The sequence below is a fragment of the Amphritea sp. genome (assembly GCF_048266285.1).
Taxonomy (GTDB): domain Bacteria; phylum Pseudomonadota; class Gammaproteobacteria; order Pseudomonadales; family Balneatricaceae; genus Amphritea.
Map to the genome: position 1 here is coordinate 1 of NZ_JBLWZV010000029.1, position 40,878 is coordinate 40,878.

The window sequence follows — 40,878 nt, forward strand, 5'->3', positions numbered from 1 at the left end:
TCTGCTGCCTTGGAATATCAATCTCAATGACTCTCAGGTAACCGAAGCGATCTAGGGTGTGAGCAGTCTACGCTTACGTGTTAATTAACATTTCAAAAGTGTTAATTATGAAGGTTAAGGTGCCAAATCAAGCTTCCGGACTATATAAAGTATGCTTTTAGCAGCGATTCAAAGACACCTACACGGTTACTAATATCTCGAGCTTGTCAGGCCGAGATGGGAAATTAACTATGCCACTACGGATTGAAGATGGTAATATAGGGGAACAGAACAACACTCCAGTCCTGAATGAAGGCTACCTATTCAGCAACCCAATCAGCAGCTACTGCAGTGATTATGAGAAGAAGCACAAATACCTTATTGAAATGAAAATTATCCAACGGACAAACTTTGAAGTGAATTTAGTAAAGTAAAATCAACTAAAAATCGCTAGCAAAATATTTGACGGTATAGATTGTACAAATCAACACCTCTTCTCACGAACACTAAAAAATATTGCAACCATTAGATCAGCATTTAAAACACATGGAAAACGACTCAGATTTTATTCAAGGTTACTATCAAGTTCCTCCTATAGGTTAAATACCGTAGCAGTAACATACTTACTGGTGCTGAATTTTGGTGTCGCTGGCTTAACATCATCGAGAGAAAGGTCTTCTGGCCAAGCAATGTATTTACAATATTTAGGATGATCGACATATTTACCACCGGGACTTTCACCACTGGGTAGAAGCTTCCACTCATTCTCTTCCCGCCGGATAAAACTACACGCCTCCAGTTGAGAAAATAACTCCTTACCAGAAATCGACCTAGATTTGGCAAGCGCTGAAGTTGATATTTTTTACCCATCCCTGAAACTCCTAAACATTCCTAAAAATACAAATCAAATTAATACTAAATAAAGCCTCTCAACAGAAAACTCTATGGGCATTTCGCGTGTAACCAAAAATACTTAATATAGGCTATCTGTAAACTGAAACACCAGTTGTAAAGTTAATCTCTCTTATCAGCATTTTCGATCTCATAAAGCGCAATATCTGTCGGCCACTCACCACCATTTAGCATCCTAATGTTCTTCATGCTATTCAGCATCTGCTTGACTTGCTCAAATATAGGCCGACTGAAATCAAATCGTTTCAACCCATAAACATCCGAAGTGCATTGCCAATATCCCATCCCTTGATCAAAAGCTAGTTTCAGCTGAGTGCCAGACTCAAGTTCAAGTGTGAGTACTCGACGATGGCTAACCTCAGCCAACGAGTTATGGGTATTAATCACCGGCTGAGTATTTATTACTGCCAATAGCCATTCCTTCAGCACTTCTTCCATATCCTGATAATTATTCCAGTTATCCCAAAGGAATTTTCCTGCGCACCCTACAGGCGCAGCAACCGTTTCAACAACAACAGATTTTACACCATCGTTTGGTATCATCTGCATAAAGTTAGCAAGCAACATAACAGACCAAGGTGAACGCAGATAACGATCCTCATATCGGATTGCAACGACTTTTCCACTCTGTAACTTTGCCATAAAAGCAGGCGCTTTCTCAGCCAACATATCCCGAAACCGTTTTGAAAGATCAGTAATCGAGCCGTTTAACTCCTTTGTTACTTCAATGACAGTCGCCTTAGCATAAGTACCCAGCCAATCATCAGTATTAATTGAATCAATACCCCAAGCCAATAGACTCTGTGTAGTCACCCATATACCAACATCTTGCGCCTGCAACCAATCTCTCCCGGGAGTAATTACCTGTTCAAAGTCAGTCAACAAGGTAACCGTACCACCCTCTTTTGTAATAATCTGAACGGGCGAAATCACTTCACCTGCAGACTGAATTTCATTTAACTGCGTAACTCGTATACCTACGCGCGCTAATAGTGCCAACTCTTCCCTAATAACCATCGGCAGTTGCTGATTTTCCAGAACGATGCAGACATCCCGGTCATCAATCACTTTCCATGCCATCAACTGCTTACGGAACTCTGGCGCGCCTAAATCCCAATGATTGCTGTCCCCTCCCAAGCGAACTCGAATTTCCTTAGCTGATTTATTGATCCAGTGACGAACAAATCGGCTAGGTTCATAAGGCCAATATGTTGCACCATCAACTGTATTGAAATACTCTGGTAGCCGTAGATGCTCTTCGAATTGACTTTCTTTTACCCATTTCTGCGTCAACTGCCTATCTAACTGTTCGAATTCAACACGACTATCTTTACTGGCTAAACATGCAGAGCATGCAGTTTCACAGTTTGCAGAGCACTCCATTTTCTTGAGGGCGGCACTCAGTAACGCTGTCATCTCCTGCAAAGCCGTAAGAACGAAACCAGCCCCACCGGGTACATTGTCATAGACCTGTACTATGTATCGCTTCTCACCGGTTTCAAGGTCACGATCAGGGCGTATACCAAACCCCATCTCACTACTCGCAATACCTAACTGGTCAGATACCGCATCACGCAGTGCAACCGCGAGTGTTGTCGCGATCACTCGTCCAGTTTCATCTTCAGGAATCCACTCACCGGTTAACGGATTTCGGAAAGCCCATTCGACAACATGCGTTCTTGAGCGGTAGCCCAGATAAATATTCCGCATAACCCTTTCACCTGAGCACTCGGGCTTACTCTTGCTACCTGTAGCACCACCAATAGGCCTATGACTTTTGTCCGGCTCCATTCCCAAAGGAAGCTCATCATGAGAGGTCATTGAGTCGGCTCGGCCACAACTCATGCATACTGCGAACCCTTGACCATTCTCACCACCTGAGCGGACAACTATCTGGCCATCCTCTCCAAAACGAACAAAACCACAAGCGGGATCCGGCAATGAGACTACTGCTCCGTTAACATGGGCAAGAGGTCGCTCTAAAGGCATGAATTTTTGAGAAGAAACATCGTTAGTTGTCGGCTCGTAAAAGTCCGTCACAAACCCTAATGGACGAAGTACTTTTTTGATTAGGTAGTCAGGGATTTTGACATCACACTGAGAGCAATATATTTCATCACTATGCGAGTAAGCATGCTCCTGATAGCCTGGAGTTCCACAGTTCACACACTGCCAAGATAGATCAAACTTCTGGCTACTGCCGCTTGCCCCTTCATGGTAAGACTGCATCTTAATACCCGCCGAACGGTATACACGCCCATCAATAACAACCTGAGCACCCGGTGCATATTCCCTCACTGCAATATCTAGCCCGCGTGAAGGCTGCTCCTTGTAAATAAAAATGTTATCTTCTCGACCAGTTTTTTTCTTATCCGCCTGCCCATTTTTTTTGTTCTTGAAATCCTCAATGTTGTAAGTATTCAAAGCAACCACATTAGTTGGAAAACCATACCCGGGTAAAAAGGCTCTAGCGGCTAACTCTTTTAGCAGGTATTCCCCTTCATGACGGGCTTTCTCCAACTCCAGCGCCTTTTTATAATTTGGATCGTTAGCTACATTCAGTCGCAAGTTAATCTGTCGGTACTCTTGTTGCCAATCACTAGCCAGCCGCCTAATAGCCTCACTGCTTTTGATAGCCAAAACCTCTATACCAGATAACTCCAGCGCTGTTCGCTTAACAATTCTCTTCGCCCCCTCCTCAAAAGATTTCGCTTCACTACCCAGCCAATCAATAAAGTCCCCTACGACCCCCTCTCCTGCGTGAAAAAACCACTGAACCGTTAACCTAGTTCTATCACCCCCAGACCCTGTTTGCGTCTTCAAAAATTGCGACAACAAGTATGAGTTAATATGTCGTTGAACTAACGGTGCAGCCTCTAAAGTAATTACTGGGGCAGGAATCTCCGTACTGAACGCCCATTTCGGGTTATTGAATACACGAGTATTATGCGGATCAAATTTACACAGTGTATAGGCCACAGCCCGAGCCTCATTCCGACGGCCCGCTCGACCTGCACGCTGCAGATAGTTGGCTGGATGCGGTGGGACGTTATTCATCACCACGGCTGAGATACCACCTATATCCACCCCCATTTCCATGGTTGTAGAGCAGTTCAAGACATTGACTTTTCCAGCCTTAAAAAGCTCTTCGTATCCTTCCAATCGTTTAGAAGATTGTTGAGCTGAATGCTCAGCTGTACGATAGTAGAAACCTCCCTCAACGGTACGATCAGAGATATCACTCCATAGGTTCACTTGACGCAACTGCTGAATAATATTGTTGTGTGCCACCTTATTGCGGATAGCCTTTAAAGCCCCTTCATCCTCTCCTTCCGGAGCCAGTGCCGTAAAATCCGGTACTGTAACTTGCAAACATAAAAGCTGAGTTCGTTCGGCTTTTCTTGGGATATAAGGCGTCAACCCTCTGAAGGTCGTATCCAAAAGGCGATAAGTAAACGGACACGCCCAAGCCTTTTGAGGTAAGGCAAAGGTAATAGCTTGACGTGCTAAGGTATAACCTCCGCCACTACTTTGCAGGATCTGCAACCGAGTTAACTCCTGCCAAGCAGACCTTAGCCACTCATTAATTTTATCCCTATCTATTGAAGAATCTGGATCGAGCTCAGCGCCATGAATGAGCAACTTTGCTAGTCGTGACGGCTGCCTTCCTGATTTAAATTGCGGCCAAGATTTAACCCGTGCTGTATCCTGATAATCGATTTTAGGAGCCACAAGTTCCTTTGGAGAAAACTTAGCACCCAACCAATATCGCTCATTATCATTCATAACAATGAATGTGTTTTCGCGAACATAGAAATCCAACGCAACCTTCAGGAAATCCTTCCAGTCTTGAAGATTTAAGGCTTCCCTTTCTTGTGTGTCATCCAGTTTCGGCGCTAGCGTTTCTGCCCAGAAACGAGGAACCGCTTGAATACTATCCAAGCCCTGATACCCAACCTGAACAAGCGCTAATGTCTCACTACTGTTCTGATTTTTAGGGCGGCGGGCAAACTCACGTAATAACAATAAGTTTGATAAAGTTAAGCTATTGTCATGACCACCGAAAAACTCTGGATTCGCATAGCGATTATAATCCAGAATGGAAAATTTGATGTCATTAGCTGCAGCAAGATCCGAGACCAAATCGCTCCACCCAAGCGTTACCTGTTTTACACCTGAAACAGGACTTAGTTTTAAGTATGCTTCATCGCGACGCTGCTGAGCTAAGTCAGTCATACCCAACTGTTCAAGTTGTTCAGCTTCTTTTAATAACTGTTCGGCAGATTTGTCAGGCAATGATGGGGACTTCATATTTTCAAGTCCTTGCCTGTTACGCAAAACCTGAAATACAAGCCCTCTTAGGCGGGATCGTTCTGCCTCCTGTTGCATCCGAACAGCCATTCGCGCGGTGCCCTGCCGGCTATCGGTGAAAGTGATCAGTTTACGGCCACGACCCGGTAAGCTATCTGGACTCGTACCCTTTGGTAAGTCCTCTTTCTTCGGATCAGGACAAAACTCCAACACCGTAGGCACGGCATTACTAACATAGAAAGGTGCTCCCAAGTAACATTTCCGCAGGAAACCTGCCGGCCTGTGCCCAGACTCACCACACTCAGAGCAGACTGAACCCTCTTCTGTATGGTATTTCACGTCAATTACAGCTGGCGCACTAAGTGCCCCCAGCTCGGCAGACTGCATATTAAAAGACTGGGTCTCATAAGACTTACAAACAGCTGAAGCTGAAGCTAATACTAAAGACTGTTTTGCTGCATATTTGGTTTCTTTTACTTCGGGCACTGACTCATTAGATGAGTCATCCAAAAGTGAGAATTCATCGCCTGAATAGGGGCTAGCCTGCCGCAGAACACCTTTTACATCTTCTGCAACTAAGTGAGGTGTTTTACAACTATTACAAAATGCCAGTTCATAAACAGGAGCATTACACTCACAACGGGCCCGCTGAGTGACATAGACATTTCCGAATGGCCACTGCTTTAAATTATCTGACTTAGCGCTACACTTGGGATCGATACAGCTCCAAAGCCCATGCAACATACGCTGGTGAAGATGCCCTCGCAGCTTAAGAAAAGGAGACTCGCCCTCCATTGACTGAGTATCACTCATCAGATCAATCCATTGCAGCAATTCTTGTTGCTGGGCGGCCTTCTGCTTGTTTACTAGCATCGGGGCAACCACATCAATTAGATCGTTAAGGTCAAGCGGCTTGTCACTGCCAATAAGCGTTTGGCGCACTCGATAGGCCAGCGGATGATTGCACAACGCACTATAACGATCACGAGAAATCGACATACCTCTGTCAATGTCACCAATTTCAGTCAGTGCGCGCACCGGCTCTGGCTCGTGTGCCACTGTGGGAACCTGTCGTGAGCCACCAATGACAACAACTTGGTCATTCGGTACACCAGCTAGCGATGCCAGATAAGTCTGTAGCTTCTCTGTAGCACCTTCTCCCGAAATAGTGGCAGAAGTAGCCACAAAACGAATCTCATGCGCCTGCTTACCAAAGGCTTCCACTACACGGCGAAGCAACAGCGACAGCTCTGCGGCCTGGGAGCCGATGTAGGTATGCGCCTCATCAAGCACAATCCATCTTAGAGATTGACGCTCTCGGGAAATTCGCAGAATAGGGTCGTCCACCTGACGAACTAGCATGTACTCTAGCATAGTCGCATTCGTCATCAAGATTGGGGCAGGCTCCTTACGCAAGCGCTCACGTGACAGTATTTCGTTAGGTCGTTTTCCTTGTGTTTTTCGAACGGTACTTTCATTCTCTTCAGTATTACCGTTATACAGGCAAAAACGGATGTTATCGCTAAATGGTGCAGTCCAAGCATCTAGGCGCTCACGTTGAGAGTTGATCAACGCATTCAATGGATACAAAAAGAGCGCACGAACACCCACCAATGCACTATCACCTTGCTCATACTCGTTAACCAGGTCCTGTAAAATCGGTATCATAAAACACTCGGTCTTTCCCGAACCGGTACCTGTAGTTATAACCGCAGATTTAGGTTTATCTGCCAGCAATGTATTCCAACTTTTCACCTGGTGTGTATAGGGCTTAATATTGGCATCAAACCCGTAATTTCCAGCTGTTGTAAGTGCTTTAACAACAGACTCTGATAGTAGATGTCCTTTTAATTCAGCAAAACTAGACTTGCCTGACTCCCAGCCAAAAGTATGTTCAAAAACTGGCGGTGCCAGAAAGCACCCCTCTTCCCCCATACGGTTATGCATCTGTTCAGTAAGGTGCGCCCTGAGCCCAGTATTTTTGATACCCAAGATCGATAGTGTCGCTTCACGTGTACGCTCCAGTGACTGATTAATTAAATCCTTAAAATAACCACTCATGAGTGACCTCCTTTAGCGTGAAGCAAACCTGACAAAGTAGCCGAGTAAACCGGCTCATACCAACCATCTCGATCAAAATCAGACAGAACGCGAAAACCAAAACGCAATGAAGCCTCCTCAACAGCCAATTCAGATACATCCGCGAGCCCAGCCGTCAAACATGCGGCAAACACTGGCATGAAACAAACTGACCTCATGTAACTAGGCATTTCCAACCCAAGCATCCAAGCATAATCCTCTTGCTGCTGCATCCAGCTAGTCAGCGGCTCTTGAAGATTGATAGGCCACTGAGCATCCTCTTGACGAGCTCGAAGGTCCCTCAACCAGATAGGCAGTACGAGCGTTAACGGCACCCCCTTCGCAGTTTCTAGATTCGCCTCACAGAGCTCACCAGCAAGTTCCTTGAAAACTGGAACAGCTACGGACAACTGTTGCATTCGCTTAAGCGCGTTTGCTTTAACCACCTCTTCAGGAATACCAAACTGTTGTGATACACCTTGAATGTACAACTGAGCGGCTTTTTTCCACTGTTCGAAAGTGACGGCTTCCCAAATAACAGCCAACTCCTGCTGCAGACGGACGGCAAAGGAGGCGCTCATTTCTAGACGAAACAAGGCCAAAGCCATTGCTTCTGGATGCTGTGTGAGGTGCTTCCAACTTTCAAAGGCTGAAAGCGGTATATGCGGATATCGACCTTTTAGCTCAATCAAATACAACCAACTGCTATGTAGAAAGTGCCCTGCCATAACGTCAAACACACCAGTAAAAACATCAGGATTTTGTACTGGATGGTAGTAACGTGCTGCAGAATTAAGTGTTTTGATTTCGTGCTCATTATCTAAAGCACCGATAACCACATTAGATAAATATATAGCAGGACGAAAAAACACTATTGATTCCTCAGCAGGGTAAAGTAGCCAGGGACCATCTTTTTGGAGCCGCTGGGGTAACTCAAAAACGCCCGTAGTAAAATCTTGAATAGCCTGAGGATGTAATGCAACAGGTGCCGCTTCAGGTGTCTGTACCTGCATGGCCATCACTTTTGCCCCTTCAGTTCTATACGATAAAGGCTGTCCATTCTGATCAACTAGCTCAAAGTAGTCTTTGTCCCCCTTAGTGAAGCAGATTCTCGCTTCATATCGACGAATATCAAACTGCTGTAACATCCGAGTGGTTTCAACCCTACAACGAATAACCGCATCCTGCTCTGAACTAGTACTTAGCAACGAAAGAATATCGTCATACAACGAAAATAGACTCACTTCTATAGAGCTATTTTTGGCACTATAGGCGTAATGTTTTTCTAGGCCTACTGTTCGTCCCATAAGCCCTAATGAAAGATGAAAGGTTTGTGTTGTACCAGAAGGAGGTGTCATCACCAATGACATACCCAAAATGCGATCAACCGTAAGTTCCCGCTTATCAAACAGTTTTCCATCTGCAGCTAACAGCTGCACCCCTTCTTCCGGATAAGGTAAGCGAATAACAATAGCATCACTGTGGCTACGTGGATCCGATACCTCCAGTAGAACTTGATCAGGTTGCCGATCAACGACCATGAGTTCAACCGTTGCTCCCCCCCCATCACGGCTAATATTCGAACATAAATTATCGTTTAGTACCCGAACGTTCAGCCTCTGCATTGTATTGATCATAACGCGTGCCGGAACCTGTGAAGAAGCAGGCATAGACATGATCGAAAAATCATTTGGCAACACCCCTAGCTTTCGCCGAGCCAAAACTTCCTGATTAGGCCCTAAAACGTCCATTCTAAAACAGCCAAGCAAAGGAAGAGAATCTATGCTCTGCACTATCTGATTATTAATCCGATATGCATCAGGCTGTCCCATTTCTCCCGAATCGGTTAAAAGCATACAACGGGGACATCCAAGCCAGGTTGCGATTGGCAGAGTATCGTATGGAGATAGCACTCCTTGGAACTCAACACGTTCTGTAGCTGTTAAGCTACCGGGCTCAATGACATAATTAGAACCCGAATCATGAATAACTGTACGATCGCTAAGAGAGTACCAGACACCACCAGCCTCATCATAAATGAGCGGATCAACACTTTGAACCTTCATGAATGCCGGCACACGCAAAAATACCTTTTCTGCCTGAGCTTGAACGGATGCAATACCAACAAAGAGAAGTTCTTGATCCTTTTCAACAAAGACAGCCGGCAACTGATTCCAGTCAACCTCACTAAACTGGATGGTGTGCATGCTCAACTTTTCACCTGCACATGAGCACACCAAGAAAAGGGGTTTTTCAGTATCTTTGCGACGACACTTAACAACCTCTACAGGTAATTTTATAAACAGTACATCTCCTTTCTGTCGGCCGTAGGCTGCACCGAGTGTCAGTATCATCTGGCCGCCCTCATAAAGCGCCAGTTCTACACGAGTGGTGCTGAGTCTCCGACCATCAAGTTTTACTTCAAGGGATGGAGCTAATCTCACCTCAGCCTGTAAGCGTGCAGACTCCATAGAACCATCTAACCGATGCTCACAGGTAAAATAACGAACCATCTCTTCCGCTCGCATTCGCTCCTCAAGACGAACACTAGCATCCCGCAGCCACTCATTAACAAGCGCATAACCATTTTCTTCACCCAAGGGTAATGGAAACTCATCACGCCACTGGGGAAAGTGGCTATTCAAATAGGCTGCTGGATCTTCGTGATCATTAAGAGAGTGCTGTTCAGCTAATAGCATGAGCGTTTCAACAACTTTAGTCAGTAATTGATACTTCTCATTATTCTGGAATGACTGAGGGAAATATTGGCCGTATTCACAAATAACGGAAGCTAGATCATGCCCATCGCGGTTACACTCATGATAATGCTTAAGTCCTGCTTTGATCGCCCGTCCAAAGCCATGACCTTCACTCTGTAATAATTTCCAAGGCAACCCTCCTTCCGCGAAAAGGGAACCAAGATAGTCTGCTCCATTGACTCGATAGCGAATGGGGCGACCCCAAAACTTCAGTCCCTTATCAACTAGCCCCTTGTGCTCATTGGCTGAAAAATTAAGCTCTAATGCATTATCGAAAACTTTCCAAGACCAATTAGAGTCATAGTTCCGACGAAACTGTTCTGCTATGTAGAGGCAAGTTCCAGCACACCAATAAACCTCAAAAGCAGGGTTTGAACGTTCCCTTTTGTATCCTTTTAATATTTTAACAAGAGTCTCTAGCTCCAACTCAGTTGTACAATATTTAAACAGCGGAATTCCTTTTGGGGATACTAGCCCACGAACCACTAAAAACTCATTTATCCATGCTTTACAATGACTAACAATCAACGTCCTTCCCCTTCAATCTAGGTAAAGCCAATTTCCCTGTGCCGAGTTAAAAGTCTGCATTAAGCGGCTAATACTCATAGCGACTACGCCTTACACGCAGCGGTAAGCTCCATTGTTAAACCCTATAGCTATGAAAGTCGGTTTCAGCACATCAGCAGGAGCTATTCATAATTTTCTAAAAAGAGCTGTCACAAGGAAAAAGTCCTCTCCTGCTTAAATTCCTAATTTCTGAAATAAGCACTCTTTAGCCTTATTAATTACAATAGGATTAGTCCTGTCGGATAAATCCTTTTCATCTTTCTCTCCGAGGAAAAACTTTATTCGCTCAGCATTAGCGCCTGACGGATGTGGCACCCCTGCTAACACCTGCTGTTCATTAATGATTCCACGCCTCGCAAGCTCCAATAATACCTTGGCAACTTTTTCCCCTAAAGGAACGAACAACGCATTAGCGTTAATTGAAGCAACTTCAGGAACCAAATAAGTTTCGATTTGATCACGTAGTAACGGGGTTGTCAGCATAGACGGTGAACCACTGTAATTTTTTCCATTCACGAGTATGGGATAACGAAGAGCTGAAGTCGTATGCAAAAGCGCCTGCTTAGACTCAAAAAGTTCAGCACAGCTAGAAAGTTCTAACTTCTCATGAATTCCGCAATAATCAAGCATTCTAATTAGATTGATTCGCATGCTTCCTGCAAAACTCGCGGTAGCCTTTGCTGCTCGAAGCGCATCAAGTTGAGTTGAACCTGCGTGTAACCTTTTAGCTGCAATTTGTAGCGCGATTCTGGCTTGCTGCAAGCCCGGGGTAATACCACAGATAACTATACGAGCGTCGGTATTAATATAATCAAAAGGCGCATAAAAGCAGCTTAGGCGTCCAGTATCAGCAATCTTTAACGATGCGGGTAGCTCTTCAAATGAGCCGATAGGGTGCGACTGAATTGTAGCAGCATGTTGTGAGAAGCTATGTGACATGGCATTTATCCTTTTTTCTTTCTCCAAAGTTAGAACAACAACTGATGCCCTAACGACCATCTCTCATAAAGCACATTATATACCATTCACTAAAATATCAATATAAAACAGTATATTAGCAATAACTATCCAGTTTTATCGGCCTTACCCACCACATAAAAAAGTAAATTTATTTACCTAATATAAGATATTTAACAAACATATTAAGCAGTCACTATGCTTCAAGCTAATGAATACAAAAGACAAATGATCGTATCTCACAACCAACAATAAGATTAATTTCCGCTAAAACTCACTTAAGGTAATCAATACCTACCTCAGCTTAATTTAGCATTCGATAGCGATTTAACGGCTTTTGGATGACCTGCTTTAGCTGCTTTTTCAAGCCAAAGCTCACCCTCAAGCCTCTTTTCCTTCGACATCGGCTTACCGCTAAGAAGATATGAGGCTAACTGGTACATCGCTTCTGAACTACCCAGATTTGCCGCTTTTTCAAAACTATCAGCCATCTTCGAGAAGTACCCCAATTCACCGTACCTCTTACCATTTAGTAAGTATTTTCGAGCCGAGGCCCCATGGCTCTTTCCTAATTTCCCAAGTAACTTTTCCCTTTCAAAAAAAGAATCAAACCACGGACCCAACTCTTCAGCTCGCCGTGCAATTAAATCATCATCGGGTTTAGACAAGCCAGATTTAATCGAATAATGATTAGCCTGCGGTGGAAGTCCTTTAAAGGTTACAACCTTGTCATTTGGAATGATTTTAAAGGAATTTCTAAGCCATGCCTCACACGACCATTGCCACATAAAGACATGATCATGAACATCATCATAAAACGCCTCACGTATCGACTTAATCGATAGCTCTTTACTTTTCAATAAAAGGTTTACATTACGCATTGATTTTTTAAAAATCCTTATTTCACTAGTGCCTCCGCGTAAAAACTCAACCACAATATGTTGATCAAACTCCATAATAACAACTTCACTACCGTCTTTGTCTTCTAGGATTTCTAACCAAGAAGACTCTGCCATAGACTCTAGTAATGCCAGCTTGGTAGTCGACGACACGAGAACACGCAATGAAAGCATTCTTGAATCATAATGTTCCCAAAACAAAGCTCTTTGACGAATTTGGTTTTTAGCTTTATCGTCCAGCCCTATTCCAGTAGCAACGGCATCACGTCTTAGCAACCCCACTAACTGCTTAAATCTATAGAATTCAGAAACATGTATTAGTTTACGTAAAACACTTCTTGCACTGTTGGTAAGCTCAAACCAAATAGTCTCCTCAATACGAGGGTGACAATATTCATCTAACCAAGAAACTAGACCATTGCAGCGGCTCAAGCTATTTACTGGTAGCACAAGCAATGCTTCTACTAAAGGAATTGAATCTGCTCGCTGCAGCTCGCACAGAGCGGCTACTAACCAGTTATCATATTCAGTGACATGAATAGAGGAAACTAAGTGAGGAAGGGCTTCAACTGTTTTTTTCTTTAGATTTGTGCATTTTGGAAGATGGTATTTAGCATAGAAACTATCAACGGTGAGTCCTGAATCTGCTGCTTTTTTCGCTATCAATTCGAACTTACCCGACCTTGCCAACAAAGCAATATTCAATAGCTCTAAACTTGCGTCATCTAAGTAATCTTTAAGAAAATGTAAGTGCTCTAGTAAAACTTCAGGAAAAACTCTGCCAGAACCATCAATCGTTAATAAAGCTCTAAAAAGTGCTAGGTGAGTTAATGCCGCATTTTGAGGAATCGCTTTAAAAATCAGAGCAGAGGTAGCGGCCACATCTAAATCAGAATGAATGGAGTCCCACTGATCTTTGAAATCAAATAAGGTTATCCAATCAAGTATCGAAACGTGCTCAAAGCTACCGTTTTCAATAAACACTAAAATATCTTGGACTGATTTCGGAGGGAAAGCTTCAACACTATCAGAAGGTGACCACTCCTTTTTCTCAAGCCCGCTTGCAAGTGCCCACATTTTTTTAGGAGAGCCTTTGGGCTCATGAAAATACAACCCCATTTCCATGATCACAAGCCTCTTTCTTTGATAAACCAATGCAGAAAACGGTCGCTTTTGAATTGAAAACGAAAGATAACCTTGCGATCACCCGCCCTATCGTCAGATTGATCTGACTCTGCCTCCCCCCTACCTGCAACCAATATTTTAGACCTAAAGTCACTTTTACCCTGAAAGGTCAAATCAGAAATCGCCTCAGAAACACTCTTAGCTCTATCTAAACTAAGTGACATATTGTGATTCCAGCTACCCGACGAACTAGTGTGCCCCTCGATAACGACATGCTGAATCTGACTAGCTACCTGCTCACTCGAGAAAATTGCACCACTATATACTGGAACAAAAAGCTCAAGGAAGCTCCTTCCCTCTGACTTTAATGCTGATTGATCAACATCAAATAGAACAGAGTCCAAAATACTAATATCACCGGTCTGTGGATCGACCTGTGCATGAATACCTTTCTCATTTAAAGTCTTTTGAAGCGATTGAATTATAACAACTCGGCTATTCTTAGCCTTCTCCGCCGCTTCGGTTAACTGCAATAGAGCTAAAATAAGTAAAAGCGCAAAAATCATTAACAACCCTGACATCAGATCACCAATCGACAGCCAAGCACCCGTTTCATCAATATCACTATTACCCTGAACCTGACTATATCTATCCATTATGATGTCGGCTCTTTTTCTGAGCTTATAGATTGCATTTCAATCTGCTGCATAGCAGTCACCAATAAATTAGCAGCATCTGCTAACTTACCGTGCACTTGAGCTGCCGCTTCATCGAAGTTATTAAAAAAACGTTCGTTAGTGCTTTTTGAACGATTAAAATAATCATTCATAGCTTCGGGCATCTGCTCAGTCATATCATTAAACCGGTTTGAAGCTTCTTCGTAGGTACGTCTAAGCTTCCCAACCTGTGCGCTGACAGCTTGCGCTGTATCTTCTAACTGGTTAAAGGCTCCCGCTTTATTTATCCCCACGGCTTCTACCAGCTGGCTTACAACCTCTACACCCTCAAGCAATTTTTGATGTTGCTGATTGATCGCTTCAAACTGGCCTTGTCTAAGCTTATTCTCTTGAACAAACGCCTCTTTGTAATCAGAAACAACCCCTGCCAACCCCTCACGCTGCTCACCTAGTGTTGCCTCCAGCAAGTTACCTTGAAGATCAAAAAATTCAGTTAAATTTTTCTGATATTCAATACGGAAAACTTCCAACTCTCGTTGAACAACATTAGACATATCCTTAACTTTGTCGTCGATATTACCAAGACCTTCAAGAAGATTTTCCTTCGCGCTAAGCATAAGACTACTTGAATCCTCACCAACTCGTTTAAGGCTCTCATTTTGTTTAGAAAATGCCTCTGCTGCTTTCCCCGCGCTATCCTCAAAAGCTTGCCGCTGAAGGGTCATTCCTTGTATAGAGTTATCTAAAGCCCCTTGAATTTCATCTGCAACACGATTCAGAGCGCCCTCTGTATCATCCTTAAACTGTGAAAGGGTTGTTTTCAGTGATAGCGCAAAATCTTGGAGTTTAACCAAGGTTTCCCGCTGGAATGTATTCAACGAATCTGTAGTCTGATCCAAGCCTGACATCATGGTTTCTAATCTAGAGGTAAGCTGGTTTACCGACATGATAGATTGTTGCACAGCTTCAGCCGTTAGCTTGTTGCTGCTTGAAAGCTGATCAACTTGTAAAGAAAACGGCTCAAATACCTCTTGCTTCATTTTAATAATCATAAGATCTACGAGTTCTTGGCTGTTTTGCTCCTTAATTGCCTTAAGCTCTTTCATGCTTGCACTGATAGATTGGAGGCACGGTGCTATTTCACTCTCAACGGTAACCGTTATCGCCTTAGATATCTTATCCGTCATCGTCTCAGCATCAAATCCAGCTAAAGATTTAGCCAACTGGTTACTTACTACCATCATTGACTTATTAGAACGAATAGACTGCTCCGCTGCTTGTAGCTGCTTATCTATTAATTCATCTTCGTTAGCCCTCGCAAGGCGATGTAAAAGCGTTACAGGAGAAACAGCCACACAGAAAGCTTGATACATATTTATTACTTGCCGATGCCTGTATTCTCTAGACTTACTTAATACCGCATGCCACACCATGAATAAAACCGACCCCAACAATCCAGCTAAGGATGTATAGAAAGCAGTTTTCATTCCTTCAAGCAGCGTAGTGGCTGATTTCATCAACGCCTGTGACCCCTGACTGTTAACATCAAAATCAGACAAACCTAGGGAGATACCAAGAAAAGTGCCCAGCACACCAATAGTGGTCAACAAAGCAGGAACAAAACGATAAGGTGAAGCCGGCTGGGCTGGAATAAAGAAGTTAACCGGCGTTGTCACTAGGTGCTTACCATGCTGCTGGGATAGCTTAAAACCGCCTTCACCTGAATCCGAGTCAACAACAAAAAACTGATGTAATAAGCCTTGCTGATATGAAGATAAATTATCAGATGCTAGTGGTTCAACAGCTGTATTGATTGACTTTTCGAGTTTCTTCCAAGGCTGTAATAGTTTCCTATAACGTGAAGATAGCCGGAACTCTGCTAGCATGAAAAAAAACGTCACTGAAGCGATTACGCCGTAAAAAACCGTATTAATATCGAACGTTTTAAAAATTGATATATCCATGCTCAATCTCTCTGGACTAATTGATCCAACTCGGTCGCAGCAAAAAGCTCTTCGGCAAGCCGAACAGGAAGATGCTCCGCATCAATGCGGCGCACCCCGTTGGGTAAAATTATTTCTGATTTAAGACGAATACTGTACAGTTCTTCGCCATCTAAATTATCGGTATCAAGACGTAAGACAATATAATCGGGATATTCTCTAATCAAACGACTTTGCAATGAAGACTTCCGCTCTCTAAGCATTAATGCAATATTAGATACCGCCCCCCACTGTTCACGGGCAAGTTTCCAAGCCCGGTTGATAGAGGCTATTTGATAAATAAGCTGTTCCATACTCAGTCCCTTGTCCGCTAATCAATGAACTATAACTAAATAGCCTCATCAGTTGCTATTACTAGCTGTTTGAAGAACTTGATACACTTCTCCATATCATTACGACCGACCAAATGACTTCCCTGCTTATCAGTAATAGAACGGTGGACAGCATCCCCGCGCTTGGAGATCCACTCATTCAGTTTTGTTCTTGCCGCCTCAACATCAATACCCGGCCAACGCCAGAACTCAGTAACATCCTTACCGACAAAGTCTTCAAATAATTTTTTGGTTTTTCTTGAATTCGGGTTATGAAAAGTTTTCAGCTCCTGATCAAGCTGCCCCTTAACAAAGTTTGCAACCTGACTTCCATCTAACGCTCTCAGTCGGCAATCGACTTCCTCTTTCACCCTATCCTCTACATATGTTTCCCAAGCGGTCAGCGTCATGATTAAGGCGCCTCTTTTGAGTACCTCGGGATCATTTACAGAAGCATTTTCCTTATTTAACTGATCAAAAAAGGCCAACATCTGTTCAGCATCACGAATTGACACCTGGAAATTATTGTACGCTTCAGACATTTAATCATTCCTTGTTTACTGGGCTGAAATTAGAATTTAATTAATTGATTTTTAATGAATGAGAATCCATATCCTGATTAAAATGGATCAACTCATGGATCTTACTGGATGATGGATTAAACACCCACTCCTGATCAAAACAGGTTCTTAATCGCTCACTCATAAAGCAGTCTCCGATGACTAATGAGTTAAAACGATTTCCTGACATCCTCTGTTTCTCTATCGTCGCCTGTATCTCACTGGGTAGTTCACTCATAATGAAATCTGAAATTACTAACAGGTCTGCTTTTTTATAGCCTGATTGAGTCATTGTCCGTAAAGCATGCTTTAACGCAGGTGCCGCATCGGTACCACCGTGAAACGATTGACTGAGAAATTCAACCAAAGAGCTTAATCCATCCGAACCTGTTAGCTCGTAGGTCGTAATACCAGTCGAAAAGTTAATGAGATAGCACAATCTGTTTTGCGCTTTAGCCTGAGTTGCAAGGTACAAGGCCATCGCTTTGGCTATACATTCCGGCGTACCACTCATCGAACCACTGGTATCAACACAGAGAATCATTGGCCCCAGTTTTTCATCCTCAGCAGTGGATTGCTCAATTTCTACTTCTTGCTGCTCAGAAATCAGCATCTCACCCTGCATTTCAAAGCAAAGCAATCTTGACTCAAGATATTTGAGGTCAAATAACAACGAGGTTTCAGGATCAGATAACAACGCTAATTCTGATGGTAACGCGTGTTCAATATCCCTGCCAAGCCTGACTCCGACAATCTCTTCTTTTGAGGATACATCAATCACAGGCATCGCTACTTCAACAGAGAGACTAACTTTTTCGATCTGTTCTGAGGACTCAATCTGGCGCATTTTTCCCAGTAGATCAGCAATCTCTCTTGCGCTTTTATCTTCAGACAAATATTTAGCCCAACGTCTAAATTCATCAATAGCCTGAGGGTTGAGAGCCCCACTACTTAAGTCCAGCCATACACCTGGATCTAAACCCAATGACTCCAGTGCCTCGACTAGCGTTGATAGATATTTGAGCCACTCTTCAATCTCCTTAATCAGCACAGTACGTAATTCATCTAGCTTCTTTAGCTGCCAAGCAGAGTTAACGCGATCAAGTTTTTTCCGCCAATCATTTAATAGCAGTGTGCAGCTAACATTAAGATCTTCTTCATCCAGAACCTCAGCTGATAGCGGGGTATTATTTTTTAACTGGCCTGCCCAAAACTTCTGATCAAATGGCTCACCAGCTGACTGGCAAAATGACCGATAGTCAGCAACCATTTGGCTCATGTTATCAACTGAGAAGCCCTCTTGCTGCCGGTGCTCCCATTTCAGTAATTTTTCATCAGATTCCTGGTACGGGGTCTCTTCCTCGATAACTCTCTGACTTGTTTTTTTCCATTCATCAATAGACTGGTCTAACTTTTCTTCTAAAGAGTTTACTGACCGAATCAAATTAGCGCTCTTGTGACTCACTTCACGCAGCACAGACTCTGCAGCTACATCAACACTCTTCAGCTGCATAACGATTCCAACCGTTCACAATCTTTAATGCGCAGTTTTAGTTGATCAATCTGGGTTAGTATTCCCTTTACTGCTACGTCCGTTTCTTCTGATGTTACAAACGGGCTTTCAAGATGCTGTTTATAGCTAGCTAGTTTCTCTTCAACCTGCTTAAGGGATTTCTTAAGCTGCCCTCTCAGATTACCTACTGAACCAGCAAGAGACTTAATCAAGCGAGTGTTAATTTCTTCTTTTTTATCACCCTTATGAAAAAGAATCTTTGGCGTAAATATAAAGTCTGCATAGTTCCTATCACTATCAGAAATCTTACAAGAGCCTTGCTTGTCAAAGCTCACATCGAAATGTCGTAACTCATTTCCAGAGCTATCTACAGGTTTTATTTTATTCTTAGCCTTAAAATCGGAGCATGGGATATAGCAAGTAATCGACTTAGGTTCCGGACGATAACTCGGATATGTTTCGTTGAAAGTAGCTCTACACTCAAAGTACTGTTTATTCCCAGAAAGCTTCACTGAGTCGTATACGTCTTGACGATGAAACAACTCTTTATGAATTTCTTTGTCCAAGTCATCCTTTTGCCTATCCAGTTCAGCCAGACTTAAACCGCTAGAGAACCCCAACGCTTTAATCGATTCCATTACAATGTCAGTAACTGTTTCCAGATTCCCTGGAGTTGTCCAAAGGCAATGTTTTAGCAACACCACATCACTATGGTTAGTTTCTTGCCGACCGTTAAAAAATGCTGAAGCCTTCATGAACTGAACTGCCCGTTGCCAACGACGATCTGAGACATAGACCTTCAGCTCATCATACGTCTCTACTAACCTTGCACGGATAGATTTGATAACTAATATGCAATTATCACTTATCTGGACATCATGAATCTGCTGACGCCACTCACCTATCTCTTCGTAACCAATCATCAAATCATCAGATACTACAGGCTTATCCGAAGATGGCTTTGAATTTATCAGCGCATTAAAGTGCTCGTCTTTGGTGATAGGTGGCACTACAAGACGTACGACAAAACGATCATAAAGCGCATCCAACCCCTGGTTTTCTGTAGGAACCTCATTTGACGCGGCAATCAGTGATTTAAGAGGTGCTTGCTCAACTAACTCACCGTTCTTAAATACATGCTCGTTGATAAGTGTCAGCAGTGTATTCAAAATGGCAGGGCTGGATTTCCAAATTTCATCAAGAAACGCAAATTCCGCCTGCGGTAAGTAACCAGCTGTTTTCCGAATATAACGGTCTTCTTTTAACTCTTTAATTGAGACCGGCCCAAAGACTTCTTCAGGCGTGGTGAAACGACTCATTAAGTGTTCAAAATAGGCCGGCTGATCAAATGCGCATGCCAGTCGCCTTGAAATCAAACTTTTGGCAGTTCCCGGTGGGCCATACAGAAATGAGTTCTGACCACTGAGGGCCGCCAAAAACGCAATAGCTACAATCTGTTCCCGCTCATGCAATCCCGCACCAATCTGATCGATTAGTGTGCGAATCCTGTGACTAAGGTTTTGATGAGGAGCATTTTCTTTTGCAAGTAATTCGCCCAAATCACTTAATTGATGGGACTTTCCTGGTGACTGCTGTTTTACTGACATAAAATCTTCCCTGTTTTTATAGAGATAAAATATAAATTAAGTTGTCAATCTTGGAGAACATGCGCAATTCTAAGTTAGTAGCCATACGTCCTCCTTAATGCAGATGACGATGCTTTCGTTTGTTAGGGCGAATCGCCCGCAAGTCGTGATTGCGATACACCGTGATGATCGATTCACTATCCTCAGTGGTGAGTACCTGAACACCATCTAGCTCTTTCAGTTCAGGATGCTGATCACCCAGTTTGTTAATCTCTTTTTTGCCAATCACATGAAACAGTGCACGTCGTGAATGGATTTTTCGTCCAAACTGGAGAGCAAGTTCAACCGCTTGCTCACTCACACCACGCTGGTTCATCCGCTGTCGGGCGTGCTCGGTCAGTTCTAAATCTTCAAATACTCCGGTTTCTTTCTGGCTCATAGCTCTACCTCCTAATTAGTTTCATTAGGGGTGTAGCAGTACTGATGCCAATACGATCTATTTCTTTTAAATCAAAAGCTTAGCTATATATCTATTATAACAAGCTCAATATCAACGTAGATATATTTACCAATTCTCAATATTTATTACCGTCTACCTGTTTTGTAGCCATTTAAGTGCCTACAACAGACAACACATCACCGAGTCGGCCCTCTGGATTAGCAAAAAACTTCCATTGCTCATCTCTGCCTGACGCCGATAAACGATTAATACTTACTCTTGAATTTGGATCGGAAGTATCCTCATTCAAACCATGCCCAAACGAATAACCCACCATATTAGTAAGCAGAAAGCGGTCATGCATCGACCCAAGAGGCCGAATCCACACATCAACCTGGAATCCCGCCGGTAGGCAAGGTTGTACGTGCTGATTCAATCCTCTTTCTATCTCAGCTCTGTTCTTTGGCGCAACAGGATCTTGTGACTGCTCTATGGTATGAATCACAAGTTTTTTCAACCCTATACGCCCCTTACCAATTTCCTCAATAAACCTGAGAAGAGGAACACGATACCGGTCGGCTCTAGGGTCAAAATATGGGTCAACTAAATATAATGCCTTAGCTAGCCTTAGGCTGATGGAAACAGCCTCTGTCATTTTATCTGCACTTCTCTCAACACTTTCCGTCTGCCCCAACTCCCAGTCATCAGGAAACTCACCGAGCATATTGGAGTAACAGAACACCTTTGGATCATCTACAGACTCTTCATCCAAAATAGCATGAAGATCATCAGCTGCAGGAGACTCAAACACTTTAGAAAGCCAAGCATCACCTTCAGTCACAGAAAATGAAGATTTAGGGCTAATTCCGTACTTTTTAATTTTCTCTAAACCCAACAGACAACCTTTCTTTTCGACAGGCTTCATATTTAGTTTTTGGATTTTCCGATACAGAAACAACGTCCACTTTTCAGGCACGTCGATTATTAAACGTCCTTTCTCTGCGCCAAATTCTGAAAAAAATCGCTGGAGAATACTGATGTCACTGACAACAACATCGGGATTAAGCGCGTATTCTCTGATCACGAGAAAATCTCCTCTTCTCGTTCAACAAAGAAGCCATTTGGCCAGTCGTATTCGAAGTCTCCATCCTCAGTTATCGGGCATTTATGAATCTTAACTTCGCCTTCATCATTGCTCAGGTACATAACGGAAACATCCTCAATTCGGACAGGTTTAAGACCGTCCTCAAGTGCACCTGAATGCGTATTTCTGATTCTTCGAAGTAGGCGTAAAATCAAGTGTTCACTATGGGTTTCAATCAAAAACGTTGGCCGCCTGCTTTCATTCACATCTAGCTGGGTGAACAGGTCTCCGACTTCGACTTGAAATGCTGGGTGAATATGAAGCTCTGGCTGCTCTACAGCAACAATGCCCTTTGTAATATGATGTGCCGCTGTGACAACTGGAATAATCTGCGATATACCCGACCCTACCTGATTAGGTGCTAAGGTTATGCGATTCTTAAGGTCGTAAAGTACAACTCCTTCCTGATAGCGCACATCATCAAACTCTTCATCCTTTACCGACCGACCAATCAGCTCACTCAACTGCTGTTTCATCTGCCCAGTATCGTTGGACTTTCCGGTTTTTATTTCGATAAATGTTTTACTGACAACCGACGACAAACCATAGCCGCTGTTAAAACATTTTTTTGCCGACAACCAATGGTTTACCTGAGCGTTCAATTGGCTATCACACTTATGGAGCAGGTCCCATGCAGCTGTTCCGTCAATCCAGTCACCTTGCTGAGGGTTAGGGTTGGGACGAAACGCCGATCCGGGGATCGTACGTATAGGGCCAATGCACACACTATTTTTTAGGAGCACTTTCAGCTGGTCTAGTGGATAGACAAACAGCTGGGATAAGACTCGGTGAATTATCAAGTTATTTAGATAATCTTCGTTGTCAAACGATGGAAGAACCTCATCTATAGCTGTTTCGATTGTTTTGCCCAAAAGCGGTATAGCGCCAGCCTCAGTCTTCACTCCCAAGCGTCTATTGACAGTATACTGTGGATAATTGGTAGCTTTATTCTCATCCACCTTGCCGGGGGTCACAGCAGACAACATTTCCTGAAATTTAGTAAAAATTGGCCTGACATCGTTAACCCAAGCATCTTCAGAGTTCGGATCTACAGGCTCATCAGGCCAGTCGAATCCCATGTATTCATCGTTATCTGGGGAATGATTCATAGGAACAAGTAGTGGGTGCCGAAAGTTTATCGCTGTAATCTCTGCTTTCTTTAAGCCCGCATCTGACTCAATCTGACCTGCAAATTCATCGTCTAGCCAAACAGCATAACGCTTCACGTAAGCGGTATTCAGAAGATACGTCCAGGCTATCTCTAATTCGACCACAACTTTTTCAGCAGTAAAGCTTATGTCCGGCATTAATAACTGCTGATAAGGTATTTCAACGTCGTCGGCAAATGTTGCGTAATCATTCCCCAACGACGTGCCCAGCTCATACTCGACTTTCAATGTGATGGAATTATCGAGATTTTTTCCATTAACCAGTGCTGCAAAACCACCAATATCGCGTTCGCCTAGCGCATCTATGCGCACCGGATCGCAGTGCCCTTTATCCAAAATCTGCTGAATATAGAACAGCGCCATTAGGACTGAGCTTTTGCCAACGCTATTAGGGCCGAACAGCAGTGTGACCGGCGCAAAGTCGATCGTTTGTGTTGAGCGGAACGAGCGGAAGTTCGTTAACGATAGTGATGTAATGCGCATAAATTATTCCATTAATTCTTAAAAGCACGTTTGCTGGAAACGTGTTGGTCTGACGACAACTTCAGGTTACTGATAACCCAGCCAATCGGCGGCGCAGGGTCATTCGCCTTGGATGAACTGGGGCTCTTTGAAACGTAACGGAAACGCTAATGGGTTGGCTGGTTTTGTTGAACTGTCTAGCATGGCAACGTCCTTGTTGATGAGTAATTTTTAGTATGAGGTAGCGACAGGCAAGTACTTCATAACTTGCCGCTAAAGGCTTGCTGGCTAAGCGACTCAAAAATTGGCTGTTTGCCAAATGAGCTTAGCTTGAGCTTAAGGCATTTCATTTGCTCCACGACCCTACAAAATTTCAACTGTTCATCTATGGGAGGCAGAGGGATGCTTAGTCGTGACAGTATTTGTTGGTTAATATTTTGAATGTTTGCCCCCTGTCCCTCTTGCAACATTGCATGCTTCATAGAAGGCATACGGAATAGATAATTCAAGTATTCGGGTTCAATAAACTGATCTTCGACACGGTATCGAATACAAAAACCGCTGAACGTTAATTTTTCATCCGCAGGATAGACTGAGATACACCTGCCAACTAGAGCTTTATTTCCATTGGATCGCACAAAAACAAGATCACCATCTCTAATTAAGTAGTCTTGAGCTGGAACGTCATTCAATTCTATAAATCCAAGTGAAGCTACGTCGTCGATACTTGTTAACGACTTGAAATTGCCTACACCCAGATAGCGTAGAAGATTACCTGACTCTCCTTTCCCAAAATTCAGGCCATTCTTGAATGCTCCATGTTTTGGCAAAGAGGAGACGCCCCACCCCTTCGGATTACTCACCGGATCACCGAACATATCCAGAAACACGCTGCGGAGGAATTGGTCGGCGAGGTCGATGGCTTGCTGGCGTTTGCGGCGCAGGGCATCAGCTTTGTCGAGGATGGCGGCGATGCGCTTTTGCTCGGCTAGGGGTGGGAGGGGGATTTCAATCTCCCTTATCAAGGGCATATTTAAACCAGCCCGATCCTTATCCCCGGTTATATTCCGTATCTGCTGATATATAGACTTCAAATAATAAAAGAGATAATCAGAAAACAGTTCATCATTTCTATTTGGATTTATAGATACTATCGACTGGTTACACGTGGCATTCTCAATTCGCAATAACGCGACAGTTCCGCGAGTTTTACCTTGGCCATTTAACGCTATAAGTACGCTGTTCTTTGGTAAATAACGGGCATTCGAATTCTCGATAGCTAGTGAAGTAATTTTTTTCTCGCAATCAAATATTTCACCTTTATGAATATCGCCTGAAACAATCCAAGGAATGTCACCTCCTTCGTAATATTCGGGAACTTTCGTTTTTGGAGTGCCTCCTGTCATCAAGGAGCAGACATCGCCCACCTTTACTACAGGCCAACTCACAGCATCCCCTCCAACGCATCCAGATCCTGCTGAATCTCACTCTCCAATGTCTTCAGACGTGCCAGAATCACCTTCGGTGGATCATATTCCTCTGCCACATGCACCTGTTCTTTGTAGCGGTTCAGGGACAGGTCGTACTTGTTGGCAGCGATCTCATCGCGGCTAACCCAGAACGCTTTGGCAGTACGGTCGTTGGCCTCGGTGTCGGCTAATGCTTTGTCTCGGGCTTTAAACTGCGCCACTAGATCAGGTAGATCGTTAGCGTCGATCTTCTGGCGTTTATCATCTAATGAGAAGCCATCGGCCTGGACATCATAAAACCAGACGCTATCGGTCGCGCCACCTTTGGTGAAGATCAGGATGGCGGTGGAGACACCTGCATAGGGTTTGAATACACCGCTGGGCAGGCTGATCACCGCTTCTAGCTGATTATCGTCTACCAGATGCTGCCGCAGTTGCTGGTGTGCTTTACTGGAGCCAAACAACACACCGTCCGGCACAACCGTGGCACTGCGCCCGCCGAGCTTGAGCATGCGCATGATCAGGGCGACAAATAGCAGCTCTGTTTTTTTGGTTTTCACCACCCGCAGCAGTTTAGGGTCGATATCTTCTTCATCGAGACTGCCTTTAAACGGCGGGTTAGCGAGGATGATATCGAAGCCTTCGTTGGCTGCACCTGGGTGGCGCTCGCTGAAACGCTGGCTTAGGGTATCCTGATAATGAATATCGGGCTCGGCAACGCCGTGCATCACTAGGTTCATAGCGGCGATACGTAGCATCGTGGAGTCAAAGTCGAAGCCGTAGAACATATCGGTGTCTACATGGCGGCGGTGTTCATGCAGCAGGTCGCCGAGATAGGTCTTCTGTTCGACCTCTTCACCCTTTTCATTGGTAATGGTTTCGGTAATAACACCGTCAATAGAGCTGTATTTTTCCAGTAGATATTCATAGCTACTGGCAAGAAAACCGGCGGTGCCACAGGCGGGGTCAGCAATGCGATCGGTCGCCTCTGGGTCTAGGATCTCAACCATCGCACGGATGATATGACGTGGGGTACGAAACTGGCCATTGATACCTGCGGTGGAAAGTTTGGAAAGCAAATACTCATAAAGATCCCCCTTAGTATCACTGTTATCCAGCGGCAGCTCACTGATCATGGTGACCGCTTTGACCAGCAGACCGGGCTTTTGAATCATTAACTGTGCGTCTTTCATGAACTCAGCGAACAGGGTGCCCTCACCGGCTAAGTCTTTAAAATGAGGAAACACATCGTCCTTAACCACCTTATACATCTGTTCGGCAGGCAGATGACGGAAATTCTCCCAACGCACCGCTTGATCCATTTCTTTGAAGCGGTGATTAAAGGGTTTGCCGGTGCGCTCAGCCCGTTTTTCATCACGCCGCTCGTTCATGTCCAGCAAGCGGGCATACATCAGAAAGGTGATCTGCTCGATCACGGTCAGTGGATTGGCGATGCCGCCGGTCCAAAACTCTTCCCAGAGTTTATCAATCTTGTTTTTCAGTTCGCCAGTAATCATTCAGTTATCTCTTTTGAATCAATTAGTTGCCAGTGTTTAATAGCGGTTTCATTCAATGCATATAGCCCTGTACGCCCACCCTTAGATGCTGACTTTTGAGTTCTAGCCCTTACTTTGTACCCCTGCTGGGTAACTTTTAGAATCATTTCATGCTCATCTATCACTTCGATACTGTCAGCTTTAGTATTGCCTTTTTTTGACAAGCGAAAAGCCACGACGCCTGTATCTCTATTTTTCATACGGGCAGGATACAAAGCATCCCCTTCTACATGAATCAGCTGCAATTTACGGCACAACAATTCACTCATTACTTGTTAAATCCTTCATATATCAGGTTGGATCATTTAAATATGCACTAGGCTTTCGCTTAGGTGCGCCGAGCAGCATCACGTCGCTCACCCAGTTCAACCCCAAACTGTTTAATCAGCGCCACTAACGCGTCGGCCTGATTTGAATCGGTAAAGACCCCTTCTAAGCCATCACTGTGGACGCCGGTAAAGGGTTGTTCATAAAGCTGCGACACGTTGATGGTGCCGAACTTACATAGGTGGTTTTTCAACAACGCGATAAAACGCTGCTGTCGACTGTTAAGGTTTATGTGGTGCTGCTGTACAAACGCGGTGAAGGCGACTTCAACGCCTTTTTCATCCATGCCGATCAGAGTGCGCAGCAGCTGATCCAGACTGGCACCGGAATCGGGGAAAAACTCTTTGAGGGTATCCAGGTCTAGGTTGGGATTCTGAATATGCACCAGCGCGTTCAGCTGAGTCAGCTCTTCTTCACTAACCGCTTCACCGTTGCGGATTTTAGCCAGCACCGGATCGCGCTCAAACAACGGCGCAAGGGTCTTCTCCACTTCTTGGCGGAAAATCTGGTAATCGACGGTGACAATATGTGTGGGTCGGTCGCTGATCTGGTATTCCGCCGCATCCTCCTTTATATCCAACACCGGCAACGGCTCCGGCGTGGGTGCCGCACCCTTATCACGCAGATGAATAATACCACGCAAAGCAAGACGCTGTGATTCCAGAGACTCAAAAGAGACCGGCTGCCAGAACTCATCCTGCTGAATAGCTTTGATGGCTTCAGCTTTAGCCCGCACCGGATTAAGGTGCATAGAGAGCTGACCCACTTTGGTCAGCACCGGTAGTTTGGCCACATCCATTTCGCTCGGATTAGTAAGACAGATAAATTGCAGCTCTGTTAGCTGCAGGTCCCAGCGCAGAGCTTCCGACTGCCCCTTGATATCACGCCATTGCATCAGCGGTGCCAACTCGGTGTGCAGCAGTTGACGGGTATCCGGTGCGAAACTATTCAAACACTTCTCGTCGCTGAGCTGCGCCTTGAGCTGCCAGTTATCGCGCACCGCAATACAGCGGTCATCCAAAGCATCGATATCAGCCTTGATCAACTCAATCACTTGCTTAAACAGATCCATTTCAGCCTTTTTCAGCGCTGTTTCTGCCAAGTTGAGCCGAGCTTCAAACAGTTTTTCACACAATGATTTACTAGGGCGGCCTTCATCTTCGGGAGGGTCCATCTCAAAGTAATCAAAATTACCCCAGTGATCGAAGATTAAAAAGTGCGTCTTAGGCTTACCGGGGCCATAGAGATCTTCGCAAAGGCGCGTACCTCGCCCAACCATCTGCCAGAACTTGACCTTGGATTTAACTGGTTTGGCGAATACTAGGTTAACCGCCTCAGGTACATCGATGCCGGTATCCAGCATGTCCACCGATACGGCGATGGTGATCTGATCACTTGAGCCATCCGTCTTTTTAAAGTCATCAATCAGCTCTTCTGCTCGCTTATATTGAGAATGAATAACGCGACAGAAGTTACCACCGTGCTGAGGGTACATCTCTGCAAATAGTTCGGCGAGTAATTCTGCATGTCGTATTGAGCGAGCGAAGATAATGGTCTTGCCGGGCAACTGACCATCCAGATCACGTACACCCAGCTCCATCAGGTTACGCAAAATAGCACGGTTGGTATCTTTGTTGTACACCGCCTTATCAATATCGGTGGCACTGAAATCTAGCTCATTGGGATCGAAACCCTGATCTTCTAATTCGGCGATCTGATCATCTGTTAGAGAGTGGCCCTTAATACCCTCACGTAAAAACTGAGTGGTATGAGTGACTACGCGAAAGGGTACCAAATTGCCATCTTCCACCGCCTGCTCCAACGGATAGCTGGCAGTCGGCAGTTTGTAATCACAACCGAATAGACGACAAGTCGACCGACTGACCATCTCAACTGGCGTTGCGGTAAGACCAACCTGACGGGCATCAAAATACTTAAACAGATCGCCATAAACGTTATAGACCGAGCGATGAGATTCATCGGCAATGACGAGATCAAAATAACCCACATCGAACTGCTCATAGATCCCCATCATGCCTGGATAGGTCGCGATATAGATACGTGCGTTGTGTTGATCCTGCTTTTTACTGCGCCCCACCACATAGAGCGGTTCTTTAATGAACTCGCTATAAGCATTCTTCGCCTGTTTTCTCAGCTCTTTTCGGTCGCATAGAAACAGTACCCGCTTGGCCCAACCAGCATCTAACAACCGCTTAGTCAGAGCGATAGAAACTCGCGTTTTACCGGTACCGGTGGCCTGCACGACCAGCGCCTTACGGTGTCCCTGACTGAAGCGTTCACTGACACGGGTGATTGTTTCCATCTGATAGAGACGACCGGCGATCGTGGTATCGATGGGCGTCGTATTAAGATTCTTGCGATGCTTACGTTGGTTAATCAGATATTGCAGACTGTCTTTACCGTAACAGCCATAGAGTTTGCGTGGCACAGTATCCAGCACATCATCCCAGATCCAGATATCGTAACCATTGGTATAGAAAATGACTGGTCGTTGAGCGTGTTTTTTTTCCAAGGCATCAGCATAGAGCTTACCCTGCTGACGACCTTTTTCAGGGTTCTCACGGGCTCTCTTGGCTTCAACCACCGCCAACGGTTTACCGTTATCATCCCAGAGCACATAATCGCAGTAACCTATACCTGACGGCGTTGGTTGACCGTCAACTTCATGCTCAAGAGTGACTTGATCTGTATTCACTCCCTTCAGGCCCACATCCCACCCAACAATACGCAGCTCACTATCGATTAAGCGGCGGCGAGTCTCTGCTTCGTTGAGATCGAGAGTATTCGTGGCCTGATCGCTGCCTTTAACAAAGGCGTCAGACTTAACCTGATTGATCTGCTGCTTTAGCTTTGAAGCTACGCGCTGAGCTTCCTGCTCAGCTTGTTGAGCAGCTTCTAACTCTTTCAGCGCACTTTCTAATTGGGCAGATTGGGAAGCCAGTTTTTCCTGTAATGCTTTATTCTTCTTTTTAAACTCAGCTTTAGCACTGGACGTTTGAGGTAGTTTAGGTGGATGAAAATCAGGACATTGCTCGCGACTCCCGCCTCCCTGAGCGATGAATAACCAGCAGCCTAGATGATAAGCTTCTTCGACTAACCAAACCGACGTCTCCGCTGTGACATTCCCCTCATGAGCTGCTTTATTACCATGCATACGAATAGCATGCAGCTTATCAAGGATTACCTTAGGTACAACGGTGGTGAAACTGCCGTTATTCAAACGATCCATAAATGTCGCATTAGGTTCGGAAGGAAGCTTGAGTTCGCTATAAATAACCCCAACCAATTTCTCTACATAGCACCGCAGCTTAACCAGCGAGCTTTGCGGGTCGAGATAGGCATAGGTCTCAGCAAAAGCGCCGAGATCTGCCAACTGTGGCCAGGATTTTCTAAGATTTTCAAAGTTCATAGACTTCATGTCATTTTGTCCGTTATTACATCCTGTACTTCACATATCGTGCCAGCTTTAAAGAAGCTACACTTTTTTACTCGTTGATATCAAGCTTATCGATCCAGTTGGTTAGCGTTTGATGATTGCTTAATCCTAACAGCTTAGCTGCCTTACCCTTCTGACCAGACGTCAAACGCAGTGCCTCTTCTATGCAGTAACGCTTTGTATTATCAATGATTTCTGCAAGATTTACGCCGAGAGAAACATCTATATCAAGGTTACTTTGATCGGCTTTCCTGCTCCGCTGAATCATAGCACGCTGCAGGTGTTCTACCTCTAAAATCTCACCCTCTGACCAGATAGAAGCCCGCAATAACGTGTTCCAGAGTTCCCGAATATTTCCCGGCCACCCCTGTTGTTTAATAAATTCTATTGCAGATTCGGAAAGTTTTTTACTTTTATACCCCGGTTGCTGTTCCGCTTCGCGGTTAAGCTGATCCATCAATGCCATCAACAGCTCAGGAATATCATCCCCCCTCTCTCGTAATCGCGGCAGGTGAACGATACCGACGGCCAGTCGATAAAACAGATCTTCCCGAAAAGAGCCTTCCTCTATCATCGCCAAAAGGTCACGATGTGTAGCGGCTATCACCCGAACATCGATTTTATGCGGTTTACTACTACCAACAGCATTGATCTCTTTCTCTTGTAAGGCCCGAAGCAATTTTGCCTGCGCTTCCAGCGGTAATTCACCTATTTCATCCAGAAACAATGTACCGCCATCGGCTTCATCAAAAAAGCCTTTTCGATCTGCGTCAGCACCGGTAAACGCTCCTCGTTTGTGACCAAATAACTGAGAGTCGATAAGGGTTTCGGGAATCGCACCACAGTTCACTGGGATAAAGGATTTACCCGACCGTGGAGAGGCTTTATGAATAGCTTTAGCAACCACCTCTTTACCCGTGCCAGAATCCCCCTGAATGATCACCGGCAAGTTTCGCGGTGCCAACCTCTTAGCCATTTCTATTGCTTCATTCATCATCACGGAGTGACTCTGAATATGCTCGAAATAGCTATCCAATGCGGGTGAGGACGCTGCCAGTTTGCCTAACACACCATCCTGATGGTCCAGATAAGCTAATGCGATATCAAAGGGTAGCTCGACCATAGAAAGGCCACTTTGCACAGACGTTTGAACCAATTGAGTATTGAAGACGCCCTTACCTAGCAATAACCAGGTAGCTATCATCGCTGGGGTACCGGACGAAAGATTGAGAGTGATCAGAGAACCCGCCGCTGAGAGTTTTTGAAGCTCGTCATTGGCGACATTATAAATACTGGGATAATGGATTGGGCTTTCTAATTTAGCGAAATGTATCGATATACTCGCCTTACGATTCTGCTTACTTACTTGCGCTGTCAGCCATTGCTGATAACCTTCGATCTCATCCTTCCAGTTGTTCGCAAGAATTCTAACTTCATCGAAAGGTGCATCAGAATCCAGAAGAATCGAGGCAATTGGACCTCGCAGCTCGTTGCCTACTGCATCCAGATCATGTCGACCGAGCCAGCTAAGCAAAATCCTTTTCTTGATCACGTGAATACCCTTTTACAAGTTTGTAAAAGAATTTACCACGTTGTTTTTCTCATGTCTTTAGTCACAAACTCAGCACCCCCACCTCTAGACCATCGACGTGATGAGCTAGCAGTTACATATAGATTAAGCATCTAACCGAAACATAACGTGAAGATAAATCTTCGGGAACCAAAATAAAAAAACAACCAAAAACTAGTCACTAGAAAGATAAATAAAGCCTAATCGCCAATATTCTCAGCAAAGTTAGTATTGCGGAAAACCTCGTCAAAAAAACCTTTGCCTGCAGAAGTCAGAACAAGATTAGCCTTCGCATTACGGTAAGCAATCCTTCTCCCTATCAGAAGATTCTGTATTGAGTTGTCCAGTGACCCCTTTAATCCACAGGCAAGTAGAATCTCCCTCTTCTCTTCAGTATCAATTTGATTAAGCAAACTCTCATTCACACCGGCATCATGCGTAGTTAATATTTCAAAATCATATCCTAGCTCGTGAATACCCCGCGCAATTACCATGAGTAAAGCATGTATTTTCATGGCAACATCGCTTAACTGTTCATCTCTCTCGTAAGAACGAACAAATGCAAATCCTCCACTAAGTACCAGTTCATAGCCGATATTGTCATACATCTCTCGATAGTAGCTGTCGTAATTTTTAAATAACTCCTCGTATAAAGGATCAGACTGCATAGTACCATCTGTAGAATAGATCAAATCATTGATGACACGTCCATTGAACAGCTCACGGAATATTTTCTGGCTTAATGATTTATCAATCATGTTGTTGTCCTAGTGAAAGCGGATAGTAATCCAGACACATGCCTGAGTAGCTTATCTGTCGTAATTCAAAAACAGGTAGCAAAGGACATGGTAATCGACTGCGAAGCCATCCTAAGCTATCCAATAGATCAGACAGCACATATCCCTTAAGGTGTGCTTGTAAAAACTCATGTAGAAATACGTGGACATCTTCATGCGCGACCGGCAATTCACACTGTTCGATGAGTCTCTGGATTTTACGTTTACGTCGCGTTACTTCTTGCTCTTTACGGTATGCATCATTATCCAACCCAGTTAAACGAACTAACTGCTTAGATTCTGTATCTCGAAGCTTTGGAAGTGCAACGCGCAGGTGTTCTGCAAATAATAACGACTGATGTTCATTTCCCCATTCCAATTTCGCGTCAAACTTCTGCCCCTTAAGCCCATTAAATATATGAGCAAGAGCGAAAACATCTGAATTATTGGCAAGGTATTTCGTGTTCAGCTTACCGTCTTGTAGGTTCTGTGCTTCTGCCCTTAAATCGTTGAAGACAGCTTCAATGCAATCATATTGTTGCCGCTGCCTGGCACTCTGTCGTACATAACGCTCTAATGTTTTACGAATCAGCTCAACATCTTTCGCGTAAGAACGAATACTATTTTTAGCGAAGAGTACCCTCTGGCTAATCACAGGCAGTCCTGCTTTTTCTAGCAATACGGCTATCTCGCCTATAGCGGTTAACGCAGGCAGACCCGACTTCAGATTTTCTTGCTCATTCAGAAACTGTAATGTCGGCAAGACATGGCGTTGATAGATACGACTGATCTCTTCAAGCGCCTTATTAACCTGTTGTGTCTGCTCAAGATTACTGAAGTCATGTTCTTCAATAATCTTGGATAAGTGCTCGGCTTGCCCTTGAAGGCTACTAACATTCTGCTTAATACGTCCGAGGGTAGTACGGACATTCTCATAAAAAGCACCGAGAATTTCCTCAAAAACCACATCACCTTGAAACATCACACACGTTTGCATCCGCTCAAGGCTATGGTTCAAACTTTGCCTGAGCACTTCAAGCTGCTCACTAGAAAGTTCACGTAGCCGACTACGATCAAAATGGCGAAACATATCCAACACAAAGTTTTGCAGCACCAATATTCCACGATGCTTATCCAGCTCAATTAACAACCCTGCACGCAATAAATTTTCCGGCTCAAAAACTTCCTGAAGTCGGCGCTTTTCACGCTCATCACTTTGCCGATTTAAAAGAGCCCTTATCGACTCATAGTAAAGTGACAAGGGAATCTCTTCCCCCAACTCTTGAGCATCCAAGTAGTCTATAAGTTTGAAAAAAACGTCTTTCTGCTCAATCATCACGATCAGTGTTTTATCAGTTGCAACACTCATCCCCGCACAACCTCTCCCTGACTCACTTTTTCATCGACTGATATATGCTCAGACCTATCCCCCGGTTCACTCGCTTCATGCGAGTTCTCCTCTTGATATAAACGCTCGCAGCGGCTGTGATAAATAACTTTTCGTTGATCGCTATAACTAGCCGTGGTCGCACTAAATGACCCCAGACTCACATAGTTTTTAACCGCCGCCACAATTTCTGAAGATATATCAGGACTTGCACCGAATAATACAAAGCCGTGATTTTCAGCAATATGAGTTGCCGTTTGTAGGTTTGCTCGGTCCAAAGACCCCATCTCATCCATCACCAAGGGAATACAGATTGCAGCATCACTTCTGAGTAAACGTTTAATCAAAATCGACAACAACAAACAGTTCACCATACTGGTGGTACCATTTGACTGTTCCTTGTCATCAAACTGCTCTTGGCCCTCCAGCTTGTAACGATAGAATACTTTCTGAATAATCTGATCCATGCTCAACGTAGGTATACTGTTCGTGGTGCGCTTAAAAAACTCGTCACAAAAGTCGTTCAACCGAGTATATAATCGGGCATCATGCAGCTCATCAGTATGAAAATTAATCTTTTCTAATTCAGATAACAACTGCTTAAAGCGGGGATGCAGTGAAAAACTCACCTGAATTTCTATCAGATTAGAAAGCTTATACTGCCTAAACTGTTGATTGATCTCCTGGCCAAAGGTACTAATCTGCTTGGCTGCACCACTGAGCTCAGCCATCTTTATCGAAGTTTCTTTGTTGTGTGCTCTCACAGAATCACGATGATTGTGTAGCCCCGCATCTAAGGTATCAAAAGCCTGTTTTATCTGCTGCCGATATTGCTTAAGATCCTTAAGCGATAAGGTTGAAAAACCAGCTGTTGTATCACTCTCCAACAAACCAGCTTTAAGTAACATCGCCATTTGTTCACGCATTGTTTCCCCCAAAGCCTGCAATGCATGAAAACGTTGGCGAAGAGTCACCACCATCTCATCATTTACCTCTGTGGGTTCTGCCACCAACTGCCTTAACCAGACAGTAATAACTGGAGCATAGTTATCCTTCATCATCTTCAATTGAGACGCCTGATCATTCATAGAACGCTGTTCACCGAGTAAACCCTTAACTACCTGATCAGCAGCACTAAGCTCTTTAGACAAGAGATCAGCTTTCTCTCGGGCTTCTTCTTTTTGATGCTCCAGCTGCGTTTGTTCGCTTATCAACTCACCGATTTGCTTATCATATTCTTCAGCTTCAACTTTCAAAACACGATGAGACTTGATCAGATCTAAGTCATCTTTTGTTGCCTCTAGCTCTTTATGTTTGTGAGCTAGTGATAACTGTAATTCTGCTGATGACTCTTTATTTAATTTGCCTAAATCAGATAATTCGTTATTCACTTTTCTTAATGAAGAGATAGCATCATCCCGTTCCCGCTCCCATTGCCGACGCTGCTCCATCAAACTGTATCGTTTAAGAGGAGCATTGATTAATGGCTGATTTAAAAATGAAAGGCCTTGATCTGAAAGGTTAAACAACGAGATAAACTGCTGAATAATATCCCGCTGTTCATTACTAGGCGTCACCTTTAAGGTAGCAAAACGCTCATTCAGATTAAAAAATACAGCCGCTGTATCAACATCCAAGGATTCTAAAAAGCCTATCCCTTGCTGTTCTAACAGTTCCGACCGCCGTGAAATAGCATTCTGATACTGTTTAGATTCTTGAATTAAATTTTCCATTCGGCGCTGGCGGCTTTCAGCATTCTGTAAGCTATCATAAGCTAACTGGAGATTATCACGATGTGTTTTAAGAGCAGATTCAAGCTGTTCTTGATCAAAGCAATCTGGGTATGCTGCTGCAATTTTGGCTATACGTGAGAGTTTTTTATTAAGCTGGTCCACTTTACGCTGATCAGACTTCAACTGCCCTGCTAGCACCTTTGACTTGCCATCAGCATCCAAAAATCGCTTTCTATTTACCTCGTGAGCATCGTCGCAGGCTTTTTGCTCTTTATTCGCTTTCTCCAAAGACTCTGCGTTGAGCATCATGCGCTTTTCCAACGCAGCAGTTAAATTAAGAAACTGCTGTGCAACATGGCGCGAATCACGATCATACTGTCGGTAGTTATCATCAAATTTCTGCCAATCAGGCAAATAATTTTGGATTAGCTGTAAGCGGTCACCTGCTCGTTTGAGGTCATTATAGTTTTGCAGAATAGCTGCGAAATCGACTGAGACCTTTTCAGCATCTCGTTGCTTCTCTCCCTCAATGATTGTTGCGACCGCAGTAGGCAGTGTTTGATCATCCTTGGCACTAATATCAAATGCCAAATGAATTAATTGGCGCCAGGCTTTAATCTCTCCAGCCGTCCCCCCTTGCTTTAGCGGTAGCAAACAAAAACGCCCTAGCCGAGCATCTAACTGCTTTTCACTGAATAGACGATCTTTGAGTGTCTTAACGTCGCCCAACGACTCGGCTTTAAACAAAGCCAACTCAGATAACAATCCTTTTAGCGACAACTCGACAACAGGTGAACCCAATCCGGCATTCTCAGAACTGGAGAAATCCCAGAACAGGTGACGTATCTCAGCATAACCGCATGGTACAGCCATGCGACCGTAGCTTAACTCTCGACCACCTCGATGCAACACCAAGCAGAAAGTACCATGTACATTTTCTGCCTCGAGAATGATGAAAGATCGATCTTCAGGAAAGTAATATTGATAACTTTCCGGGCCTTGATATTCCTTGCCATTTGCTCCTTTGAAACCAAACTTTTTTTCACATGAGCGAAAGTTCTCTTCTGGCAAAAGAAATAATTTTAGTGCATTCAGCATGGACGTTTTGCCCAAATTATTCCGTCCGAATAATGCCGTATGTTGATCTACACGAATTTCGGTATAGGCATATGCTGCGCTATTCACAAAAATAAGCTGGCGGATGATAAAACGATCTAAAAAAGCGTTTCCCTGCTCCATAACTTCCCTTACTAACGATTCAAATATGTTTCTTGCTCTAACTTCCGTTGCGAAGCGCGAAGCAGATTAATTAATGTATCTATTTCTGGCGATTTATCTATGTACCTTAACAACTCTGTTCGCTCTTCTGCGCTCAGAAACCACTCAGACTTATGCAAACGGTCTTCTAAATCAGCAGGCAATATAAATGATAATGCCCCCTGCTCAACCTGACTTAATAACGAGCAGAACATCCTTATCCCACCGGGATCCAGATCAAATAGACAATAAATCCGACGATAACGACGTAGAAATGGCATATGTAATTGATTGGTGATCTGGTTTCCTGCTCCAAAAATAACATCTAATTGACTACACTGAATGTCAACTCCCCAACTCACCAATAGATCAAGAGTTGCATGTAGTGCGATAAAATTTTCAAGGTTTTCCACCAGCAGCACAGAGTCTGCAATCTCAGCAGGACATACAACTTTATCGGCATCAAACCACACAACCACAGGATGCGGCTCAGATATAGTCCGCATTAACAAATAGGAGCCACTAACCGAAGCACGATGACTATCGCCACTCAACGCGGCCGACACCCGGCTACCTGATTCGTGCATCTGAAAACGTAGACAAATCTCTTCAAATATTTTCTGATCAAGCACCGTTATGCGAAAGCGCTTAGGTTTAACCAATACAGCATCAAAAACCTCCCGAATGGTGAGTTCAGATATCTGTTTTTTAATCAGCTCCTTACAGAACAGAGAATAGTTAATTAACCTCCCTGATTGAATATCTGATAAGTAGCCTGCCAGCTTAGAAGAAGGCTTTTCTTGTAATTCCATCTCGCCACCCTATTGATAATACTTGAATTATTGATATCGTCACTTATAAAATCAAATGAAATGTACGAAGAAGTTGTCGAGCTAGAAAAGTTTGACGAAGATACGCTGGCCGTTTTACACAATCCAGAGAAAAGCAGCCAGACAGAAATCGGCTATCGCTTGGCTTGGGCACGCACTTATCTTAAAAAAGCAGGATACTTGGAAAACTCTGCTCGTGGTGTTTGGGCCCTAACAGATAAGGCGAAGCAGTCAGAAGAGATTGATAGCCGGGAAATAGTCAGCCACGTACGCTCTTTAGATAAAAAGACAAGCAAAGACTCCGAGGACCCAACTGACCCTGCTACAGCCATTGATGAGTCACCTGAAGAAACACTCGCATGGCGAGAGCGTCTTCATCATATTTTGATAGAAGAAATGAGCCCAGATGCGTTTGAACGTCTGACTCAGCGTATGTTACGTGAGTCAGGTTTTGTGCATGTTAAGGTTACCGGCCGAACCGGTGATGGCGGGATTGACGGCAAAGGCATTGCTCGCATCAACGGCTTAATGAGCTTTCACATTTGCTTTCAATGTAAAAAGTACAAAGGCTCTGTTGGATCACCAGAAATTCGTGACTTCAGAGGTGCCACCGTTGGCCGAGCAGACAGAGGCATGTTTATTACAACCGGTAGCTTTACTAAACCGGCGATTGAAGAAGCCAACCGAGATGGTGCGGCACCTATTGATTGAGTAGGTGGTGACCTGCTCGCAGACAAACAGAAAGAACTGGCACTAGGTGTAAAAACGGAACTTGTTGAAAAGGTAACCTTAGATCCTGAGTGGTTTTTAGGTTTGTAGCCTGCATTTAAAAGGAAGTTATTCATGAAGTTCATTGCAAATCGCATCAATGGGGTGCATTTACGAGATATTTTGCCGAGTACCAAGCATGACATTGAAGGTGTATATGCAGCAATAGCCTACGGCTCTAGAAGCGTCAATGAAAAAGAAGACTTGATTGGCAACTGCCTAGAGAACAAGCTTCGCTTAGATATATGGATGAGATATGACCACACTGTTCCTGTGGCAGTACCTGTTCTTAAGCGTTTGTTGAATAATCATCGGAATAATGTCTTCTGCAAATTGATACCAGACTACTTACACGCAAAAGTCATTTGGTGGAAAGGTTACGGTGCGTATATTGGATCGGCCAACTTGACTGACAGAGCTTGGATTACCAATATCGAAGCAGGCATATTCCTTAGTGAGGATGACCTTCAAACGAGCGGAATGATTATTGAGATTGAAGGCTTCTTCGAGCGACTTCAAGAATTAGATGTTGCATTTCCTTTATCAGAGGAAGTTATACTTGAAATGGAGAAGCTCGAACAACTCAGGGGCGACACTGACGACAAAGGGAAATCCCAAAGAAAGATACCTGAATGGAACGGCCCAAGCTTTGAAAACAAACAAAAAGCACATGATCGACGAAAAGAAAGCTTTCGCAAAGAGTGGCATGAGACACTAACAACGCTAAGAAATATTGGATCAGAGCTGCAGGATCGTCGACCATCATGGGTAAACTCTGAAACGCCAGTCGAATGGCAAGTGGATCAATTTCTACACGCTTACTATTACAATAAAGTCTCAGACGGGCTAAGAAAACCCTTTGAAGACTTTTATCAGTTAAATAAAAAAAATCCCCAAAGCGCCTTAGAAGATGCTATTTCATGGTGGCAAGCTACAACGACGCCGCCTTCTAAGGAAGATCTCACATTTAATTCCTCAGCCCCTTATATTAGAGAAAAACTCCGTAAAGAAAATATTTTAACAATATCAGTGGACGAGTTTTCTCGGATTTGTTACGACACTCACGCCACTAAAGATCATGTTATTAAAATTAATTTAGCTACTTTAGGGCGGCCAGATTTATCAACTCTGTCTAGGGATAAACGCATACCGCTCTTTGCAAACTGGCTACTATCTCAGCACAACAAAAAAGGTTGGGATGTCCGCAAGCTGTTGCACTTTGTATTATATGAAGGTAACGATGAATCTCTATGGGAGCGCCTTTACGCCGCAGCTAAAATAGATGACTATAGCTTGCCCCATTACGGATTAAACTCCTTAGCTGAACTCGTAGGTTGGGCGCGACCTGAGGTGGCGCCTCCTAGAAATGGACGAACAAGCAAAGCGTTACGCGCTTTGGGTTATGATGTCCGCATATATTAAAGACTCGCACTCTCTTCGTTTAAACAAGCCATTCAACCTTCGACCTCCATCCCATACCCAGCGCATTAGCTGGGCTGGGCGGACCCGAAATGAGCATATTAAGCTACGTCTTGCTGCGCTGCTTCGGAACCGGACGAGCGATCAGCTATGCTCGCAAATAATGGGATAGCCTGAAGCGCTACCTTGATGATGGCCGACAACAACGCCGCTGAGCGGGCTATCCGCCCGCTAGCGCTGGGGCGGAAGAGTCACCTGTTCACCGGTTCTGAGGATGGAGGGCATTATGGTGCTGCGCTTTATAGCATCATGGGCACAGCGAAGCTCAACGGTATCGACCCAAAGGCCTATCTGACAGCCGTGCTAAAACGAATCAACAATACCAAGACCACAGATGTTGAAAGTCTGCTGCCTTGGAGTATCAATCTCAATGACTCACAGGTAACCGAAGCAATCTAGGGCGTGAGCAGTCTACGCTTACGAATGAAATCATCAACCTTGCTGACTGATTTCACTCAAGCTGATAACAATAATAAAGGGATAGACGTTTGCGCGTTACAAATTAGTGCGAACAGATTGCTGACTACCAGGTCAGCAACCTGCGAGTATGAAAATAATAGCGCCATATTTTTGCCACCAACAGGCATACTTGCACTCAACCGCTTTACCCATACTTGCCATTGCAAGTATGGGGGTGTTCGGCGGGTACCGACGACGGAATCCCCCGTAACGACGAAGGAGTGGAGAGGGGTGAGAACCCCCGGCCCTGGATGTAAATAGCGCTGTAGAGGGTCAAGCTGGAACGCAAAAAATCACGCTGTTTGTGATTTTTGAGTAGAGCTTGACGCTCGGAATCGCTATTGAAAGGAAGGGCGCA

26 protein-coding genes are annotated in these 40,878 nt (G+C 44.2%); 4 read left to right on the top strand and 22 right to left on the bottom strand.

What is annotated here, in order from left to right; genetic code table 11:
* The first annotated feature begins 230 nt into the window (after positions 1 to 230).
* Complete coding sequence (locus ACN0T0_RS18925) at positions 231 to 413, top strand: hypothetical protein (protein WP_417228298.1); 183 nt, start codon at positions 231 to 233, stop codon at positions 411 to 413.
* 580 nt (positions 414 to 993) lie between these two features.
* Here the strand turns inward: ACN0T0_RS18925 and ACN0T0_RS18930 are convergent.
* The 22 genes from ACN0T0_RS18930 to ACN0T0_RS19035 all read right to left on the bottom strand — a co-directional run bounded on the left by ACN0T0_RS18930 (position 994) and on the right by ACN0T0_RS19035 (position 37,796).
* Positions 994 to 7,263 carry a DEAD/DEAH box helicase gene (locus ACN0T0_RS18930; RefSeq protein ID WP_417228299.1) on the bottom strand — a complete coding sequence of 2,090 codons (6,270 nt, stop codon included), beginning with the start codon at positions 7,261 to 7,263 and terminating at the stop codon, positions 994 to 996.
* Positions 7,260 to 10,568: an STY4851/ECs_5259 family protein gene (locus ACN0T0_RS18935; protein ID WP_417228300.1), complete on the bottom strand. Its 3,309-nt coding sequence runs from the start codon at positions 10,566 to 10,568 to the stop codon at positions 7,260 to 7,262. The genes ACN0T0_RS18930 and ACN0T0_RS18935 overlap by 4 nt, the downstream gene beginning before the upstream one ends.
* Positions 10,569 to 10,781: 213 nt before the next feature.
* Positions 10,782 to 11,546 carry a hypothetical protein gene (locus ACN0T0_RS18940; RefSeq protein ID WP_417228301.1) on the bottom strand — a complete coding sequence of 255 codons (765 nt, stop codon included), beginning with the start codon at positions 11,544 to 11,546 and terminating at the stop codon, positions 10,782 to 10,784.
* Positions 11,547 to 11,863: 317 nt separating this feature from the next.
* A complete protein-coding gene (locus ACN0T0_RS18945; protein WP_417228302.1) occupies positions 11,864 to 13,588 on the bottom strand; it encodes an EH signature domain-containing protein in 1,725 nt (574 codons plus the stop codon).
* Positions 13,589 to 13,590: 2 nt separating this feature from the next.
* Positions 13,591 to 14,244: an OmpA family protein gene (locus tag ACN0T0_RS18950; RefSeq protein ID WP_417228303.1), complete on the bottom strand. Its 654-nt coding sequence runs from the start codon at positions 14,242 to 14,244 to the stop codon at positions 13,591 to 13,593.
* Entirely contained in the window at positions 14,244 to 16,229 is a 1,986-nt protein-coding gene (locus ACN0T0_RS18955) for a hypothetical protein (RefSeq protein WP_417228304.1), read from the bottom strand. The genes ACN0T0_RS18950 and ACN0T0_RS18955 overlap by 1 nt, the downstream gene beginning before the upstream one ends.
* Positions 16,230 to 16,231: 2 nt before the next feature.
* The gene (locus ACN0T0_RS18960; RefSeq protein ID WP_417228305.1) at positions 16,232 to 16,561 is read right to left on the bottom strand and encodes a hypothetical protein; all 330 of its coding nucleotides are present in this window, start codon (positions 16,559 to 16,561) and stop codon (positions 16,232 to 16,234) included.
* 35 nt (positions 16,562 to 16,596) lie between these two features.
* A complete protein-coding gene (locus tag ACN0T0_RS18965) occupies positions 16,597 to 17,121 on the bottom strand; it encodes a HEPN domain-containing protein (protein WP_417228306.1) in 525 nt (174 codons plus the stop codon).
* A gap of 40 nt (positions 17,122 to 17,161) precedes the next feature.
* Positions 17,162 to 18,652, bottom strand: coding sequence for a VWA domain-containing protein (locus ACN0T0_RS18970; protein WP_417228307.1), 1,491 nt, complete (start codon positions 18,650 to 18,652; stop codon positions 17,162 to 17,164).
* Complete coding sequence (locus ACN0T0_RS18975; RefSeq protein WP_417228308.1) at positions 18,643 to 20,259, bottom strand: AAA family ATPase; 1,617 nt, start codon at positions 20,257 to 20,259, stop codon at positions 18,643 to 18,645. The genes ACN0T0_RS18970 and ACN0T0_RS18975 overlap by 10 nt, the downstream gene beginning before the upstream one ends.
* A gap of 94 nt (positions 20,260 to 20,353) precedes the next feature.
* Positions 20,354 to 20,677, bottom strand: coding sequence for a DUF4258 domain-containing protein (locus ACN0T0_RS18980; RefSeq protein WP_417228309.1), 324 nt, complete (start codon positions 20,675 to 20,677; stop codon positions 20,354 to 20,356).
* A 172-nt stretch (positions 20,678 to 20,849) separates the two neighbouring features.
* The gene (locus ACN0T0_RS18985; protein WP_417228310.1) at positions 20,850 to 21,761 is read right to left on the bottom strand and encodes a hypothetical protein; all 912 of its coding nucleotides are present in this window, start codon (positions 21,759 to 21,761) and stop codon (positions 20,850 to 20,852) included.
* Positions 21,758 to 23,473: an AAA family ATPase gene (locus ACN0T0_RS18990; RefSeq protein ID WP_417228311.1), complete on the bottom strand. Its 1,716-nt coding sequence runs from the start codon at positions 23,471 to 23,473 to the stop codon at positions 21,758 to 21,760. The genes ACN0T0_RS18985 and ACN0T0_RS18990 overlap by 4 nt, the downstream gene beginning before the upstream one ends.
* A gap of 239 nt (positions 23,474 to 23,712) precedes the next feature.
* Complete coding sequence (locus ACN0T0_RS18995; RefSeq protein WP_417228312.1) at positions 23,713 to 24,900, bottom strand: restriction endonuclease subunit S; 1,188 nt, start codon at positions 24,898 to 24,900, stop codon at positions 23,713 to 23,715.
* Positions 24,897 to 26,438: a type I restriction-modification system subunit M gene (locus ACN0T0_RS19000; protein ID WP_417228313.1), complete on the bottom strand. Its 1,542-nt coding sequence runs from the start codon at positions 26,436 to 26,438 to the stop codon at positions 24,897 to 24,899. Before ACN0T0_RS19000 ends, ACN0T0_RS18995 begins: the two co-directional genes overlap by 4 nt.
* Positions 26,435 to 26,746, bottom strand: a complete 312-nt coding sequence (locus tag ACN0T0_RS19005) for a hypothetical protein (RefSeq protein ID WP_417228314.1) — start codon at positions 26,744 to 26,746, stop codon at positions 26,435 to 26,437. The genes ACN0T0_RS19000 and ACN0T0_RS19005 overlap by 4 nt, the downstream gene beginning before the upstream one ends.
* Before the next feature lie 59 nt (positions 26,747 to 26,805).
* Positions 26,806 to 30,243, bottom strand: a complete 3,438-nt coding sequence (locus ACN0T0_RS19010) for a DEAD/DEAH box helicase family protein (RefSeq protein WP_417228315.1) — start codon at positions 30,241 to 30,243, stop codon at positions 26,806 to 26,808.
* 67 nt (positions 30,244 to 30,310) lie between these two features.
* Positions 30,311 to 31,813 (bottom strand): sigma-54 interaction domain-containing protein, encoded by a 1,503-nt coding sequence (locus tag ACN0T0_RS19015; RefSeq protein WP_417228316.1) that lies wholly within the window; start codon positions 31,811 to 31,813, stop codon positions 30,311 to 30,313.
* Between the two features lie 218 nt (positions 31,814 to 32,031).
* Positions 32,032 to 32,589 carry a condensin complex protein MksE gene (locus tag ACN0T0_RS19020; RefSeq protein ID WP_417228317.1) on the bottom strand — a complete coding sequence of 186 codons (558 nt, stop codon included), beginning with the start codon at positions 32,587 to 32,589 and terminating at the stop codon, positions 32,032 to 32,034.
* Positions 32,582 to 33,976 carry a hypothetical protein gene (locus ACN0T0_RS19025; protein ID WP_417228318.1) on the bottom strand — a complete coding sequence of 465 codons (1,395 nt, stop codon included), beginning with the start codon at positions 33,974 to 33,976 and terminating at the stop codon, positions 32,582 to 32,584. Before ACN0T0_RS19025 ends, ACN0T0_RS19020 begins: the two co-directional genes overlap by 8 nt.
* Entirely contained in the window at positions 33,973 to 36,318 is a 2,346-nt protein-coding gene (locus ACN0T0_RS19030) for a hypothetical protein (RefSeq protein ID WP_417228319.1), read from the bottom strand. Before ACN0T0_RS19030 ends, ACN0T0_RS19025 begins: the two co-directional genes overlap by 4 nt.
* A 659-nt stretch (positions 36,319 to 36,977) precedes the next feature.
* Entirely contained in the window at positions 36,978 to 37,796 is an 819-nt protein-coding gene (locus tag ACN0T0_RS19035; RefSeq protein ID WP_417228320.1) for a hypothetical protein, read from the bottom strand.
* Between the two features lie 12 nt (positions 37,797 to 37,808).
* Here ACN0T0_RS19035 and ACN0T0_RS19040 point away from each other — a divergent pair, with 12 nt between their 5' ends.
* The 3 genes from ACN0T0_RS19040 to ACN0T0_RS19050 all read left to right on the top strand — a co-directional run bounded on the left by ACN0T0_RS19040 (position 37,809) and on the right by ACN0T0_RS19050 (position 40,460).
* A complete protein-coding gene (locus ACN0T0_RS19040) occupies positions 37,809 to 38,525 on the top strand; it encodes a restriction endonuclease (protein WP_417228321.1) in 717 nt (238 codons plus the stop codon).
* 132 nt (positions 38,526 to 38,657) lie between these two features.
* A complete protein-coding gene (locus tag ACN0T0_RS19045) occupies positions 38,658 to 40,004 on the top strand; it encodes a phospholipase D family protein (protein ID WP_417228322.1) in 1,347 nt (448 codons plus the stop codon).
* 186 nt (positions 40,005 to 40,190) lie between these two features.
* Entirely contained in the window at positions 40,191 to 40,460 is a 270-nt protein-coding gene (locus ACN0T0_RS19050) for a transposase domain-containing protein (protein WP_417228323.1), read from the top strand.
* The last annotated feature ends 418 nt before the right edge of the window (positions 40,461 to 40,878 follow it).

Coding starts and splice junctions, on each gene's coding strand:
- ACN0T0_RS18960 (WP_417228305.1), bottom strand. CDS start 16,561: ATGGAACAGCTTATTTATCAAATAGCCTCTATCAACCGGGCTTGGAAA.
- ACN0T0_RS18980 (WP_417228309.1), bottom strand. CDS start 20,677: ATGAGCCAGAAAGAAACCGGAGTATTTGAAGATTTAGAACTGACCGAG.
- ACN0T0_RS18930 (WP_417228299.1), bottom strand. CDS start 7,263: ATGAGTGGTTATTTTAAGGATTTAATTAATCAGTCACTGGAGCGTACA.
- ACN0T0_RS19020 (WP_417228317.1), bottom strand. CDS start 32,589: ATGATTGATAAATCATTAAGCCAGAAAATATTCCGTGAGCTGTTCAAT.
- ACN0T0_RS18990 (WP_417228311.1), bottom strand. CDS start 23,473: ATGCGCATTACATCACTATCGTTAACGAACTTCCGCTCGTTCCGCTCA.
- ACN0T0_RS18955 (WP_417228304.1), bottom strand. CDS start 16,229: ATGGATATATCAATTTTTAAAACGTTCGATATTAATACGGTTTTTTAC.
- ACN0T0_RS19045 (WP_417228322.1), top strand. CDS start 38,658: ATGAAGTTCATTGCAAATCGCATCAATGGGGTGCATTTACGAGATATT.
- ACN0T0_RS19005 (WP_417228314.1), bottom strand. CDS start 26,746: ATGAGTGAATTGTTGTGCCGTAAATTGCAGCTGATTCATGTAGAAGGG.
- ACN0T0_RS18940 (WP_417228301.1), bottom strand. CDS start 11,546: ATGTCACATAGCTTCTCACAACATGCTGCTACAATTCAGTCGCACCCT.
- ACN0T0_RS19010 (WP_417228315.1), bottom strand. CDS start 30,243: ATGAAGTCTATGAACTTTGAAAATCTTAGAAAATCCTGGCCACAGTTG.
- ACN0T0_RS18925 (WP_417228298.1), top strand. CDS start 231: ATGCCACTACGGATTGAAGATGGTAATATAGGGGAACAGAACAACACT.
- ACN0T0_RS18950 (WP_417228303.1), bottom strand. CDS start 14,244: ATGGATAGATATAGTCAGGTTCAGGGTAATAGTGATATTGATGAAACG.
- ACN0T0_RS19050 (WP_417228323.1), top strand. CDS start 40,191: ATGATGGCCGACAACAACGCCGCTGAGCGGGCTATCCGCCCGCTAGCG.
- ACN0T0_RS19025 (WP_417228318.1), bottom strand. CDS start 33,976: ATGAGTGTTGCAACTGATAAAACACTGATCGTGATGATTGAGCAGAAA.
- ACN0T0_RS19035 (WP_417228320.1), bottom strand. CDS start 37,796: ATGGAATTACAAGAAAAGCCTTCTTCTAAGCTGGCAGGCTACTTATCA.
- ACN0T0_RS18975 (WP_417228308.1), bottom strand. CDS start 20,259: ATGTCAGTAAAACAGCAGTCACCAGGAAAGTCCCATCAATTAAGTGAT.
- ACN0T0_RS19000 (WP_417228313.1), bottom strand. CDS start 26,438: ATGATTACTGGCGAACTGAAAAACAAGATTGATAAACTCTGGGAAGAG.
- ACN0T0_RS18965 (WP_417228306.1), bottom strand. CDS start 17,121: ATGTCTGAAGCGTACAATAATTTCCAGGTGTCAATTCGTGATGCTGAA.
- ACN0T0_RS18970 (WP_417228307.1), bottom strand. CDS start 18,652: ATGCAGCTGAAGAGTGTTGATGTAGCTGCAGAGTCTGTGCTGCGTGAA.
- ACN0T0_RS18945 (WP_417228302.1), bottom strand. CDS start 13,588: ATGGAAATGGGGTTGTATTTTCATGAGCCCAAAGGCTCTCCTAAAAAA.